The organism is Blastomonas sp. CCH9-A1, from assembly GCF_001557175.1.
Lineage (GTDB): Bacteria > Pseudomonadota > Alphaproteobacteria > Sphingomonadales > Sphingomonadaceae > Blastomonas > Blastomonas delafieldii_A.
Window position 1 is genome coordinate 57,672 of record NZ_LSHM01000043.1, and the last position, 42,503, is coordinate 100,174.

General features: G+C 65.5%; 35 protein-coding genes and 1 riboswitch (1 of these 36 only partly in view). Of the genes, 17 read left to right on the top strand and 18 right to left on the bottom strand.

Translation table 11 applies throughout. The features are described from left to right. The 6 genes from hisD to AX725_RS13470 all read left to right on the top strand — a co-directional run. A protein-coding gene (gene hisD / locus AX725_RS13445; protein ID WP_060980286.1) for a histidinol dehydrogenase crosses the window boundary here: on the top strand, window positions 1-679 show its 3' portion. Its footprint begins 611 nt before the window's first position; only the last 679 of its 1,290 coding nucleotides appear in the window; its start codon lies beyond the left edge, outside the window; the stop codon is at window positions 677-679. A 10-nt stretch (window positions 680-689) separates the two neighbouring features. Beyond that, on the top strand, window positions 690-1,136 hold the full coding sequence (nusB, locus tag AX725_RS13450) for a transcription antitermination factor NusB (RefSeq protein ID WP_060980287.1): 447 nt from the start codon (window positions 690-692) through the stop codon (window positions 1,134-1,136). Between the two features lie 118 nt (window positions 1,137-1,254). Then, complete coding sequence (gene thiL / locus AX725_RS13455; RefSeq protein WP_060980288.1) at window positions 1,255-2,178, top strand: thiamine-phosphate kinase; 924 nt, start codon at window positions 1,255-1,257, stop codon at window positions 2,176-2,178. Window positions 2,179-2,320: 142 nt separating this feature from the next. Then, window positions 2,321-4,453, top strand: coding sequence for a sodium-translocating pyrophosphatase (locus AX725_RS13460; protein ID WP_060980289.1), 2,133 nt, complete (start codon window positions 2,321-2,323; stop codon window positions 4,451-4,453). A 205-nt stretch (window positions 4,454-4,658) separates the two neighbouring features. Continuing rightward, window positions 4,659-5,861 carry a GNAT family N-acetyltransferase gene (locus AX725_RS13465; protein WP_157759188.1) on the top strand — a complete coding sequence of 401 codons (1,203 nt, stop codon included), beginning with the start codon at window positions 4,659-4,661 and terminating at the stop codon, window positions 5,859-5,861. Next, window positions 5,854-6,741: a cupin-like domain-containing protein gene (locus AX725_RS13470; RefSeq protein ID WP_060980303.1), complete on the top strand. Its 888-nt coding sequence runs from the start codon at window positions 5,854-5,856 to the stop codon at window positions 6,739-6,741. Before AX725_RS13465 ends, AX725_RS13470 begins: the two co-directional genes overlap by 8 nt. 6 nt (window positions 6,742-6,747) lie before the next feature. Here AX725_RS13470 and AX725_RS13475 read toward each other — a convergent pair whose 3' ends face one another. The 5 genes from AX725_RS13475 to AX725_RS13495 all read right to left on the bottom strand — a co-directional run bounded on the left by AX725_RS13475 (window position 6,748) and on the right by AX725_RS13495 (window position 13,049). Beyond that, window positions 6,748-7,521 (bottom strand): ABC transporter ATP-binding protein, encoded by a 774-nt coding sequence (locus AX725_RS13475; protein WP_060980291.1) that lies wholly within the window; start codon window positions 7,519-7,521, stop codon window positions 6,748-6,750. Then, window positions 7,518-8,507, bottom strand: coding sequence for a FecCD family ABC transporter permease (locus tag AX725_RS13480; protein ID WP_060980292.1), 990 nt, complete (start codon window positions 8,505-8,507; stop codon window positions 7,518-7,520). Before AX725_RS13480 ends, AX725_RS13475 begins: the two co-directional genes overlap by 4 nt. Further along, window positions 8,504-9,436: an ABC transporter substrate-binding protein gene (locus AX725_RS13485; RefSeq protein WP_208598132.1), complete on the bottom strand. Its 933-nt coding sequence runs from the start codon at window positions 9,434-9,436 to the stop codon at window positions 8,504-8,506. Before AX725_RS13485 ends, AX725_RS13480 begins: the two co-directional genes overlap by 4 nt. 107 nt (window positions 9,437-9,543) lie before the next feature. After that, the gene (locus AX725_RS13490) at window positions 9,544-11,436 is read right to left on the bottom strand and encodes a TonB-dependent receptor plug domain-containing protein (protein ID WP_060980294.1); all 1,893 of its coding nucleotides are present in this window, start codon (window positions 11,434-11,436) and stop codon (window positions 9,544-9,546) included. A 151-nt stretch (window positions 11,437-11,587) separates the two neighbouring features. Then, a riboswitch (cobalamin riboswitch) is annotated at window positions 11,588-11,776 on the bottom strand. A gap of 76 nt (window positions 11,777-11,852) precedes the next feature. After that, window positions 11,853-13,049 (bottom strand): thiolase family protein, encoded by a 1,197-nt coding sequence (locus AX725_RS13495; protein WP_060980295.1) that lies wholly within the window; start codon window positions 13,047-13,049, stop codon window positions 11,853-11,855. 107 nt (window positions 13,050-13,156) lie between these two features. Between AX725_RS13495 and AX725_RS13500 the strand changes: the two genes are divergently transcribed. Beyond that, on the top strand, window positions 13,157-13,960 hold the full coding sequence (locus AX725_RS13500) for a prepilin peptidase (RefSeq protein ID WP_208598133.1): 804 nt from the start codon (window positions 13,157-13,159) through the stop codon (window positions 13,958-13,960). Here AX725_RS13500 and acs read toward each other — a convergent pair. Next, window positions 13,957-15,903 (bottom strand): acetate--CoA ligase, encoded by a 1,947-nt coding sequence (gene acs, locus AX725_RS13505; RefSeq protein WP_060980296.1) that lies wholly within the window; start codon window positions 15,901-15,903, stop codon window positions 13,957-13,959. The genes AX725_RS13500 and acs overlap by 4 nt on opposite strands. Window positions 15,904-16,169: 266 nt before the next feature. On the opposite strand from acs, the gene AX725_RS13510 reads away from it, so the two are divergent. Further along, window positions 16,170-18,308 (top strand): TonB-dependent receptor, encoded by a 2,139-nt coding sequence (locus tag AX725_RS13510; protein ID WP_066044438.1) that lies wholly within the window; start codon window positions 16,170-16,172, stop codon window positions 18,306-18,308. A gap of 201 nt (window positions 18,309-18,509) precedes the next feature. On the opposite strand, the gene AX725_RS13515 is transcribed toward AX725_RS13510, so the two are convergent. The 6 genes from AX725_RS13515 to AX725_RS13540 form a co-directional block, all read right to left on the bottom strand. Then, the gene (locus tag AX725_RS13515) at window positions 18,510-20,117 is read right to left on the bottom strand and encodes a long-chain fatty acid--CoA ligase (protein WP_099046577.1); all 1,608 of its coding nucleotides are present in this window, start codon (window positions 20,115-20,117) and stop codon (window positions 18,510-18,512) included. Window positions 20,118-20,190: 73 nt separating this feature from the next. After that, the gene (gene dnaE, locus AX725_RS13520) at window positions 20,191-23,676 is read right to left on the bottom strand and encodes a DNA polymerase III subunit alpha (protein WP_066114750.1); all 3,486 of its coding nucleotides are present in this window, start codon (window positions 23,674-23,676) and stop codon (window positions 20,191-20,193) included. A 44-nt stretch (window positions 23,677-23,720) separates the two neighbouring features. Beyond that, entirely contained in the window at window positions 23,721-24,059 is a 339-nt protein-coding gene (locus tag AX725_RS13525; RefSeq protein ID WP_060980299.1) for a hypothetical protein, read from the bottom strand. Window positions 24,060-24,212: 153 nt separating this feature from the next. Next, a complete protein-coding gene (locus tag AX725_RS13530; protein ID WP_066114749.1) occupies window positions 24,213-24,689 on the bottom strand; it encodes a glutathione peroxidase in 477 nt (158 codons plus the stop codon). After that, the gene (locus AX725_RS13535; protein ID WP_060980301.1) at window positions 24,686-25,360 is read right to left on the bottom strand and encodes an ABC transporter ATP-binding protein; all 675 of its coding nucleotides are present in this window, start codon (window positions 25,358-25,360) and stop codon (window positions 24,686-24,688) included. Before AX725_RS13535 ends, AX725_RS13530 begins: the two co-directional genes overlap by 4 nt. Next, the gene (locus tag AX725_RS13540) at window positions 25,353-26,591 is read right to left on the bottom strand and encodes a lipoprotein-releasing ABC transporter permease subunit (protein ID WP_060980302.1); all 1,239 of its coding nucleotides are present in this window, start codon (window positions 26,589-26,591) and stop codon (window positions 25,353-25,355) included. Before AX725_RS13540 ends, AX725_RS13535 begins: the two co-directional genes overlap by 8 nt. Window positions 26,592-27,150: 559 nt before the next feature. On the opposite strand from AX725_RS13540, the gene AX725_RS13545 reads away from it, so the two are divergent. Further along, window positions 27,151-27,633, top strand: a complete 483-nt coding sequence (locus tag AX725_RS13545) for an Hsp20 family protein (protein WP_066044440.1) — start codon at window positions 27,151-27,153, stop codon at window positions 27,631-27,633. Window positions 27,634-28,133: 500 nt separating this feature from the next. Here AX725_RS13545 and AX725_RS13550 read toward each other — a convergent pair whose 3' ends face one another. The 4 genes from AX725_RS13550 to tpiA all read right to left on the bottom strand — a co-directional run bounded on the left by AX725_RS13550 (window position 28,134) and on the right by tpiA (window position 32,154). Continuing rightward, the gene (locus tag AX725_RS13550) at window positions 28,134-28,817 is read right to left on the bottom strand and encodes a Crp/Fnr family transcriptional regulator (RefSeq protein ID WP_060979024.1); all 684 of its coding nucleotides are present in this window, start codon (window positions 28,815-28,817) and stop codon (window positions 28,134-28,136) included. Between the two features lie 266 nt (window positions 28,818-29,083). Beyond that, complete coding sequence (pyrG, locus tag AX725_RS13555) at window positions 29,084-30,721, bottom strand: CTP synthase (protein WP_060979025.1); 1,638 nt, start codon at window positions 30,719-30,721, stop codon at window positions 29,084-29,086. Between the two features lie 108 nt (window positions 30,722-30,829). Next, on the bottom strand, window positions 30,830-31,252 hold the full coding sequence (gene secG, locus AX725_RS13560; RefSeq protein WP_060979073.1) for a preprotein translocase subunit SecG: 423 nt from the start codon (window positions 31,250-31,252) through the stop codon (window positions 30,830-30,832). Window positions 31,253-31,407: 155 nt separating this feature from the next. Beyond that, window positions 31,408-32,154, bottom strand: coding sequence for a triose-phosphate isomerase (tpiA, locus tag AX725_RS13565; RefSeq protein ID WP_082730780.1), 747 nt, complete (start codon window positions 32,152-32,154; stop codon window positions 31,408-31,410). 216 nt (window positions 32,155-32,370) lie between these two features. Here tpiA and AX725_RS13570 point away from each other — a divergent pair, with 216 nt between their 5' ends. From AX725_RS13570 to lexA, 8 genes are all read left to right on the top strand, one after another. Then, entirely contained in the window at window positions 32,371-34,314 is a 1,944-nt protein-coding gene (locus tag AX725_RS13570; protein WP_060979027.1) for a peptidylprolyl isomerase, read from the top strand. Beyond that, complete coding sequence (locus AX725_RS13575) at window positions 34,314-35,834, top strand: anthranilate synthase component I family protein (RefSeq protein WP_060979028.1); 1,521 nt, start codon at window positions 34,314-34,316, stop codon at window positions 35,832-35,834. Before AX725_RS13570 ends, AX725_RS13575 begins: the two co-directional genes overlap by 1 nt. Further along, complete coding sequence (locus tag AX725_RS13580; RefSeq protein ID WP_060979029.1) at window positions 35,831-36,451, top strand: anthranilate synthase component II; 621 nt, start codon at window positions 35,831-35,833, stop codon at window positions 36,449-36,451. The genes AX725_RS13575 and AX725_RS13580 overlap by 4 nt, the downstream gene beginning before the upstream one ends. Continuing rightward, a complete protein-coding gene (trpD, locus tag AX725_RS13585; protein WP_060979030.1) occupies window positions 36,448-37,449 on the top strand; it encodes an anthranilate phosphoribosyltransferase in 1,002 nt (333 codons plus the stop codon). The genes AX725_RS13580 and trpD overlap by 4 nt, the downstream gene beginning before the upstream one ends. Then, window positions 37,446-38,240 (top strand): indole-3-glycerol phosphate synthase TrpC, encoded by a 795-nt coding sequence (trpC, locus tag AX725_RS13590; protein WP_060979031.1) that lies wholly within the window; start codon window positions 37,446-37,448, stop codon window positions 38,238-38,240. Before trpD ends, trpC begins: the two co-directional genes overlap by 4 nt. Beyond that, on the top strand, window positions 38,240-38,710 hold the full coding sequence (gene moaC / locus AX725_RS13595) for a cyclic pyranopterin monophosphate synthase MoaC (RefSeq protein WP_060979032.1): 471 nt from the start codon (window positions 38,240-38,242) through the stop codon (window positions 38,708-38,710). The genes trpC and moaC overlap by 1 nt, the downstream gene beginning before the upstream one ends. Next, on the top strand, window positions 38,710-39,912 hold the full coding sequence (locus AX725_RS13600; protein ID WP_060979033.1) for a molybdopterin molybdotransferase MoeA: 1,203 nt from the start codon (window positions 38,710-38,712) through the stop codon (window positions 39,910-39,912). The genes moaC and AX725_RS13600 overlap by 1 nt, the downstream gene beginning before the upstream one ends. 87 nt (window positions 39,913-39,999) lie before the next feature. Further along, window positions 40,000-40,722 carry a transcriptional repressor LexA gene (gene lexA, locus AX725_RS13605; RefSeq protein WP_060979034.1) on the top strand — a complete coding sequence of 241 codons (723 nt, stop codon included), beginning with the start codon at window positions 40,000-40,002 and terminating at the stop codon, window positions 40,720-40,722. A gap of 68 nt (window positions 40,723-40,790) precedes the next feature. On the opposite strand, the gene AX725_RS13610 is transcribed toward lexA, so the two are convergent. Then, entirely contained in the window at window positions 40,791-41,987 is a 1,197-nt protein-coding gene (locus AX725_RS13610) for an FAD-binding domain-containing protein (RefSeq protein ID WP_060979035.1), read from the bottom strand. After that, window positions 41,984-42,343 carry a thiol-disulfide oxidoreductase DCC family protein gene (locus AX725_RS13615; protein ID WP_060979036.1) on the bottom strand — a complete coding sequence of 120 codons (360 nt, stop codon included), beginning with the start codon at window positions 42,341-42,343 and terminating at the stop codon, window positions 41,984-41,986. The genes AX725_RS13610 and AX725_RS13615 overlap by 4 nt, the downstream gene beginning before the upstream one ends. Window positions 42,344-42,503: the final 160 nt, after the last annotated feature.

Sequence of the window (42,503 nt, forward strand, 5' to 3'; positions counted from 1 at the left end):
CGCGGTCGATGTCATCACCGGCCCCGGCAATGCCTGGGTCGCCGAAGCCAAGCGCCAGCTCTATGGCGTGGTCGGCATCGACATGGTCGCGGGGCCGTCCGAAATCGTGGTCGTCGCCGATGGCAAGAACGATCCCGAATGGATCGCCGCCGATCTGCTCAGCCAGTCGGAGCATGACCCGACCAGCCAGTCGATCCTGTTCACCGATGACGCGGGCTTTGCCGATATTGTCGCGGACACCGTCGGCGTGCAGCTCGCCGCGCTCTCGACGCGCAAGGTCGCGACCAAGGCGTGGGAAGACAATGGCGCGATCATCGTGGTCGACAGCCTCGAAGACGCGATGCCGCTGGTCAACCGGCTCGCCGCCGAGCATCTCGAGCTCGCGGTCGACGATCCGCAAGCGCTGTTCGCCAAGGTGCGGCACGCAGGGTCCGTGTTCCTCGGTCGGCACACGCCCGAGGCGGTGGGCGATTATGTCGCCGGACCCAACCATGTGCTGCCCACCGGACGGCGCGCGCGCTTTTCCTCCGGGCTTTCGGTCCTCGACTTCATGAAGCGTACCAGCTTCATCCAGCTCGACCCCGCCAGCCTTGCCGCGATCGGTCCCGCTGCGGTCGCGCTCGCCGAGATGGAGGGCCTGCCCGCCCATGCCGAGAGCGTCCGGCGCCGGCTGACCTGATGGAAACGATATGAACGAGAAATCCCGCTCCCGCTCCGCCGCACGGCTTGCCGCCGTCCAGGCGCTCTACCAGCACACGATGGAAAAGACCCCGGTCGCGCAGCTGCTCCACGAATTCCACCAGCACCGGCTTGGCGCGGAAATCGAGGACGAGCAGTACGCCGAGGCCGATGTCGCGTTCTTCGACGATATCGTGAAGGGTACGGCGGCGCGGCTGGAAGAGATCGACGGCCTGATCGAGGGCAAGCTGGCCGAGGGCTGGTCGCTGGGTCGCATCGACCGCACGCTGCACCAGATCCTGCGCGCCGGGACGTACGAGCTGCTCGCGCGGCCCGACGTGCCGGTCGGCAGCGTCATCAACGAATATCTCGACGTCGCGCACGCGTTCTTCGACGCCAAGGACACGCGCTTCGCCAATGGCCTGCTCGACGGGATTGCCAAGGATGTGCGGCGTTAATTGACGCCAGGTCGCGCAAACGTCCCTCGACTTCGCTCGGGACAAACGGGATAAGCTCGAGCCGAGCCGCACCACCCGTCTGTTTGCCCCGAACGTAAGGTACAAGGGCCAAGTCCGCATGACCACCGAACCCGGTTTTATCGACCTGCTCCGCACCATCGCCACCGATCCGGCCGCGCGCGGGCTCGATGACGATGCGGCGGTGCTCACCATCGGCAAGCAGGCGATGGTGCTGACCAAGGACATGCTGGTCGAGGGCGTGCATTTCCTGCCCGACGATCCGCCGGCGGATATCGCGTGGAAGCTGGTCGCGGTGAACGCCTCGGACCTTGCCGCCAAGGGGGCGACCCCGCTCGCCTGCCTCACCGGGCACAGCCTGTCGCGCGATGCGGGGTGGGACGCGGCGTTTGCCGAGGGTCTCAAGGCCGCGCTCGACCATCATGGCCTGGCGCTGATCGGTGGCGATACCGTCAGCGTGCCTGCGAGCCAGGCGCGCGTGCTGTCGCTGACCGCGATCGGCCTGCCCTCGGTCCCCGTCCCGCCGTCGCGCGCGGGGGCGCTGGTCAGCGACGGGCTGTTCGTGACCGGCACCATCGGCGATGGCTGGGCTGGGTTGAGCCTGCTCCAGGCGGGCAAGACCGAACCGGCATCGCTCGTCACCGCCTATCGCAGGCCGCAGGCACGGCTTGCTGATGGCCCCCTGCTCGCCCAGGTCGCGCGTGCGATGATGGACGTGTCCGACGGGCTGCTGATCGATGCCGCGCGCATGGCGCGGGCCTCGGGCCTGGCCGTGCGAATCGACCTGGCGCAGGTCCCGCTCTCGCCCGATTTCGTCGCCACGATCGGCAGCGACCAGGCCGCCGCGCTCGCCGCTGCCTCCGGCGGCGACGACTATCAACTGCTGTTCGCCGCCGACGCCGAAGCGCATCTGTCGGTTCCCGCCACGCGCATCGGCGGCTTTGCCGAGGGCGAAGGGCTCACCCTGACCTGGAACGGCATGCCGGTCGAAAACCCCGAAAAACTGGGCTGGCTGCACGGCTGAGAGGCCAGCCACCTCCTAACTTTATTAAGTTGCACGATTGCAACACCCGCTTATACCTATGCGCGGGGGACGCTGACGTTCATCAAGGGCGCGGTGATCGCCTGTTCGGCCGAGAGGCCATCGCTTTTTGGGAGAGCGACGCATGAACGTGGTCTTGATTGCCATCCTTTGCGGGGTGGTCGCAGTCCTTTATGGCATTTTCACCAGCAGACAGGTTTTGAGCCAATCGCCCGGCAACGCGAGGATGCAGGAGATTGGCGCGGCGATCCAGGAGGGCGCGCAGGCCTATCTCGGACGTCAATATCGTACCATCGCCATTGTCGGCATCGTGATGCTGGTGCTGGTCTGGGCGCTTCTCGACAAGTTCGGCAACCCCGTCTCCGCCATCGGCTTCGTGCTTGGCGCGGTGCTTTCGGGCGTGGCGGGCTATATCGGCATGAACATCTCGGTGCGCGCCAACATGCGCACCGCACAGGCGGCGAGCACCTCGCTTCAGGCGGGCCTCACCCTCGCCTTTCGCGCGGGTGCGATCACCGGAATGCTGGTGGCGGGCCTCGGCCTGCTCGCGACCGCAGGCTATTTCTATTATCTCTATGCCATAGCGGGCCATGGCCTGAGCGATCCCGAGGACCGCAACATCGTCAACGGCCTCGTTGCCCTCGCCTTCGGCGCGTCGCTGATCTCGATCTTCGCGCGTCTGGGCGGCGGCATATTCACCAAGGCGGCGGATGTCGGCGCGGACCTGGTCGGCAAGGTCGAGGCAGGCATTCCCGAGGACGATCCGCGCAACCCTGCGGTAATCGCGGACAACGTGGGCGACAACGTCGGCGATTGCGCCGGCATGGCCGCCGACCTGTTCGAAACCTATGTCGTCACCATCGGCGTCACCATGGTCGCCATCGCGCTGCTGGTGGCGGGCGACGATGCCGCGCTGCTGCCGCTGGTCGGCCTGCCGCTCGGCCTGTGTGGCCTCTGCGTCATCACCTCGATCATCGGCACCTATTTCGTCCGGCTGGGATCGGGCGGATCGATCATGGGCGCGATGTACAAGGGCTTTGCGGTGACGGCGATCCTTTCGGCGATCCTGCTCTATTTCGTCACCGACGCCGTGGTCGGCATGAACACCGCCTATGCGATGAAGACCGCCGATGCGGCGGGACCGGAAACCTTTACCGGCATGGACCTGTACCTCACCATGCTGGTCGGGTTGGCCGTGACCGGGCTCATCATCTGGATTACCGAATATTATACCGGCACCAACTATCGCCCGGTCCAGTCGATCGCCAAGGCATCGGAAACCGGGCACGGCACCAATGTCATCCAGGGACTGGCGATCAGCCTCGAGGCGACCGCGCTGCCGACGCTGCTGATCGTCGTCGCGGTCATCATCGCCTATCAGCTGGCAGGGATCGTCGGCATCGCCTTTGCCGCAACCGCGATGCTCGCACTGGCGGGCATGGTCGTGGCGCTCGATGCCTATGGCCCGGTAACCGACAATGCCGGTGGCATCGCCGAGATGGCAGGGCTGGACGACAGCGTGCGCGAGAAGACCGATGCGCTCGATGCGGTGGGCAACACCACCAAGGCGGTGACCAAGGGTTATGCCATCGGTTCGGCAGGCCTGGCCGCATTGGTATTGTTCGGCGCGTACACGACCGACCTCAAGGAATTCTTCCCTGACGTACCGGTCGATTTCTCGCTGTCCAACCCGTACGTCATCGTCGGGCTGCTGCTCGGCGCGCTGCTGCCCTATCTGTTTGGCGCGATGGGCATGACCGCAGTGGGCCGCGCGGCAGGATCGGTGGTCGAGGAAGTGCGCGAGCAGTTCCGCACCAATCCCGGCATCATGGCGGGTACGTCCAAGCCGAACTACGCCCGCACTGTCGACCTCGTCACCAAGGCCGCGATCAAGGAGATGATCATCCCCTCGCTGCTGCCGGTGCTGGCGCCGATCGTGGTCTATTTCGTCATCACTGCCGTGGCGGGCCAGGCCAACGGCTTTGCCGCGCTGGGCGCGCTGCTGCTCGGCGTGATCGTCTCCGGCCTGTTCGTCGCGCTGTCGATGACCAGCGGCGGCGGCGCCTGGGACAATGCCAAGAAATATATCGAGGACGGCCACCATGGCGGCAAGGGATCGGACGCGCACAAGGCGGCGGTGACCGGCGATACCGTGGGCGATCCGTACAAGGATACGGCGGGCCCGGCGGTCAATCCGATGATCAAGATCACCAACATCGTCGCACTTTTGTTGCTCGCGGCGCTTGCAGCGGGCTAACCTATGCGATAGCCTTTCGATCTGAACGACAACTGGCCCCGCTGGCTTCGCGCCTGGCGGGGCTTTTTCTTGGGCTGCCGCCCCGATGAAGCGGCGCGCTTAACGGGTTAACCATTTCACTTAAGCTGTTGTTTTGCATTCGCTGCCTATAGCATCTGCGGGGGGCCGCGATCGTCGCAGGCTGATGCAGGAACGCGAATACGGCATGGATCAAGGCCTTGTCATGGCTGGATCGCCCGGCGCCGCACAGGCGGCTCCGGCCTTGCGAGTCGCCCTGCTCGATCCTGTGAGGCTCGATCCTGCGTTCCTGTCCGCCTGGCACCGCCTCGCCGATCACGCGAGCGAACCCAATTTTTTTCATGCCCCGGACTATCTTGTTCCCGCGATCCAGCATTGCGATGCGCTCAAGCGCGCGCGGATCGCTGCGCTGACCGATAACGGCCAGCTCGTCGGACTGATGCCGATCGCGCGCGAACCTTATTACGGACGATGGCCGGTGCCGCACGGCCAGAACTGGCGGCATCCCAATTGCTTTCTCGGCACGCCGCTGGTGAAGCCGGGGCACGAACGCGGCTTCTGGCAGGCGCTGCTTTCGGATCTCGACGGTCGGATGGACGCCGGGCTGTTCCTCCATCTGCACGGCATTGCCACCGACGGCCCGGTCTTCGCGGCGCTCGAACAGCTCTGTCGCGATCAGCGCCGCGCATGCGACATTGTGCTCGCCGAAGAACGCGCGATGCTCGCCACCACCATGGCAGGGCAGGCCTATTACGAGGCGGTGGTGCGCAAGAAGAAGCGCAAGGAAATCGCACGTCTGCGCAACCGGCTCGCCGAACTCGGTACGGTCGAGACCGTTCAGGGTACAGGCGATGCCGGGCTCGATGCCTGGCTGGCCGAGTTTCTCGCGCTCGAACAGGCGGGCTGGAAGGGTCGCAACGGCTCGGCGCTCGCCGACCATCCCGAAACGCGTGCGCTGTTCCTCGATGCGACGCACCGCGCGCATGAAGCGGGCAAGCTGCACCTGATCGCAATGCGGCTCGACGGCAAGCCGCTGGCGATGCTGGTCAATTTCCTCAGCCCGCCGGGCGGCTTCTCGTTCAAGACCGCGTTCGATGAGGATTTTGCGCGCTATTCGCCCGGCGTGCTGTTGCAGATCGACAATCTCGACATATTGCGCGACCATGATCTCGCCTGGATGGACAGCTGCGCCGCCGAAGGCCATCCGATGATCGACAGTCTCTGGGCCGAACGTCGGCATGTCGCGCGTGTTTCGGTCGGCCTCAGGGGCTTTGGCCGCCCTGCTCTGTTTGCCGCCTTCCGCCAGGGCGAACGCTTCATGGACCGCCGCCGCGCGGCCAGCGCCCCGGCGCCTGCCCCTTCCTCTCCGATGGAGAATGACGATGACTGACCAGCCGCACCCCGCCGGTTTTTCCCGGACCACCACCGGGAGCGTATTCACCGACGATGCCAAGGCACGCTTCGCGCTGTGCTATCCGGAAACCGCGCATATCCTTAACCACGGGCTGTTGCAGCATCCGCTGATGGAGCTGGAATCGCTCGCGCAACTGGGCGAGGCGTTGCCGGAGAAATCGCTCGAGTATAATCGCGGCGACCTGCCCATCGGCATCCGCCCCGAAGACGTGCCCAAGACCGGCCTCAGCATCGGCGAGACGATCCGCGGCATCGACAGCGCCAACAGCTGGTGCGTGCTCAAGAATATCGAGCAGGTGCCCGCCTATCGCGACCTTCTGATGAGCCTGCTCGCCGAGCTGCGCGACGTCACCGACAAGACCACCGGAGCCATGCTGCGGCCCGAAGGCTTCATCTTCGTCTCTTCGCCCGGATCGATGACGCCCTATCATTTCGATCCCGAGCACAACATCCTGCTGCAGCTGCGCGGCACCAAGACGATGACGGTGTTCCCGGCAGGCGACCCGCGCTTTGCCGCGCCGGAAGCGCATGAGGCCTATCATTCGGGCGGCGGCCCGCGCAACCTGCCCTGGGACGATGGCTTTGCGCCGCACGGCACCGACTATCGGCTAGAACCCGGCCAGGCGATCTTCGTGCCGGTGATGGCACCGCATTATGTGCGCAATGGCGACAAGCCCTCGATCTCGCTGTCGATCACTTGGCGTTCGGAGTGGAGCTATGCCGAAACCGACGCGCATGCGATGAACAGCGTGCTGCGCAAATATGGCTTCCGCCCCTCGCCGCCGCGCCGCTATCCGGTCAACAATCTGGTGAAATCCTACGGCTATCGCGCGCTGCGCAAGCTGGGGCTCGACTGACGCCGCTTATCGGCCCACCAGCACCCGGATCGCGCCATCGCTCTGGGTGACAGTGGCGTGGATGCCATAAATCGCCTCGATCCAGTGCGGGGTCATCGTCTCGGCGACGCTACCGCTGGCGAGCGTGCGGCCTTCGCTCATCCAGACCAGCCGATCGGCAAACAGCGCGGCCAGATCGAGATCGTGCAGCACGACCAGCGCACCGCCGCCGCGATCGACAAAGCTGCGGATCAGCCGCATCACCTGATGCTGATGGCGCGGATCGAGCGAGGCGACGGGCTCGTCGGCGACCATCAGCGGGGCCTGCGAGGCGAGCGCGCGGGCGATATGCACCCGCGCCAGTTCGCCGCCGGACAGCGTATCGGTGGCGCGGTTCGCCAGCGCCAGAAGATCGCAGGCCGCGAGCGCATGCGCGACTGCAATGGTGTCCGCCTCGGCCAGCCTGGCAGGCGCCGCACCATAAGCGAAGCGGCCAAGCGCGACCACATCGCGCACCCGGATCGGCCAGGCGAGATCGCGCATCTGCGGGAGATAGGTCACAGCGCGCGCACGCTCGGTCGGGGTCAGAACGCCAGGGTCTCGTCCCGCCAGCGTGGCCATGCCGCTATCGGCGCGCGCCAGGCCCAGCGCGACGCGCAACAGGCTGGTCTTGCCCGCGCCATTGGGGCCGAGCAGAATCACGAGTTCGCCGGGATTCAGCGCCAGCGAAGCCTGATTGAGCAAGCTCGCTCCTCTGATCGAAAGGCTCGCCTCGGTGACGTTCAGACCCGCCTCGCTCATCGTACCGCTCCCCGCCGGATCGCGATCATCACGAACACCGGCGCGCCGATCAAGGCGGCGACCACGCCGAGTTTGAGCTCGGTATCGCCGGGGATAATCCGCACCGTGATATCCGCGAGGATCAGGATCAGCCCGGAGAGCAGCGCGCTCGGCACCAGCACGCGCGCGGGATCGTGCCCGACCCAGGGGCGCACCAGATGCGGCGCGACAATGCCGACAAAGCCGATCGCGCCCGCCAGCGCCACTGCGCCGCCGGTCGCCAGCCCTGCGCCGAGCACGACCAGCATCCGCTGGCGCGCGACATCAAGCCCGACGCCGGCCGCCGCTTCCTCACCCAGCGCCAGTGCTGTCAGCCCGCGCCGCGCCGCTATCAGCAGCGCTGCCCCGGCAGCAATGAACGGGGCGCTGAGCGCGAGATCATCGAGGCTGCGATTGGCGACCGACCCCATCATCCAGGTGACCATATCGGCCAGCGTGAACGGGTTGGGAGCAAGGTTCATCAGCAGCGACATGATCGCCCCCGAGAAGCTGGAAATGCCGACCCCGACCAGAATCAGCGTCACCACCGACCGGGTACGCGGCGCCGCCCAGGCGATGATCGCGGTCGCCGCCAGCGCGCCGGCAATCGCCGCCAGCGGCAGCGCGAACGGCATGAGGGCTGCAAGCCCGTAAAACAGCGCCACGGTCGCAAACAGCGCCGCCATCGCGGAAACGCCGAGCACGCCGGGCTCTGCCAGCGGATTGCGGAGCAGGCCTTGCAGCGCCGCGCCGCTCAGCCCCAATGCGCCGCCTGCGACCAGCGCCGCGAGCGCCCGCGGCAGCCGTACCTGCCACACGACGAGCATGTCGCCCGGCTCGCCCATGCCCAGCAAAGCCGCCGCCATGCGCGCGGGCGGCAGCGGGACAGATCCAAGCAGACAGGCCGCGACCAGCGCGATCACGATCCCGACGACCAGTCCTGGGATCAGCCAGCGTGTGCGGGTCATAGCTGTGCGCCTCTGGCCCGCGCCATCGCCTCGGCGGCGTCGAGCACGAACCAGCCGCCGCACGCGGTCCATGCGCCTTCAAGCCCGATGATTGGATGTTCGCTCGCCGTGCGCATCAACGGATGCCGTGCCGCACTCCACTGATCGGGATTGTAGTCGCGCCGTCCGAACCAGGCGACCGCGACGCGATCAGGCTTTTCATAGGCCAGCCGCTCGAGCGGCAGCGGTTGCCAGCCGGGCTCGGTCTGGAAATTGCGGTATCCGGCGAGTTCGATGAGTTCATGGATCAGCGATCCGGGTCCGGTGGTGACCCCGCCGGGGGTGGCATAGAGCAGGGTTGGGCCGCCTTTTTTATTCATCCTCTCCGCGTTCCCGAGCGAAGTCGAGGGACCTGCGCGCAACCCTGGGCGATCACGTCCCTCGACTTCGCTCGGGACAAACGGATATGGGTGTCTAAGTGCAGCCACCCGCGCATCCATCTCGCGGGCGATCCGCTCGCCCCGCGCCCGCTCGCCCAGCTGTCCGGCGGTCTCGATCAGCACGCGCCGCACGCCCGCCAAATCCTCGGCATAGCCCAGCTGCAACACCGGCACCCCGGCGCGCGCGAAGAACGCACCCGCGTCCGCACCGCCACCATAGCTGCGCACGACCAGATCGGGCTTGAGCACCAGCACGTCCTCGGCGCGCGGGGCAACCTTGGGCATGCCTTTTGCCGTCTCGCGCATATACGAGAAATCGCGCGTGGCATCGGGCGAGAGCGCGAGAATGCGCTCCCGTCCGAGAAGTTTCAGCACATATTGATCCGCGCAATAATCGAGGCTCACGACCCGCATCGCCCGAACCGGAGGTTCGAGTGGTGCGGGTGTCGCGGCCTTGCCCAGCGAGCAGGCGGTGAGGATGCTGCACATGGCGAGCAACAAAGCGCCCACCCCCAACCGTTTGTCCCGAGCGTGTCGAGGGACCTTGCACAACCGATGCGCGCACGTCCCTCGACTTCGCTCGGGACAAACGGAGAAAGGGGGGAGAACCCTTGACATCACATCTTCAACCTGACCCCCGCATAGCCCGCACGTCCGGGCACGCCATAATTGAACGCGGTCTGGTACGCCTCGTCAAACAGGTTTTCGACCCGGCCATAGACTTCCAGATTGTCCGAGATGCTCCAGCTAGCGCGCAGATCGACGCGGACATAGCTGTCGAGCCGCACGGTGTTGGCGACATCGTCGAACGTGTCGCCGACCATCAGGAAGGTCGCGCCCAGCGCCGGCCCCCAGGGGGATTTCCAGTCGACAAGCACCGAGGCGCTGTCCTTGGCGCGCCGCGCGAGCCGGTTTCCGAAATTGACCCGGCCCGAAAAGTCCGCTTCGCGCGAGCGGTTCTCGGTATCGACCAGGCTGTACTGTGCCTGCACGGTGAAATTGGGCACCGGCTGCATCCACAGGCCAAGCTCCACGCCTTGCGCCCGCGCCGCCGCAATATTCTCGAGGCTGAACGTCGCCGAAGAAAAGACGATAAGGTCCTCGGTATTGCGGCGGAACCAGGTCGCCTGCGCGCGGAGCTTGCCGTCGATCAGCGACTGTTCGATCCCCGCATCATAGCTGCGCGCTGTTTCGGGGCGCAGATCGGGATTGCCGAATGCGGCGAGTTGCTCGCTGAGCGCCGGGGCGCGGAAACCCTCGGCATAGGTCGCGCGGATCACGGTATCGCCGTCATTGGGCGTATAGGCGATATTGCCGCCCAGGCTGGTCTTGCTGCCGAACACCTGCTGGTCGTCGACGCGCACCCCGCCGGTGACGGTCAGCCCCTTGAGCGGTCGCACGATGGCCTGGCCGTAATAGCTGGTCATGTGCACGTCACTGACATCGGGCGCAGTGTTGAACGAGGGGAAGAAGGTGCTCGCCTCGCTCTGCTCGTGCTCGACGCCGAACACCAGCGTCAGCGCATCGGCCACGTCGGCCACGCCCTGATATTCGAACCGGTCGAGCGTGCCCTTGGCGCGCGCGGGGTTGAACGATCCGGGTGTCGGATCGGTGGTCACGCGCTTGATGTCGGTGCGGGTATAGGCGATGCGGTTGCGGAAACGACCGTTGAACAGCGCCACGTTCAGCCCGGCATAGCCGACGAACTGGCGGCTGTCGGTCACGGGCAGTGTATCGGCAGGCGGGTTATCGAATTCGGCCTCGCCATCGGTATAGAAGCCGCGCAGATCGAGGCTGATCGCATCGCTGAACGCGACGCGCAGCTTGCCGTTGAGCGTCAGGTTCTTGAACCCGTCCTTCTCGGTGGCACCATTGCGCTCATCCGAAGCGCTGATGCCATCGGTGCGGAAATAGCTCCCGCCGAGACTTCCCGAAACGATTCCGGTCTTGCCCGACACGCTGGCGACCAGTTGGCCGGTGTCGCGATAGCCATATTCGCCGCGCGCATTGGCCTGCAGCCCCTCGCTCGGCTCGATCGTGGTGATGTTGATGACGCCGCCGATCGCCTGGCTGCCCCAGATCACCGAATTGGGTCCACGCAACACCTCGACCGACCCGATATTGCCGGTCAGGATCGAGCTGAAATCGAACGCGCCCGAGGGCGATGACGGATCATTGATGCGCACGCCATCGACCAGCACCAGAGTCTGCGAGCTGTCGCCGCCGCGGATGAACACGCTGGTTGTACCGCCGGGGCCGCCGTTGCGCGCAACGCTGATGCCGGGCAGCGTCTGCAGCACGTCGCTCAGCACCTGGGTCTGGCGGCGGTCGAGCTCGGCCTTGTCGACCACGGTGATCGACTGGCCGGTCTCGCTCCGCTTCTGGACGATGCGACTGGCGGAGACGACGATATCGTCGTCCTGGTCGTCGGTGGCAGACTGCGCATGGAGCGGCGTGGCCACGGCCAGAGCAAGCGCGGACACGGTGAAACTGCGGATGAATTTGGACACGGTTTTCCCTCAGCCCCAGCCGCCGCCGAAGCGGAAGGGCAGATGAACGACATTAAGGCCCGCCGGGATCGCTCCCGGACGCGACTATGGCCTGTGGCATGTCGTTACGAAGGAAAAAACTTTCCCATCCGAACAGGCTGGACCCGGCCCCCGGATGAACGACGCGATGGCAGGTCTCCTGGCTCGTCGATCATCGCCTCGGGCCGTCTTCCCGGGATCGCTCCCAGTGACATAGTGGCCGTCGGCTCCCGACTGACAGTTGCGGGCACAGCGCCGGATTTGCACCGGCTTCCCTCTTCGCCCCCCGGCTAAGGGAGGAACCATCTGGATGCGCAATTGCTGGATTTGGGCAGGCTTGTCAATCCGGCCTTACAAAAGCCCCGGCCTGCCCTGCTGACAGGCCGGGCTTCAGGGGATCAGATCAGCTCGACCGCAACCGCCGTCGCCTCGCCGCCGCCGATGCAGAGCGATGCGAGACCGCGCTTGCCGCCATGTGTCTGCAGGGCGGAAACCAGCGTGGCGATGATTCGCGCACCGCTCGCGCCGATCGGGTGGCCAAGTGCGGTCGCGCCGCCATGCACGTTGATCTTGTCGTGCGGGATGCCGAGGTCGCGCATCGCGATCATCGACACGCAGGCGAACGCCTCGTTGACCTCGAACAGGTCGACATCGTCGACGCTCCAGCCCGCCTTTTCCAGCGCCTTGCGGCTGGCATCGACCGGCGCGGTGGTGAAGCGCGCCGGCGCGTGCGCGTGGGCGGCGTGCGACACGATCCGCGCGACGGGCTTGAGGCCCAGCCTGTCGGCCACGCTCTGGCGGGTCAGAACCAGCGCCGCTGCACCGTCGGAGATCGACGAGGCATTGGCAGCGGTGATCGTGCCGTCCTTGGCAAACGCCGGCTTCAGGCTCGGGATCTTCGACGCGTCGCCCTTGAGCGGCTGTTCGTCCTTGTCGATCGTCTCGGTGCCCTTGCGACCGGTGATCTCGACGGGGACGATCTCGCGGTCGAAGCCGCCCGAGCTCTGCGCCTTCTGTGCGCGGGTCAGCGAGGCGATGGCATAATCGTCCTGGTCCTGGCGGGTGAACTGATATTCGCCTGCGGTTTCCTCGGCAAAGCTGCCCATCGCGCGGCCGGGTTCATACGCGTCCTCGAGTCCGTCAAGGAACATGTGATCCATCACCCGGTCATGGCCAATGCGCGCGCCGCCGCGATGCTTGGTGAGCAGATAGGGCGCATTGGTCATGCTCTCCATACCACCTGCCACCAGCAGATCGACCGAGCCCGAGGCCAGCGCCTCTGCCCCCATGATCGTCGCCTGCATGCCGCTCCCGCACATCTTGTTGACCGTGGTCGCCTCGACCGATTGCGGCAGGCCGGCCTTGAGCGCGGCCTGGCGCGCCGGGGCCTGGCCTAGCCCAGCCGGCAGCACGCAACCCATATAGATGCGCTCGATCGCATCGCCCGAAACCCCAGCCCGCTCGACCGCCGCCTTGACGGCAGTCGCGCCGAGATCGGTGGCGCTGGCGCCCGAGAGCGAACCCTGGAAGCTGCCCATCGGCGTGCGCGCATAGGAGACGATGACGACGGGATCGGCGGCGGAAAATGCGGTCATGGCATGAGTCCCTTTTCGAATGTGGTGAAAGCGCCTTCCCCTAGGGCCAGCGCGATTGCAAGAGGCTTGGAGTACAAAGCGCTTGGCCTGTCTCGGGGCGAGCCGCTATGCGCAAGGGCGCTGCCGATCCCCGGCATTGGGCCAATTTCGTTATGTATGCGCCGCTGCTCGACCATCCGGTGATCGCGCCCCTTGCAGCGGCAATCCTTGGCGCAATCTTCGGCAGCTTTATCGGCGCACTGGTGGTGCGCTGGTCCGCGGGGCGATCGATCCTGACCGGGCGGTCGCAATGCGATGCTTGCGGTGCGCAGCTCAAGCCATGGCAGCTCGTACCCGTCCTGTCCTATCTTTTGCTGCGCGGACAATGTGCAGCATGCGGCGCACGGATCGGCTGGCAAAGCCTGGCGATCGAGCTTGGTGCCGCGGCGATTGGTGCGGTGTCGCTGACGCTGCATCCCGGGGCGCAGGGCCTGGCCATCGCCGCGTTGGGCTGGCTGCTGCTGCCGCTCGCGCTGCTCGATCTGCGCCAGTACTGGCTGCCGCAGCCGCTCACCGCTGCGCTGGCGCTGGGCGGACTGGCGAGCGCAGCATGCGGCATCGCGCCCGACTGGAGCAGCCGCCTGATCGGCGCAGGCGCGGGTTTCGTCGGGCTTTGGCTGATCGCGCTGCTCTATCGGTTGACGCGCGGGCGCGAGGGGCTAGGCGGCGGTGATCCGCTGCTGCTCGGAGCAATCGGGCTGTGGCTCGGCTGGCAGGCGCTGCCACTCGTGCTGCTGATCGCCAGCGGCCTCGGGCTTGCCGTCGCGCTGGTGCTGCAGCGGCGCGGCCATGATCTCGACGCCGCCACCCGCTTCCCGCTCGGCACGCTGATGGCGCTTGCCGCCTGGCCGGTGGCGCTGCTCGGCCCTTAGACCGAACCGCGTCCGGCAATCAGCGCGTCGACCACGGAAGGGTCGGCAAGCGTGCTGGTATCGCCGAGCGAACCGAACTCGTTCTCCGCGATCTTGCGCAGGATGCGCCGCATGATCTTGCCGCTGCGCGTCTTGGGCAGCGCCGGCGTGAAATGCAGATGGTCGGGCGTGGCGATCGGGCCGATCTCCTTGCGCACCAGTGCCTTCAGCTCCCCGGCCAGCGCTTCGTCGGCCTCCTCGCCGACGTTCAGCGTGACATAGCAATAGATGCCCTGCCCCTTGATGTCGTGCGGAAAGCCGACCACAGCAGCTTCGGCAACGCGCGGGTGCAGCACCAGCGCGCTTTCGACCTCGGCCGTGCCCATGCGATGGCCCGAGACGTTGATGACATCGTCCACGCGGCCGGTGATGCGGTAATAACCGTCTTCATCGCGCTTGCAGCCATCGCCTGTGAAATATTTGCCCTTATAGGTGCTGAAATAGGTCTGCACGAAACGCTCGTGATCGCCATAGACGGTGCGCGCCTGGCCGGGCCAGGAGGCGGCGATGCACAGATTCCCTTCTGTCGCGCCGTCCAGGATATTGCCATCGGCATCGACCAGTTCGGGCCGGATGCCGAAGAACGGCAGGCCCGCGCTGCCCGGCCGCATCGCATGCGCGCAAGGCAGCGTCGTGATCATGATGCCGCCGGTCTCGGTCTGCCACCAGGTATCGATCACCGGGATGGCGTCCTTGCCCACGGTGCGCCGGTACCAGCGCCAGGCCTCGGGATTGATCGGTTCGCCGACCGACCCGATCAGCCGCAAGGCGCTCAGGTCGTGCTTCTCCACCGGCGCTTCGCCCTCGCGCATCAGCGCGCGGATCGCGGTGGGCGCGGTGTAGAAGATGTTGACGCCATGCCGCTCGCACATGTCCCAGAAACGGCTGTGATCGGGATGGTTGGGCACGCCTTCGAACAGCAGGCTGGTCGCGCGGTTGAGCAGCGGGCCATAGACCGAATAGCTGTGCCCGGTGACCCAGCCGATATCGGCGGTGCACCAATAGACCTCGCCGGGGCGGTAATCGAAGGCATAATGAAAGGTCGTCGCGACCCAGACGGCATAGCCGCCGGTGGTGTGGAGTACGCCCTTGGGCTTGCCGGTGGAGCCCGAGGTATAGAGGATGAACAACGGGTCCTCCGCCGCCATCGGTTCGCACGGGCAGGTCGCGGGCACGGTCGCCGATAATTCGTGATACCAGTGGTCGCGCCCCTCGGTCATCGCGATTTCGGCCCCGGTATGACGCACGACCAGCACTGCATCCACGCTGATCCCGTGATCGGTGAGCGCGGCGTCGACATTGGCCTTGAGCGGCACCGTCTTGCCTCCGCGCATTCCCGCATCGGCAGTGACGATGAAGCGGCTCGCGCAATCCTCGATCCTCCCGGCAAGCGCCTCGGGCGAGAAACCGCCGAACACCACAGAATGGATCGCGCCGATGCGCGCGCAGGCGAGCATCGCGATCGCGCCTTCGAGCACCATCGGCATGTAGATGGTCACCCGGTCGCCCTTGACCACGCCGAGCGCCGTCAGGGAGCTGGCGAAGCGCTGCACCTCGGCGAGCAGCGCATCATAGCTCAGCGAGCGGACATCGCCGGGGGTGTCGCCTTCCCAGATCAACGCGGTGTCGGCGCCATGCCCCGCCAGCACATGGCGGTCGACCGCGTTGTAGCACAGGTTCAGCTCGCCATCGTCATACCAGCGGATGCGGACCGGATCGAAGCTCGAGCGGTTGATATGCGTCGGTCTCGAACTCCAGTCGATGCGATCCGCCTGCAGCGCCCAGAATCCGTCCGGATCGCGCAGCGACGCTGCATAGAGTTCCGCATACTGCGTCGGCGTGCACCAGGTCTGTGCATCCTCAGGCGCCGGGATCAGGGCTTCGGCGGCGGTCTCTTGGCTCATCTTTCGGGTCCTCGCGCGATGACGGCCCTTGCAGCCGCTTCGCCCGTCTTTCTGCCCGACCGCATCTTCACGAGCAACCCGTCGCAAACTGTCATATCCTGGTCAAATAGCGATTGATATAACATTACACGAGTGCTAGCCGCCCCTCCGACTCCGCGGTTCCGGGTGCATGGCAAGGCCCATAGCGCAAGGGCAGCGGACACCGGATTGCCGGTCAACGGCAGCCTTTCTTCCTTTTTCAGAGTCCCCAGGGAGCATAACAGAACATGCGTCGCACGCTTCTCACCGTTACCTCGTCGCTTTCGCTCGCTACCGCGCTGCTTGCCCCGCTTCCCGCCCTGGCACAGCAGGCCGCTCAAGCCGAGGAAACCGCACAGGAAGATGATGACTTCCACAAGAGCGGCGGGATCATCGTCACCGCGCCATTCGTCCGCGATCTCAGCATCCTGGCCGGCACGTCCGAGCTTTCGGGCGACACTCTGGCGCGCGAGGCGCGCGCGCAGATCGGCGACGCACTGACCAAGCTGCCCGGCGTCTCGGCGACCAGCTTCTCACCCGGTGCCTCGCGCCCGGTGCTGCGCGGCTTCCAGGGCGAGCGCATCCGCGTGCTCACCGACGGCATCGGCACGATCGACGTGTCGAACACCTCGCCGGACCATGGCGTAACGGTCGAGCCGATCATCCTCGACCGGGTCGAGGTGCTTCGCGGCCCTGCCGTGCTGCTGTTCGGCGGCCAGGCGGTCGGCGGCGCGGTCAACGCCATCGACAAGCGCATCCCGCGCGAGGTGCCCGAAGAGCCGTTCCATCTCGACGCACTCGCCACGTACGGATCGGCTGCGGACGAGCGCAGCATCGGCGCGAGCCTCGATGTTCCGCTGACCTCGAAGCTGGTGCTCCACCTCGATGGTAGCTACCGCAAGTCCGACGACCTGCGCGTGGGCGGCTTCGTGCTGTCGCCCGGTCTTCGCGCCGAGCAACTTGAAGAGGCTGCGGAAGAGCGCGCCGAGGGCAATCTGGAGGACGCAGCTGAAGCCGAGGAACTGGCCGGCCTGCGCGGCCGCATCCCCAATACCGGCACCGAAACCTACAGTCTTGGCGCGGGCCTTGCCTATATCGGCGAAGGTGGCAGCTTCGGTATTTCGGGCAGTTATTACAACAGCCTGTACGGCGTTCCCGAACGCCCCGGCGCCGGTCACCATCATGGTGAAGAGGAAGGTGCTGGCGGCGAGGGGGAAGAGGGCCCCGTCACCATCGGCCTTGACCAGTTCAAGGTCGATTTCCGCGGCCAAGTCGATCTGCCCGGCTTTTTCGAGGCACTGCGCCTGCGAGCGGCCTATGCCGATTTCAAGCAGACCGAGTTCGAGGGCGACGAGGTCGGCACCGTGTTCCGCAACAACGGCATCGAATCCCGGCTCGAGCTGGTCCAGCGCGAACGCGGCGGCTGGCGCGGCGCGAGCGGCGTGCAATATGTGCATCGCGATTTCAGCGCGATCGGCGCGGAAGCCTTTGTTCCGCCCAACACCACCGATCAGGTCGGCATCTTCACGCTGCAGGAAGTGCGGCTGGGCAAGATCGAACTCGAGGGCGCAGGCCGCTTCGACCGTGTCGTGGTAAAGTCGCAGGATGTCGGCGTCGAGCGGCGGTTCAACTCCTATTCGTTCGCGGCGGGTCTCGCCTATCTCCCGACCGACCAATTGAAGCTCGGCGTCAACCTCAACCGCGCCCAGCGCGCGCCTGCGGCCGAAGAGCTGTTCTCCAACGGACCGCATATCGCCACACAAGCCTTCGAGATCGGCAACCCGAATTTCACGACCGAAAAGAGCTGGGGCGGCGAAGCCTATATCCGCTATTCGACCCCGGACGTGAACCTCTCGCTCACCGGCTTCTACAACCGGTTCGATGACTTCATCATCGACGTGCCGACCGGCGAAGAAGAAGACGAGCTGCCCGTCTTCCAGTTCATCCAGAACGATGCGAAATATTATGGCCTGGAAGCCGAAGCCTCGGTGGTCTTCGCGCGCGCGGGCGGCTTCAAGTTCATCGCCGATGGCGTCGCCGACTATGTCCATGCCTCGCTCGACGGCCTGGGCCCGGTACCGCGCATCCCGCCGCTGCGCCTGCTCGGCGGGCTGGAAGCACAGAGCGACACGCTGAACGTGCGCGCCGAGGTCGAATGGTTCGACGATCAGGAACGCAATGCCAATTTCGAGACGCCGACCGAAGGGTTCACGCTGGTCAATGCCAGCGCCTCGTGGAAGCCGTTCGGCGCTTCGCGCGGCGTGACACTGATTGCATCGGCGAACAACATCTTCGACGTGGTCGGCCGCCGCGCCGCCAGCTTCACCAAGGACTTCGCGCCCTTGGGCGGCCGCGACTTCCGCGTCTCGGCGCGATTCAGCTTCTAAACCAGGCGTCCGCGTACCAAAAGCCCTCCCCCTTGATGGGGGAGGGTTGGGTGGGGGTGATTTCTCCAAATCGTGCAAAGATGCGTAATCGAGCCAACTTGACCCGGCCGCACCATCACCCTCACCGCTGCGGCTAGGCTCCTGCGTCGCCAAGCCTCGCTGCCTCTCCCATCAAGGGAGAGGCGTTTTGCAAGCAGTCTCTCAAACCGTCGGCAACACGTGGTCCCTGAACTGGTCGCGCAGCGCCGTTTTCAGCAGCTTTCCGGTCGCGCTGTGCGGCAGCGATTCGACGAACACGATGTCGTCGGGCAGCCACCATTTGGCGACATGCGCCGACAGGTGCGCCAGAATCGCGTCCTTGCTCGGGCTGGTGCCGGGCTTGGGCACCACCAGCAGCAGCGGGCGCTCGTCCCATTTCGGGTGCGGCAGACCGATCGCGGCGGCTTCGGCGACATCGGGCATGCCGACCGCCGCATTCTCCAGATCGACCGAGCTGATCCATTCGCCGCCCGACTTGATCACGTCCTTGGCGCGGTCGGTAATCTGCATCACGCCATCGGGATGGATGACCGAAACGTCGCCGGTGTCGAACCAGCCGTCCTCGGTGAGTGCGTCGGCTTCCGCCTTGAAATAGCGCTTGATGATCCACGGCCCCTTGATCTGGAGCCGGCCGCTCGACTTGCCGTCGCGCGGCAGCACGTTGCCCTCGTCATCGACCACGCGAAGTTCGACGCCGAACGGCACGCGGCCCTGCTTCGTGACCAGATCGAGCTGCGCCTCGAAATCGAGATCGTCCCAATCGGGCGACGGCGCGCCCATCGTGCCGATCGGCGAGGTTTCGGTCATACCCCAGGCATGGTTCATCCGCGCGCCCATCTTCATGATCCGCTCGCACATCGCCCGCGGCGCCGCCGACCCGCCGATGGTGACCACCTGCAGATATTCGGGCTTCTGCCCCGTGGTGTCGATATGCTGGAACATCGCCAGCCACACGGTGGGCACACCTGCGGAATGCGTGACCTTTTCGGTGTTCATCAGGTCGCACAGCACGGCAGGATCGTTGACGGCGGAAAAGACGAACTTGATCCCCGCTGCCGCGCCGGCAAAGGGCAGGCCCCAGGCGGCCGCATGGAACATCGGCACGACGGGCAGCGCCACCGATTGCGGCGACAGGCTGAACACCGCCGGCTGCATCTCGGCCAGGGCATGGATCACGGTTGAGCGGTGCTCGTACAGCACGCCCTTGGGATTGCCCGTGGTGCCCGAGGTATAGCAGAGCATGCACGGATCGCGCTCCGACCCTTCGTGCCAGCGATAGCCTTCGTCGCCGGTGTCGAGCAGCGCCTCGAAGCCTTGCACGTCCGATCCGGCGGGCGGATCGAAACAGACATAATGCTCGATCGTCGTCCAGCGGCTCTTCATCTTGTCGATGATCGGCTGGAATGCTGCGTCATAGCACAGCACCTTATCCTCGGCATGGTTGGCGATATATTCGAGCTGCTCCTCGAACAGGCGCGGGTTGATGGTGTGGATCACCCCGCCCATGCCGATCGCGCCATACCAGGCGACGAGATGGCGGCTGTGATTCATCGCGAGCGTCGCGACGCGGTCGCCGGGCTGCAGGCCCAGCTTCACCAGCGCGCTCGCCAGCCGACGCGCGTCGCGGGCAATCCCTGCCCAATGGGTCCGGGTCTGGCCGCCGTCCGCCCAGCGGGTGACGATTTCACGCGTGCCGCTCTCGCGCTCGGCATGGTCGAGCAGCCGCATCACGCGCAATTCATAATCCTGCATTCCGCCAACGATCATCATTCTCTCCCAGATCTTGAGGCTCTCGCAGGGAGCCGGTTTGACCTGGATGAGAAAGCCCGAAGCGGCGATCAAGTCAACTGACGAGGCGCAATTCCGGGCGTCCGGCGGCAAGCTGTTCGATATCGCGGACGTTCAGCCCCTCAACCAGGCGCAGCGCAGCCTGCGTTTCGCCATCGAGCCGGAAGCGGTTGCCCAGGCACACCGGCATCACCCGTCCCTCGCCCATGATCAGCCGCGCATGCAGTTCGTCCTGCCCGCTTCCGGCTGGCCCGAGCAATTCGGCGAGCCGCGACAGCGCATCGGGATGATGGACATCAATATGCGCACGATGCCGCAGCACGACCTTGATCTGGTCGAGCGGCCGCGCCCGGCGGATGGTCGCGCGCGGGGCCTGTTCCTCGCTCGAACGGTCGAATTCGAGCTCGATCAGCAGACAGGCCGATTGCGCCGCCCATTCGGGCATCGAAGCGACGATCTCGTCATCGAACGAGCTTGCCGAGAACTGGCCGGATTCATCCGACAGGTCGACCATCACGAAGGTGCTGCCGCGCTTGGACTGCCGCCGGTTGCAGCCTTCGACCAAAGCGGCGACCTTGGCGGTCTTGCGCTCGCCGACGCGCACCTCGAGCGTGTCGACCAGCAGCTGATAGGGCCGCGCGCCCTGTGCCTTGGCGGTCGCGGCAAATTCGGTCACCGGATGCGCGGAGAAGAAGAAGCCGAACGCCTCGCGCTCATAGGTCATCTTCTCGCCCATCGCCCAGGGCTTGGCGGGCGCCAGACGCAGCGACTGGCCCGGCTGCTGGACATCGCCGAACAGCCCGCCCTGCCCGCTGGTGCGCTGGCGCTGCGCCTCGGCGGCAACTGCCATGACCGTATCGGCCGAGGCATGCACGACCGAACGCTCGAGCCCCAGCCCGTCGAACGCGCCCGCTGCGGCAAGGCTTTCGATCTGGCGCTTGTTGACGGCCCCCGCGTCGATCCGGTCGGCGAGATCGCCCAGCGACTTGAACGGCCCGCCCGCTAGGCGCGTCGCGACCACGCCCTCCATCGCCTTTTCGCCGACATTCTTGAGCCCCGCGAGCGCATAACGCACCGCGAGGCCGTCTGCCGTCTGCTCGACCGAGAACTCGGCCTCGCTCGCGTTGATGCACGGCGGCAGGCAGGCGATCCCCAGACGGCGCATATCGTCGACGAAAATCGCAAGCTTGTCGCTCTGGTGCATGTCGAAGCACATCGAGGCAGCGAAGAACTCGTGCGGGTGGTGCGCCTTGAGCCAGGCCGTCTGGTACGCGAGCAGCGCATAGGCCGCCGCGTGCGACTTGTTGAAGCCATAGCCTGCGAACTTGTCGATCAAATCGAACAGCTCATTGGCCTTCTTGGCATCGATGTCGTTCTTCGCGGCACCCTCGACGAAGCGGCCGCGCTGCTTGTCCATCTCCGCCTGGATCTTCTTGCCCATCGCGCGGCGCAGCAGGTCTGCGTCACCCAGCGAATAGCCCGCGAGAACCTGCGCGGCCTGCATCACCTGTTCCTGATAGACGATGATGCCGTAGGTCTCCTTCAGGATATCCTCGAGCAGCGGGTGCGGATAGGTGATCGGTTCGCGGCCGTTCTTGCGCGCGCCGAAGCTCGGGATATTGTCCATCGGGCCCGGACGGTAGAGCGAGACGAGCGCGATAATGTCGCCGAACGCGGTCGGCTTCACCTGCGCGAGCGTGCGGCGCATGCCTTCGGATTCGAGCTGGAACACCCCGACGGTATCGCCGCGCTTGAGCAACTCGTAGGTCTTGGCATCGTCCCAGGGCAGGCGCGACAGATCGACCTCGACGCCGCGTTTCGCCAGCATCTCGACCGCCTTGTGCAACACCGAGAGCGTCTTGAGGCCGAGAAAGTCGAATTTCACCAGCCCTGCCGTCTCGACATATTTCATGTCGAACTGCGTCACCGGCATGTCCGAACGCGGATCGCGGTACAGCGGCACGAGTTGCGCCAGCGGACGGTCGCCGATGACGACCCCGGCAGCATGGGTCGAGCTGTGGCGCGGCAGGCCTTCGAGCTGCATGGCGAGGTCGAACAGCGTCTTGACCTCGGCGTCATCGCGATACTGGTTGCGCAGTTCATCCACCCCGGCCAGCGCGCGGTCGAGCTTCCACGGGTCGGTCGGGTGGTTGGGGACGAGCTTGCACAGGCCATCGATGCGGCCATAGCCCATCTGCAGCACGCGGCCCGTATCGCGCAGCACCGCGCGCGCCTTCAGCTTTCCGAAGGTGATGATCTGCGCGACATGATCGCGGCCGTATTTCGCCTGCACATAGCGGATCACCTCGCCGCGCCGCGTTTCGCAGAAGTCGATATCGAAGTCGGGCATCGACACGCGCTCGGGGTTGAGGAAGCGTTCGAACAGCAGGCCAAGCTTGATCGGATCGAGATCGGTAATCGTCAGCGCCCAGGCGACCGCCGAGCCTGCGCCCGATCCACGCCCCGGCCCCACCGGGATATTGTGATCCTTGGCCCATTTGATGAAATCGGCCACGATCAGGAAATAGCCGGGAAAGCCCATGCCGACGATGACATTGACCTCGAATTCAAGACGGTCGAAATAGGCCTTGCGCTCTTCCTCGGTCAGGTCGGGATAGGCCTCGAGCCGCTTTTCCAGCCCGGCAAACGCATCGGCGCGCAGCTGCGCCGCTTCGCCCTCGAGATCGCCCGCCAGGCTGGGCAGGATCGGCTTGCGCTTGGGCGGCGCATAGGCACAGCGCTGCGCAACGACGAGCGTGTTGACCAGGGCTTCGGGCAGGTCGCTGAACAGCTCGCGCATCATCGGGGCGGACTTGATCCACGCCTCGGGCGAGCTGCGGTCACGATTGGCAGCGCCAACATATTCGCCGCGCGCGATGCACAGCATCGCATCATGCGCGGCGTGAAAGCCCGGATCGGCATAACAGGCCGGGTTGGTCGCGACGAGCGGCAGATGGCGCGCATAGGCCAGGTCGAGCAGCGCGTTTTCCGCCAGCGTCTCGATCTCCTCTCCGCGGCGGCACAGCTCGATATACAAGCGGTCGCCAAACAGGCTCTGGAGCTGGTCGCAATAGCGTTCGGCTTCATCCTGCTGTCCGGCGGCGAGCAGCTTGACCAAAGCCCCCTCGCCCGCTGCGGTCAGCGCGATCACGCCATCGGTGCGTCCCTCCAGCCGGTCGAACGGCACATGCGCAGGCAGTTCGAGCGGGCGGTCGAGATGCGCGTGCGAGACGAGATCGCACAGATTGTCATAGCCCTTCTCGTTCTGCGCATAGAGCGCCAGCCAGTCGAGCGTGGGCGAGGCCGGGTTGCTGCCGGGTCGCGCGACGCACAGCAGCGTGCCGACGATCGGCTGGATGCCTGCATCGAAACAGCCATCGGCAAAGGCCATGCCCGCATAGAGCCCGTTGCGGTCGGCCAGCGCGATTGCGGGAAAGCCGCGCGCATGCGCGGTCTTGGCGATCGCCTTGGGCTCGATCGCTCCTTCGAGCATCGTATAGGCGCTGAACACGCGCAGCGGGACGAAGGGTTCATAGGCCATGGGAAAACGCTACCGTTTGCCCCGCGATTCGAAAACCGGGGCGCTTACTCGCCAGTGGATAAGTCTTTCGCGGCGATCTTGCGCCGCACGTCGCGCACCGTCGACCAGATGCCGTAGAGGATCAGCACCGCGAGGAAGATCCACACCCAGACCGGAATGTTGCGCCCGGCAATGGCGAGATAGACATAGGCCGAGACGAAACAGGCGCCCGCGCACATGACCGGCAGCACCGTCGGCTTGCCCGCGCGGGCGTTACGCACCAGCCAGGCGATGCTGGCCAGGAACAGCGGGATCGCGCCGATATAGATGGTCGCGAAGATCACCGGATTGACGCCATATTGCGCGCCCAGTCCATTGGCCCAGGTGCTGATGGCGTCGATCATGGGTGCGGTGTCCTTGCTGTCAGGTCATTGTTCCACGTCACCCCCGCGCAGGCGGGGGTCCCGCTTCTACTCAAGAATATGAGAAAGCGGGATTCCCGCCTTCGCGGGAATGACGGGGCTATAGCAAAATTTTCGACCTGCGCACGTGCAGCGTTACAGCAGCTTCTCGATATCCGCCTTCAATTGCTCGGGCTTCACCATCGAACCGTAGCGCGCGACGACATTGCCCTTGCGATCGATCAGGAACTTGGTGAAATTCCACTTGATCGCGCGGCTGCCCATCAGCCCGGCCTGCTGGCTCTTGAGATACTTCCACAGCGGATCGGCTTCCTCGCCATTGACCGCGATCTTGGCAGAAAGCGGGAAGGTCACGTCATAGGTGAGCGAGCAGAAGTTCTTGATCTCTTCGGCATCGCCCGGCTCCTGCGCGCCGAACTGGTTGCACGGAAAGCCCAGCACCTCGAACCCGCGATCCTTGTATTCGCGATGCAGCGCCTCGAGCCCTTCATATTGCGGCGTGAACCCGCATTTGGAGGCCGTGTTGACGATCAGCAGAACCTGGCCCTGATAATCGGAAAGCGGCTTGGAGCTGCCATCGGGCAGCGGCATCGTGTAATCGAAAACGGTCATGCGATCCTTCCATCGTGCAGGCGGACAACCCGGTCCATGCGCGTGGCCAGTCGTTCGTTATGGGTGGCCACCAATGCCGCGCTGCCCTCTTCCCTTACAAGATGCAGGAACTCGTCGAACACTCTGTCGGCGGTCGCCTCGTCCAGATTTCCGGTCGGTTCGTCGGCAAGCACGACCCTGGGCCGGTTGGCAAGCGCGCGCGCGACCGCGACGCGCTGCTGCTCGCCGCCCGACAGCTGGCTGGGGCGATGATCGAGCCGCTGGCCGAGCCCGAGACGGGAAAGCAGTTCCGCTGCCCGGTCCGATGCCTCGTCGCGGGTGCGCCCCATGATCAACTGCGGCAGCACCACATTCTCGCGCGCGGTGAAATCGGGCAGCAGATGGTGGAACTGATAGACGAAACCCAGCGCCGTCTTGCGCAGCCGGGTGCGCCCGTTGCTGTTCAGTTGCGCCGCCTCTTCGCCAGCGATGCGGATCGACCCGGTAAAGCCACCCTCCAGCAGGCCCACCGCCTGCAGCATCGTCGACTTGCCCGATCCCGAAGGACCAAGCAGCCCGACGATCTCGCCCGGTTCGACCGCCAGATTGACGCCCTTGAGCACGTCGATGGTGACGCCGCCCTGCGCAAAGCTGCGGCGGACATCGGTGAGCAGGATGACGGCATCACTCATAGCGCAGCACCTGCACGGGATCGGTCGAGGACGCCTTGAAGGCGGGATAGAGCGTCGCCAGGAAGCTGAAGAGCAAGGCCATCAGCGCAATCCCCCCCACTTCGACCGGGTCGGTGCGGCTGGGAAGCTCTGTGAGGAAGCGGATCGAAGGGTCCCAGAGCTGCTGGCCGGTCACGAACTGGACCGCAAGCACGATGCTCTGCCGGAAATAGAGGAAGACAAAGCCCAGCCCCAGCCCCGTCACCGTGCCGAGCGATCCGATGATCAGCCCCACCGTGATGAAGATCTTGAGCAGCGAGTTGCGGCTGGCCCCCATCGTGCGCAGGATCGCGATGTCGCGGGTCTTGGCGCGCACCAGCATGATCAGCGACGAGAGGATGTTGAACACCGCGACCAGAATGATGATCGACAGCACGATGAACATCGCGACGCGCTCCACCGCCAGCGCCTCAAACAGCGAGGCGTTGATCGTGCGCCAGTCGTTGACCACCGCCTGGCCGCGCAGCTTCTGCTCCAGCGGCGCGAGAATCTCGCGCACCTTGTCGGCATCGCGCGTCGTCACCTCGATCATGCCGACTTGATCGCCGAGCAGCAGCAGGAGCTGCGCGTCCCTGATCGGCATGATGACGAACGCCTTGTCATAATCATAGACGCCGATCTCGACGATGGCAGCGACCTCGTACAATATCTCGCGCGGAACGGTGCCGAACGGGGTCGCGCGCCCTGCCGGATTGATGATGGTGATCTTGTCGCCGATCCTCACACCCAGATTCTGCGCCAGCCGCGATCCCAGCGCGACCTTCGACGCGCCTGCCTTGAGCTCGGCGACCGAGCCCAGCACGGTCTTGTCCTTGAGCGCGGCGATATCGGGTGCATCGGTGCCGCGCACCAGCACCGCTTCCACGCGCCCGTCGAAATTGATCAGCAGCGGCTGCTCGATCAGCGGCGATGCGGCGACGACACCGTCCATCTTGCGCGTTTCCTTGAGGATATCCTGCCAGTCGTTCAGCCGACCGCCATAGCCCTGCACCACCGCGTGTCCGTTGAGTCCGACGATCTTGTCGAGCAGTTCGGCGCGAAAGCCGTTCATCACGCTCATCACGATGATCAGCGCGGCGACGCCCAGCGCCACCGCGACCAGGCTGATGCCTGCGACCAGGAAGATGAACGCCTCACCGCGTCCGGGCAGCAGATAGCGCTTGGCGATCGTCCATTCGAATGTGGACAGCATGGAGGGGGAAGGATCCTTTCGGAACTGGCGCCATCCGGGGGATCAGCGGCGCTGCTCGGCTTTTTCCATTAACCAGCGCATGCAAGGCTGACAATGGCTGATCCCTGAACGAAGGCGTGTTGCACATAAAACACAGAAAGGATCAAAAATGACGGCATGCCGCGAATTTCCCTAGCGCCTGAGGTCGCATTACGGAATCATGACAACGCGGATAAAGCGGCTACGGCCATGGGTTCGGGGATAGTTTCCGTCGTTTTGGGGAAAGCGGCGGTTACCGAGGGTTCAGGATTTGCGAGCGATGCTTACGAGCATCAGCGCGCGATATGAACCTGATAAAGAGCGTCCGGGTCTTGGGGGCCGGACGCTCTTTTTTCGTCTGCGCAAGACAGGCGCTCCTCCGGTCCGCCCGTGTGCGGCTCACATCAAAAATCCATCTTGAAACGCGATTTCGAACGCTTAAATTTGCGATGTGAGCCACGCCAATCGGGTGGGTCACATGTCCGAGGCGCCGCAGAAGTGGGTCTCAAACACTTGAAATCGCTTGAAAAGGATTTTGACGATGAACCGTTTTGATTTCACCCCCTATCGCCGCACCACCGTTGGCTTTGACCGGCTGTTCGACTTGCTGGAAAACCAGGCCCGGGCTGCACAGGGCGATAACTACCCCCCGTTCAACATCGAGCGCAGCAGCGATGACGCCTATCGCGTCACCATCGCGGTTGCCGGTTTCAAGCCGAACGAGCTCGACATTACCGCGCAGCAGAATCTGCTGGTCGTGTCTGGCCGCAAGGCTGCCGAGAGCGAATCGCGCGGCAACTTCCTGCACATGGGCATCGCCAACCGCAACTTCGAGCGCCGCTTCGAGCTGGCCGATTTCGTGCGGGTGAGCGACGCTTCGCTGGAGGATGGCCTGCTGACCATCGATCTGGTGCGCGAAGTGCCCGAAGCGATGAAGCCCAAGAAGATCGCGATCAACGGCACCCCCAAGCTGCAGGTCGTCGAGGCTTCGACCAAGGATGAAGGCGACAGCCAGGCGGCCTGACGCCAGGCTCCAAAGGGTAGAATGCAACGGGGTGGGTCGGCAACGGCCCACCCTTTTTGTTGCAGATTATCGTTCTGAGGCCCTCCCCCTTGATGGGGGAGGGTTGGTTGGGGGTGATGGTACCGGATGATGATTCTGCCTGTGTCACGCACCAGCGCACCCGGCCGCACCCACGCCCTCACCGCTGCAACTAGGCAGCAAGCTGCCAAGTCTCGCTGCCTCTCCCATCAAGGGAGAGGCGTTCTCGCTGAACAACGCCAGTTCCAGAAACAAAAAAGAGGGCGGACCCTTGCGAGCCCGCCCCCCGCGCCCGCTCAGGACGCTGCTTTCTCCTTAGGCCGGATTGGCCGGGTCGCATTTACCGCACCGCCCACCGGAGAAAATCTGAACTGGGACCCCGCGCCCGTGGGGCGCGGGGGTTTTTCCGGCGGCAGGGTCAGGCCGGGTCGCAATAACCTGGCCCTGCCCCGGAAAACTCTAAAACTCACCTGGCTGATCGTTCAGGCCGCTTCGGAAATCTCCAGCAGCGTGTCGCGATCGATAATCTTCACGCGCCCCTGTTCGAGCTCGATCAGCCCCGCGTCCGACCAGGCCGAAAGCTGGCGATTAATCTGCTCGCGTGACAGTCCCGCGAATGTGCCGAGCTCGCTCTGGCTGAGATCCAGCTTGAGCTTGCCCTCCTTCGCCCCCGAAACCATCAGGCGCAGCAGATAGCGCGCCAGCCTGGGTCCGGAAGTGAACGCCCGATCCGCCTCGATCACGTCATTCGCCTGACGCAGCCTCTTGGCCATGACCCTGAGCATCCGTCGCGGCATAGCCACGTGCCGCTCGGCAATCTCGTCGAAAGCCGGCCGCGACAGCGAGAGCGCGGTCACTTCGGTCAGCGCCTCGATCGAGGCCGTGCGCGGTCCGCCATCCAGAAACGCGATCTCGCCAATGACATAGCCAGGCTCGGCATAATCGAGCACGATCTCGTGACCGTTGCTCGCCACCATGCTCACCCGGGCAAATCCGGTCAGGATGATCAGCAGATTGTCGCCATCATCCCCCTGCCCCATCAGTTCCTGCCCCTTGCGGTAGCGGACGAAATGCCCGCGCAGGATGATGTCCGACAGTTCGTCATTGTCGCAATCGGCGAACAGGCTGTGGCTGGCCAACAGCGCGGCAAGCTCGTTCGCGTGCATGATTGCCCCTTGTCCCTTCCTTTCTGTCGGCTTTGTCCTTGCCGAGCATCTCGCTGCGGCCGTCCCTGTCGCCGCCGACAGATGTGCTTTTGCCCGAATCGTTTTACGCCGCTGTGCGCCACCGCACAACACCGTCAAATAGAGTAAAATGGCCGTTACAGAATGTGGTAAATTGGCGCATGGCGCAGGAAAATTGCGCCAAAGGGCCCGCTCGGTTAACGCATGTCAACCGCGCGACCCCTTTGGCTTAACCTATATTGTTCAGGTCAGACCAGCCGACTCTGCGCGACCGCCGCTTCGATGAAGCTGGCGAAGAGCGGATGCGGATCGAACGGCTTGCTCTTGAGCTCGGGATGATATTGCACCCCGACAAACCAGCTGTGATCGGGACGCTCGACGATTTCGGGCAGCACGCCATCAGGCGACATGCCGGAAAAAACGAGGCCGCCCTGTTCAAGCCGCTCGTGATAGGCGGTGTTGACCTCGTAGCGATGGCGGTGGCGTTCGCTGATCATATCGGTGCCGTAGATGCCACGCACGCGGCTGTTGCCCGAGAGCTTGGCCGGAAACGCGCCGAGACGCATGGTGCCGCCCAGATCGCCCTCGGCGCTGCGCTTCTGCAGACCGGATTCGCTCATCCATTCAGTGATCAGGCCGACGATCGGCTCGTCGGTCTCGCCGAATTCGGTGGTCGACGCCGCCGTGATGCCGGATGTGTTTCGTGCAGCCTCGATGCACGCCATCTGCATGCCGAGGCAAATGCCGAAAAACGGGACGTTGCGTTCGCGCGCGAAGCGAACCGAGGAAATCTTGCCCTCGCTGCCGCGCTCGCCAAAACCGCCGGGCACCAGGATGCCGTGCATCGGCTCGAGCACGGCCGCCAGCTCGTCATCGGGCAGCTTTTCGAACAGCTCGGCATCGAGCCATTTGACATGCACCTTGACCCGGTTGGCGAGGCCGCCATGCACCAGTGCCTCGTGCAGCGACTTGTAGGCATCCTGCAGGCCGACATATTTGCCGACCACGCCGATCGTCACCTCGCCTTCGGGATGCTCGTGGCGCTCCATGATATCGACCCAGCGCGACAGATCGGGTTCGCGCGCATCGGTGATGCCGAAGGCGCGCAGCACTTCGCTGTCCAGCCCTTCGCGGTGATACTGCATCGGCACGGCATAGATGCTGCGGGCATCGAGCGCGGGGATCACCGCTTCCTTGCGGACGTTGCAGAACTGCGCGATCTTGGCGCGCTCGGATTCGGGTAGCGGCTTTTCGCAACGGCACAGCAGGATGTCGGGCTGGATGCCCAGCGAGGTCAGCTCGCGCACGCTGTGCTGGGTGGGCTTGGTCTTCAGCTCGCCCGCTGCCGCGATATAGGGCACCAGGGTCACGTGGACGAACAGCGTGTTCTCGCGGCCGATCTCGTTGCGCAACTGGCGGATCGCCTCGATGAACGGCAGCGATTCGATATCGCCGACGGTACCGCCGATCTCGCACAGCACGAAATCGAGATCGTCGGTTTCGGCCTGGGCGAATTCCTTGATCGCGTCGGTCACGTGAGGGATGACCTGCACCGTGGCACCGAGATAATCGCCGCGCCGCTCGCGCTGGATGATCGTCTGGTAGATGCGGCCCGAGGTCACATTGTCCGACTGGCGCGCCGATACGCCGGTGAAGCGCTCGTAATGACCAAGGTCGAGATCGGTCTCCGCGCCGTCATCGGTGACATAGACCTCGCCATGCTGATAGGGCGACATCGTACCCGGATCGACATTGAGATAGGGATCGAACTTGCGGATGCGCACGCGGTATCCGCGTGCCTGCAGCAATGCGCCCAGGCTTGCGGCCATCAGGCCCTTGCCAAGAGAGGAAACCACGCCGCCGGTGATGAAAATATAACGCGCCATGGGAGAAACCCGTTAGCGGTTCGCGCGCAAGACTGACAAGCGCGCGAATCCGCAGGAAAGACAAAAATCTGTGAACAGCCGGGGATTTCTCCCCGACCCGCCTCAATTTCAGTTGGCGGGAGCGTCGCCCTGGGCCGGAGCCGCGGCAGGTGCCTCCGTCGCGGGCGCTGCAGCCGGCGCGCCAGCCGCCGACAGCGGATCGCCATTGGCGGGCGCCGCAGGGGCTGCCGGAGCAGGCGCCGTGAGCGGATCGCTGATCGGGGCGGGGGCACCGCGCTGAAGCGAAGTATCGATATCGCCCACCGAGTGCATGTTCGCCGCCATCACCGCCAGTGCGATGCTCAGCAGCACGAACAGCGTTGCCAGGATCGCGGTCGAGCGGGTCAGCAGGTCACCGGCGCCGCGCGCCGACATGAGGCCATTGGGATTGCCGCCGACACCCAGACCACCCCCTTCGGAACGCTGCATGAGGATGACACCCACCAGAGCCGCTGCAATCAGCGTCTGCACGATGGTGATGAACAGGAAAATCGACGACATGAACGGTCAGACCCAGCAAATGAATTTCAGGATTGGCGCGCACATAGCGATTAGGCCGCGCCAGCGCAACCGGCGCGGCAGGGCGATTAGGCCGTGCCAGCGCAACCGGTGCGCCAAGCTTCGATATAGGGCGAACGCGCTTTGGATCAGCGCGGCGCGGCCTCGATGATCGGGACGAAGGTTTCCGCCTTCAGGCTGGCCCCGCCGACCAGCGCGCCGCCGACATCGGCAATGGCCAGGATTTCGCCTGCATTGCCCGGATTGACCGAGCCGCCATAGAGAATGCGCACGCCCTGGCCCGCCTCGCCCAGCTTGTCGACCAGCGTCGCGCGCAGCGCCGCGTGCATCGCGGCAATATCCTCGGCCACGGGCACGCGTCCCGTGCCGATCGCCCAGACCGGCTCATACGCGACCGAAAGCCAATCGCCGCTCGCCGCTGTGGGAAGCGACGCCGACAGTTGCGCGGTGACGATGGCAATCGCATTGCCGGAATCGCGTTCCTCCAGCGTCTCGCCGACGCACAGGATCGCGCCCATGCCGGCAGCGTGCAGCGCCTCGGCCTTGGCAGCGACATCGGCATCGCTCTCACCCTGATCGGCGCGGCGCTCGGAATGGCCGACAATCGAATAGGTGGCCCCCGCCTCGCGGATCATCGCGGCGGACAGATTGCCGGTATGCGCGCCCGACGCCTTGGCATGGCAATCCTGCGCGCCGATCTGCACCTTGCCCGCAGCGGCGGCAAAGGCCGCGATCAGCGTCGCGGGCGGACAGATACCGACATCGACATGGCCGTTCGCTGCGGCGGCCTCGGCGATCGCCTGCAGCACCGCGACATCGGCTGCGCTGCCGTTCATCTTCCAGTTGCCGACGATATAGGATGCTGTGCTGGCCACGATGCTGTCTTCCCCTTTTGTGTTTATGCTGTGGGGCGCGCGGCTAGCAAATCGCGAGCCGCTTGGCCAGCCACGGCATGGGCACACGGGCCACGCGCAGTTTACAGCCGGTACAGCGGCGCCAAGGGTTGAAGCGCGCGGCAAAGCCCCCTAAAGCCAGCCCGCATTTTCACGCGGCCGGGTCATCGCACGCCCGGCGCTTTGGCGGACCGACCGATGATCACCTTTTTCCGTTCCTTCTTCAATTCCAAGATCGGGGTTGTCGTCAGCCTGATCTTTCTCGCGCTCATCGCGGTCGCCTTTGCGGCGTCCGATGTCACCGGCGGTGCGAGCTTTGGCGGAGTGGGCAATGAAAGCGTCGCCCAGATCGGCGGCGAGGAAATCGGCACCGGCGAGTTCTCGACCACCGTCACCAACGCCTTCCAGCAGTTCCGCCAGCGCAACCCGCAGCTCGACATGGCCTCGTTCGATGCGCAGGGCGGCATCGACGGCGTGCTGGAAGAGATGATCGGCAGCTATGCCTCGGCTGAATTCGCCGCCAGCATCGGCCTGGGCGCGAGCAAGCGTCTGGTCGACAGCGAGATCGCGGGGATCCAGGCATTCAAGGGCGCGGATGGCCGGTTCGACGAGACGCTGTTCCGCAATGCGCTCGCCCAGCAGGGTCTGACCGAAGCGCGCGTGCGCGAGGATATTCGCCGCAGCCTGCTGGGCGACCAGCTGCTGCTGCCCGCGACGTTCGGCGCCAAGCTGTCGCGGCAGATGGCGCTGCCTTATGCCGGGCTGATCCTGGAAGGTCGCGAAGGCCAGATCGCCTTTGCCCCATCGGCCGCCTTCGCCCCCAAGACCGCGCCGAGCAACGACCAGCTGCAGAAATTCTATGCCGCCAACGCCGCGCGCTACCGCATTCCGGAGCGCCGCATCCTGCGCTTTGCCACCTTTACCACCGACCGCTTCCGCGACCAGGTCAAGGTCAGCGATGCCGAGATCGCGGCCCTGTACAAGAAGCGTTCGGCCGAATTTGCCGCGACCGAGAAGCGCGATGTCGAACAGTTGATCGTGCCGACCGAGGCCGCCGCCAAGGCGATCGCCGCGAAGATCAACGGTGGCGCCAGCATGGCTGCCGCCGCGAAGGAAGCCGGGCTAGCGCCGATCGACCTTGGCCTCCAGTCGAAGCAGGAGCTGACCAAGAACGCCTCTGCTGCCGTCGCCAATGCCGTGTTCGCCGCCGCTGCCGGCAAGGTTGCCGCGCCCGCGCGCTCTCCGCTCGGCTGGCATGTCGTGCGGGTCGACAGCGTCAGCGCGATCGCCGGGCGTTCGATCGATCAGGTGCGCAACCTGCTCGAAAACGAGATCGCGCAGGAAAAGCTGCGCCAGACGGTGGCTGATTTCACCGCCAATCTCGAAGACCGGATCGCCGATGGTGCCTCGCTTGCCGATATCGCCAAGGACGAAAAGCTCGAGCTGCAGGTCAGCCCGGAAATGCTCGCCAATGGCCAGGCGCCGGGCAGGCCCGATTTCGCGCCGACCGGCGCCTATCAGGCGATGCTGCCCGTGGCCTTCGGACTGGAAGAAGATGCCGAGCCGCAGCTGGTCGAGGTGCAGCAGGGCAAGGAATTCGCCGTGTTCGAGGTGCAGGAGATCAAGCGCGCGGCACCGCCGCCGCTCGCCAGCGTCCGCCAGCGCGTCGCTGCCGACTGGGCGCTGGCCCAGGGCCTCGCCTCTGCACGCAAGCTGGCCGACGGCATCGCCAAGTCGTCGCGCACTCCTGCAGCGCTCGAAAAGGCGGTCGCCGGAGCCAGCGTGCGCCTGCCCAATATCGAGCAGATCCGTACCAACCGGCAGACGATCATGCAGCAGCAGGGCCGCGTGCCGCCGCCGGTGGCACTGCTGTTCAGCATGGCCGAAGGCACCACCAAGGTGCTCGAAGGGCCGAACCGCACCGGCTGGTTCATCGTGCATCTGTCGAAGATCAACCGCGGCGATGCGAGCAAGGTCCCCGAGCTGATGGCCGCGACCCAGCAGCAGCTTGGCCAGGTGATGGCCGACGAATATGGTCGGCAGCTGGTGGCAGCGCTCAAGGTCGAAGCCAATGTGAAACGCAATCCGGAAGCCATCAAGCGGGTGAAGGACCAGCTGACCGGTCGTAATCGGGAAAATTGATGGCGGGCCCTTCCAGCCAGAACCGCACACAGGCCGCCGGGGCGCTGGCCGATGGCCGGTCGAGCCTGATCTGGCGGCGGCGGATCGCCGATACCGAAACGCCGGTTTCGGCAGCCTTGAAGCTGATCGAGCCCGAGCGCGGTGACTTCCTGCTCGAATCGGTCGAGGGCGGCGAAACACGCGCGCGGCACAGCTTTGTCGGCCTCGCGCCCGATCTGGTATTCCGGGCCTCGGGCGATGCTGCCGAGATCAATACGCAATGGGCGACCGATCGCGCGGCGTTCGCGCCCTGCGAGCAGGGCTCGCTCGATGCCTTGCGCCAGCTGGCCGAGGCCTGCCGGATGGAGGTTCCGCCCGAACTGCCGCGCGCACTCGCGTTTCTGGTGGGCTATTTCGGCTATGAGACGATCGGTCTGGTCGAGAAGCTGCCGCGCGCGCCGCAGTCCGATCTGGCGCTGCCCGACATGCTGTTCGTACGCCCGACCGTGCTGCTGATCTTCGACCGGCTGAAGGACGAGCTGTTCCTGATCGCGCCGATCTGGGCGGGCAGCGGCGATCCCGAGCAGGCGATCGCTGCGGCCGAAGAACGGCTCGATGCGGCCGAACGGGCGCTGTATGCGCCCCTGCCCGCTGCCGTGCGCGATGCCTCGCTCGACCCGGACAGCCTGACGCCGCAGCCCGTGCTCGCGCCGGGCCGCTATGGCGAGATGGTGCTCAAGGCCAAGGACTATATCGAGGCGGGCGATATCTTCCAGGTCGTGCTCGCGCAGCGCTTCACCGCGCCCTTCGCGCTGCCACCGATCGAGCTCTATCGCGCGCTGCGCCGGGTGAACCCCTCGCCCTTTCTCTATTTCCTCGACCTGCCCGGCCTCGCGCTGATCGGATCGAGCCCCGAAATTCTGGTGCGCGTGCGCGATGGCGAGGTGACCATCCGCCCGATCGCGGGAACGCGGCCACGTGGCAAGACGCCGGCGGAAGATCTGGAGAATCGCGCAAGCCTGCTCGCCGATCCCAAGGAACTGGCCGAGCACCAGATGCTGCTCGATCTTGGCCGCAACGATGTCGGCCGCGTCGCAGCGGCAGGCACGGTGCGCGTCACCGACAGCTTCACGGTCGAACAGTACAGCCATGTCATGCACATCGTCAGCAATGTCGTCGGCGAACTGGTGCATGATCGTGACGCGATCGACGCGCTGTTCGCGGGCTTTCCCGCGGGCACCGTCAGCGGGGCGCCCAAGGTGCGCGCGTGCGAGATCATCGCCTCGCTCGAGCCCGAGACGCGCGGGGCCTATGCCGGCGGGGTCGGCTATTTCGCACCCGATGGCTCGGTCGACAGCTGCATCGTGCTGCGCACCGCGATCGTCCGCGACGGCACCATGCACGTCCAGGCGGGCGCAGGAATCGTCGCCGACAGCGTGCCCGAATATGAACAGCGCGAATGCGAAGCCAAGGCTGGCGCGCTGTTCGCCGCCGCGCGCGAAGCCGTCCGCCTCGCCAGCGAAGCAGGATTTGGCCAATGATCCTCGTCATCGATAATTACGACAGCTTCACCTACAATCTCGTCCATTATCTGATGGAGCTGGGCGCGGACGTGCGGGTCGAGCGCAACGATGCGCTCACCGCGCGCGAGGCGCTGGCAACCAATGCGGAAGCGTTCCTGATCTCGCCCGGCCCGTGCACGCCCAACGAGGCGGGGATTTCGCTCGATCTGGTCGCGGCCTGTGCCGATGCCGGAAAGCCGCTGCTCGGCGTGTGCCTGGGGCATCAGTCGATCGGCCAGCATTTCGGCGGCGAGGTCGTTCGCGGCGGTCTGATGCACGGCAAGACCTCCCCCGTGGTCCATGACGACACCGGGCTGTTCCAGGGCCTGCCCTCGCCGTTCCTCGCGACGCGCTACCATTCGCTGGTCGTGCCGGAGGAAAGCCTTCCGCCCGAAATGATCGTCAACGCGCGCGTCGAGGCACCGGCAGGTGAGACCGCGCATGTGATGGGCTTCCGCCACGCGACGCTGCCGATCCATGGCGTGCAATTCCACCCGGAGAGCATCGCCACCGAACATGGCCACAAGATGCTGGCCAATTTCATGACGCTGGCGGGCCTTGAGGTGAAGCCGATGCGCGAAGGCCTGCTCGCATGACCCGGCTGCCCGATACCGCCCATCCGCTGAGCCGCGACGACGCCGCCCAGGCCTTTGCCGCGATCCTTGACGGCACGGTGAGCGACGAGACGATTGCCGAATTCCTGATCGCACTGTCCGAACGCGGCGAGACGGCGATCGAGATCGCCGCCGCCGCGCAGGCGCTGCGCGACCGGGTGATCCCGATCGCCGCGCCCGCCAATGCCATCGATGTCTGCGGCACCGGCGGCGACGGGCACCATACGCTCAACGTCTCGACCGCCGTGTCGCTGGTCGTGGCGGCCTGCGACGTGCCGGTCGCCAAGCATGGCAACCGCGCCGCCTCGTCCAAGGCGGGCGCGGCGGACACGCTCGAAGCCTTGGGCATGGACATGACCGCCGCCGGTGCCAGCGCCGAGCAGTCGCTCGCCGAGATCGGCATCTGCTTCCTGTTCGCGGTCAACCATCATCCCGCAATGCGCCGCATCCAGCCGATCCGGCAGAAGATCGGCCGCCGCACCATTTTCAACCTGATGGGTCCGCTCGCCAATCCCGCAGGCGTCCGCCGCCAGCTGATCGGCATCGCGCGGCCCGGCTATGTGCATGTCTATGCCGAGGCGCTCGAGATGCTGGGCACCGAACATTCGCTGATCGTCTCGGGCGACGAAGGGCTCGATGAGCTGTCGCTGGCCGGTGGCAACGAGGTCGCCGATATCGGCCCCGATGGCGTCATCATGAAGCGCTGGCAGGCCAAGGACGCAGGGCTGCCGACGCATCCGATCGAGGCGATCCGGGGTGGCGATGCGGCGCATAATGCCGCCGCGCTGCGCCGTCTGCTCCAGGGCGAGACCGGGCCGTATCGCGATGCGGTGCTGTTCAACGCCGCTGCTGCGCTGCTGATCGCGGGCGAGGTCGAAAGCCTTGCCGAAGGGGCGGAGGAAGCCGCCGAGGCCATCGACAAGGGGCTCGCCAACGCGCTGCTCAACTGCTGGATCGATTTCACGAAAGCCGCCGCATGAACAAGCTGGAAGAGATTTGCGAGGTCAAGCGGCAGGAGGTCGGACGGCGCAAGGGGCTGATTTCGCAGGCCGAACTGGCGAGCCGCGCTGCGGCTGCCTCCGCCCCGCGCGGTTTCGCACGCGCGCTCCGCGAGACATCGCGCGACGGCTTCGGCCTGATCGCCGAGATCAAGCGCGCCAGCCCCTCCAAGGGGCTTATCCGCGCCGATTTCGATCCCGCCGCGCATGCAGCCGAATATCAGGCCGGCGGCGCGGCCTGCCTTTCGGTGCTGACCGATGAGCCCTATTTCCAGGGGCATGACGATTATCTGGTTGCCGCGCGCGCCGCGTGCGACCTGCCCTGTTTGCGCAAGGATTTCATGGTCGATGTCTGGCAGGTGGCCGAAAGCCGCGCGCTGGGGGCCGATGCGGTGCTGATCATCGTCGCCGCGCTCGACGATGCGACCATGGCCGAGATCGAGAGCGCGGCGCTGGACCATGGCATGGACGTGCTGGTCGAGGTGCATGACGAGGCCGAGATGGAGCGCGCGCTCAAGCTCCGCTCGCCGCTGATCGGGGTGAACAACCGCGACCTGCGCAGCTTCGTCACCGATATCGCCACCACCGAGCGGCTGGTCGGCATGATCCCCGAAGGCCGCATCGCGGTGTCCGAAAGCGGCATCAACAGCCATGCGGATTGCGTGCGTCTGTCAGAGCGTGGCGTACGCTGCTTCCTGGTCGGGGAATCGCTGATGCGCCAGCCCGATGTCACGCAGGCGACGCGCGCGCTGCTCACCGGAGCCGCCGCCTGATGGACAAGCTGACCCATCTCGACGCGACCGGCGCGGCGCAGATGGTCGATGTCTCCGCCAAGGCCGATACCGTGCGCGAGGCGGTGGCCGAAGGCGTGATCACCATGGCCCCGGCGGTGATCGCCGCCATCCGCGCGGGCGATGTCAAGAAGGGCGACGTGCTGGGCACGGCGCGCATCGCGGGCATCATGGCCGCCAAGCAGACCAGCAACCTGATCCCGCTCTGTCACCCGCTGCCGATCGCCAGCGTCTCGGTCGATTTCGAGTATCTCGAGACCGGCGTGCGCGTCGAAACCCGCGTGCGCACCAACGGCAAGACCGGCGTCGAGATGGAAGCGCTGACCGCCGCGAACATAGCCCTGCTCACGATCTATGACATGGCCAAGGCGCTCGATAAGGCCATGGTCATCGGCCCGGTGCGGCTGCTCGCCAAGAGCGGCGGCAAGTCGGGCGACTGGACCGCCGACTGATGGCGGGCGGGCTTATCCCGCTCGACGAGGCGCGCGACCGCCTGCTCGCGCTTGCTGCGCCCCGCCCCGCGATCAGCCTTCCGCTCGATCAGGTCACCGGCCTCACCCTGGCCGAGCCGCTGGTGTCGCAGCGCAACCAGCCCGCCGCCGATCTGTCGGCGATGGACGGCTATGCGGTGCGCAGCGCCGACCTGCCCGGCCCATGGCGCGTCATCGGCGAGAGCGCGGCGGGACGGCCCTTCGCGGGCGTACTTGCGCCGGGACAGGCCGCGCGCATTTCGACGGGCGCGATGATCCCCGATGGCGCAGATTGCGTCGTGGTGCAGGAAGACGTCGCGCGCGAGGGTGACCGGCTGACGCTCACCGGCGATGGCCCCGCAGCTCCCGGCGCGCATATCCGCCGCGCAGGCCATGATTTCGCAAACGGGACGCAACTCGCTGATGCGGGTGCGATCATCGACGCGCGGCTGATCGCGCTTGCCGCGATGGCAGGGCACGGCGCGCTCGCCGTCCACCGCCGCCCGCGCATCGCGATCCTCAGCACCGGCGACGAGCTTGTCCCACCCGGAAACCCGCTCCCCTCACCCGCGCATATCCCCGCGAGCAATGGCGTGATGCTCGCTGCGCTGCTGTCTTCCCTACCCTGCGATCTGATCGTCCCGCCGCTGCTGCCCGATGACCGCGCCACCATCGCCGCGGCGCTGCTCGAGCACAGCCAGGCCGATATCATCGTCACCACCGGCGGCGCATCGGTCGGCGATCACGACCTCATCCAGCCCGCATTGCTCGACAGCGGCGGAACGGTCGATTTCTGGCGGATCGCGATGCGACCAGGCAAACCGGTGATGGTCGGACGTCTGGGCGATGCGATCGTGCTCGGCCTGCCGGGCAATCCGGTCTCGGCCTATGTCACTGCGACGTTGCTGCTGCTGCCGCTGGTGCGCAAGCTTTTGGGTTATCAACAGCTTGTCCCTGCCACCTCCCAGGCGATCGCAGGCGAACCCTTCCCGGCGAACGGCCCGCGCCAGGATTTCGTGCGTGCGCGCTTCCACGATGGCGCGCTCATCCGGCTGAGCAATCAGGACAGCGGAGCGCTATCGGCGCTGCTTCAGGCGGATGCGCTGGTGGTCCGGCCAATCGATGCGCCGGAGGCCAAAATCGGCGATCCGATCGATTATATCGCGCTTTGCCACGGGACTTGACACAAGCTCTTGACCTGACCGTCTTTGTTTCGTAATTGTTCCGTATTCGTTCGAACGCAGGTTCGGCGCAGAAAAGGAACATCGGCGATGCTGACCCGCAAGCAACATGACCTGATCCGCTTCATCCAGGAACGGCTGGAGGCCGATGGCGTCTCGCCTTCGTTCGAGGAAATGAAGGAAGCGCTCGATCTCAAGTCCAAGTCGGGCGTGCACCGGCTGGTCAGCGCGCTCGAGGAACGCGGCTTCATTCGCCGTCTTCCCAACCGGGCGCGCGCACTCGAAATCCTGAAGCTGCCAGAGGCGAGCGTGAAGCCGCGCGAGAAGGAGCTCGCCGCTGCTGCCGCCGCGCGCGCCGATGCCGCGCGGAGCAATGTCGTCAGCATGGACGCGGTGCGCAAGGCGGTGTTGCCGGAGCCTGCGAACAGCAATGTGCTCGAAATTCCGCTGCACGGCCGCATCGCCGCCGGTGCGCCGATCGAGGCGTTCGAGGGCACCGAGATCCTGCCTGTTCCCGCCGCCCTGCTCGGCGCGGGCGAGCATTATGCGCTCGAAGTGTCTGGGGACTCGATGGTCGAGGCGGGCATTCTCGATGGCGACTTTGCGTTGATCAAGCGCACCGAAACCGCGCGCGACGGCGAGATCGTGGTCGCGCTGGTGCGCGGCGAGGAGGCGACGCTCAAATATCTGCGCCGCGAGAACGGCCGCATCCGGCTCGATCCTGCCAATGCTTCGTATGCACCGCAATATTATGCGCCGCACGAGGTGCAGGTGCAGGGCAAGCTCGCCGGCCTGCTGCGCCGCTATCACTGATCCTGAATACGGGCCCGGCGAGCGTCGGGTCCGCGTCGGAATGGGCGGGCCGCTCCCCTCGAAGCGGCTCAGGTGCGGGTGAGCCCCATATCCTCGAGCAGCCGCCCCATATGCTGCTTGAACGGGAAGAAGCCCTTGCGCGCGTGCGGCCAGAAGGTGTCGTCCCATGCCCGGCGCACCTGGACGAGTTCGATCCCTTCGCCCGCCAGCGCCTTGGCGATTTCCGTCAGCCGCGTCGCGACCGGGCCGACCGGGGCATAAGGCGTCACCACCCGGTTGACGCCCGCCTCACGCGACGCCTGCACGATCGCCTCGGCATTCAGGGCATCTATCCGCTTCACCGGTGCCCTGCCGGTTTCGCCAAGCGACGCAGCCATGTCGTGCGCAGCATCCGCAACGAAGCCGCGCGCCTTTTCACCCCAGAGCAACGCCGGATCGGCAGCGATGCAGGTGCCGCAGATATCAACCTCGCGGAGCACCGCATCATCCGGGTGCATGTCCTCGCTGGTGATCAGCAGCAGCGCCGGCGCACCCCTGGCCGATCCTGCCGCAGGCAAGGGCGCTGCGGCAGGTACCGGTGCTTCGGTCAGCGGCTCGGCGATTTCCGCCAGGCCCTTCGGCGCAAACCGCCCCCCGGTATAGCGCGCGATATTGTCGGCCGTGGCGAGATAGGTCTTGCCCGCCGTCTGCAAGCCCGCGACCCAGCGCCAGGACAGGGTATTGCTCGCCGCATCGGCATCGATCAGATGGCGCAGGAAGAAATCCGCGCCCAGGGTCCAGGGCAGGCGCAGCGTGAAGATCCAGATCGAGGCGAACCACATGCGTGCGTGGTTGTGCAGATACCCCGTCTCGACCAGCTCGCGCGCCCAGTCATCGAAGCCCTCGATGCCGGTGCGGCCCGCTTCCGCCTGTTCCAGCGCGCGGACATTGCGCAGCCGCTCGTGCTGCTCGTCGCGCTCGACGAGGAAGCGCTCCCAGATGCCGGGCCGCATCTCGAGCCAGCCCTTCCAATAGGTGCGCCACAGCACCTCCTGCACATATTTCTCCGCCGCCGCGAGCGAATGCCGTTCCAGCACCGCCGCGCACACTTCCTGCTCGTTCAGCAGGCGATAGCGCAGCCAGGGTGAAAGCTGCGACACCGCGCTGGGCCGACCGGGCCCGAGATCGCTGTTGCGCCCCTCGGCATAGGCGCGGCCCGCGTGCGGCACGAAGGCATTCATCCGCGCAAGGCCCGCCGCGCGCGTCGGTTCGAACATCCCGCTCATACCCGCCGCTCGCGCAGCAGGCCCTGCAGGCGTGGTCTGATCGTGAGAAAGCGCAGATAGGCACGCTCGAGCATCGCCAGCACCGGTTTCCAGCGCGCGATGAGACCGAGCGGTCGCAGCAGGGGAATGGCACGCCACATCGCCGCAAAGGCCGCTGCGCCAGAGAGCATCACGCCATTTTCGCGCGCATGGAAGCGTTCGAGCAGCGCCGTGCGATCGATCGGGCAAGAGCCGCCCGGCGTCGATACGTCGATGAAGTCGATCGCCCCGCGCCGGTCGAGCCGCCGCATCAGCGCGATTTCGCGCGTACAGAGCGGGCACGCGCCGTCATACCAGACTTCAAGCTTGTCCCTCATTCCGTGCGCGGCCCCGTTTTCTGCTGTCTCGTGTCGAAGATAGATACGCGCAAGACCAGCGCAACGGATGCTGTTTCGCGGAATCTGTTTTTGCTGGAAACAACCATCCCGATTAATGGGAAATTTTCCCAACAGTCAGCATTTGTTCATGTTCAACTTG

Coding starts and splice junctions, on each gene's coding strand:
- dnaE (WP_066114750.1), bottom strand. CDS start 23,676: ATGGCCTATGAACCCTTCGTCCCGCTGCGCGTGTTCAGCGCCTATACG.
- AX725_RS13530 (WP_066114749.1), bottom strand. CDS start 24,689: ATGACCGTTTTCGATTACACGATGCCGCTGCCCGATGGCAGCTCCAAG.
- AX725_RS13550 (WP_060979024.1), bottom strand. CDS start 28,817: ATGCACGCGAACGAGCTTGCCGCGCTGTTGGCCAGCCACAGCCTGTTC.
- AX725_RS13470 (WP_060980303.1), top strand. CDS start 5,854: ATGACTGACCAGCCGCACCCCGCCGGTTTTTCCCGGACCACCACCGGG.
- AX725_RS13480 (WP_060980292.1), bottom strand. CDS start 8,507: ATGACCCGCACACGCTGGCTGATCCCAGGACTGGTCGTCGGGATCGTG.
- pyrG (WP_060979025.1), bottom strand. CDS start 30,721: ATGGCGCGTTATATTTTCATCACCGGCGGCGTGGTTTCCTCTCTTGGC.
- AX725_RS13600 (WP_060979033.1), top strand. CDS start 38,710: ATGGCGGGCGGGCTTATCCCGCTCGACGAGGCGCGCGACCGCCTGCTC.
- thiL (WP_060980288.1), top strand. CDS start 1,255: ATGACCACCGAACCCGGTTTTATCGACCTGCTCCGCACCATCGCCACC.
- trpD (WP_060979030.1), top strand. CDS start 36,448: ATGACCCGGCTGCCCGATACCGCCCATCCGCTGAGCCGCGACGACGCC.
- AX725_RS13580 (WP_060979029.1), top strand. CDS start 35,831: ATGATCCTCGTCATCGATAATTACGACAGCTTCACCTACAATCTCGTC.
- AX725_RS13525 (WP_060980299.1), bottom strand. CDS start 24,059: ATGATCGACGCCATCAGCACCTGGGCCAATGGACTGGGCGCGCAATAT.
- AX725_RS13570 (WP_060979027.1), top strand. CDS start 32,371: ATGATCACCTTTTTCCGTTCCTTCTTCAATTCCAAGATCGGGGTTGTC.
- AX725_RS13615 (WP_060979036.1), bottom strand. CDS start 42,343: ATGAGGGACAAGCTTGAAGTCTGGTATGACGGCGCGTGCCCGCTCTGT.
- AX725_RS13575 (WP_060979028.1), top strand. CDS start 34,314: ATGGCGGGCCCTTCCAGCCAGAACCGCACACAGGCCGCCGGGGCGCTG.
- trpC (WP_060979031.1), top strand. CDS start 37,446: ATGAACAAGCTGGAAGAGATTTGCGAGGTCAAGCGGCAGGAGGTCGGA.
- AX725_RS13465 (WP_157759188.1), top strand. CDS start 4,659: ATGGATCAAGGCCTTGTCATGGCTGGATCGCCCGGCGCCGCACAGGCG.
- acs (WP_060980296.1), bottom strand. CDS start 15,903: ATGAGCCAAGAGACCGCCGCCGAAGCCCTGATCCCGGCGCCTGAGGAT.
- AX725_RS13475 (WP_060980291.1), bottom strand. CDS start 7,521: ATGAGCGAGGCGGGTCTGAACGTCACCGAGGCGAGCCTTTCGATCAGA.
- AX725_RS13540 (WP_060980302.1), bottom strand. CDS start 26,591: ATGCTGTCCACATTCGAATGGACGATCGCCAAGCGCTATCTGCTGCCC.
- AX725_RS13535 (WP_060980301.1), bottom strand. CDS start 25,360: ATGAGTGATGCCGTCATCCTGCTCACCGATGTCCGCCGCAGCTTTGCG.
- lexA (WP_060979034.1), top strand. CDS start 40,000: ATGCTGACCCGCAAGCAACATGACCTGATCCGCTTCATCCAGGAACGG.
- AX725_RS13495 (WP_060980295.1), bottom strand. CDS start 13,049: ATGACCGCATTTTCCGCCGCCGATCCCGTCGTCATCGTCTCCTATGCG.
- AX725_RS13610 (WP_060979035.1), bottom strand. CDS start 41,987: ATGAGCGGGATGTTCGAACCGACGCGCGCGGCGGGCCTTGCGCGGATG.
- AX725_RS13545 (WP_066044440.1), top strand. CDS start 27,151: ATGAACCGTTTTGATTTCACCCCCTATCGCCGCACCACCGTTGGCTTT.
- AX725_RS13460 (WP_060980289.1), top strand. CDS start 2,321: ATGAACGTGGTCTTGATTGCCATCCTTTGCGGGGTGGTCGCAGTCCTT.
- AX725_RS13500 (WP_208598133.1), top strand. CDS start 13,157: ATGCGCAAGGGCGCTGCCGATCCCCGGCATTGGGCCAATTTCGTTATG.
- moaC (WP_060979032.1), top strand. CDS start 38,240: ATGGACAAGCTGACCCATCTCGACGCGACCGGCGCGGCGCAGATGGTC.
- AX725_RS13515 (WP_099046577.1), bottom strand. CDS start 20,117: ATGATGATCGTTGGCGGAATGCAGGATTATGAATTGCGCGTGATGCGG.
- nusB (WP_060980287.1), top strand. CDS start 690: ATGAACGAGAAATCCCGCTCCCGCTCCGCCGCACGGCTTGCCGCCGTC.
- AX725_RS13510 (WP_066044438.1), top strand. CDS start 16,170: ATGCGTCGCACGCTTCTCACCGTTACCTCGTCGCTTTCGCTCGCTACC.